This is a genomic window from Kitasatospora sp. NPDC048286 (assembly GCF_043201735.1).
In the GTDB taxonomy this organism is placed as follows: domain Bacteria; phylum Actinomycetota; class Actinomycetes; order Streptomycetales; family Streptomycetaceae; genus Kitasatospora.
The window spans coordinates 542608-600278 of record NZ_JBICZE010000005.1 but is presented as its reverse complement, the minus strand read 5'-3'; the positions used below and the strand labels follow the sequence as shown (position 1 = coordinate 600278).

Here is a 57671-nt window from a genome sequence, read left to right as displayed (position 1 = left end):
CAGGCCGAGGAGCAGCGAGGTGCCCGTTATCGCCAGGGCCGCCAGCAGGCTGCCGAGCCTGGTCTGTGGTCGTCGTCCGGTAGTCACCCGGCCGATACTAGGGATCATCAGTTCGTCATGGCGAAACGAGTCCCGATCGTGCCTCGACCAGCCGTGGGGTGAACTCCGGCGCACGGACGGGGAATTAGCTCACGCCGGCTTTACCGCCGATGGATAGCCTTCCGTGCACAACGGGACGGGACGGGGGCGTGATGGAGCTGACGGCGGTCGGCAAGCGGTACGGGCGGCGGGAGCGGTGGATCCTGCGCGGGGTCGATCTGGCGGTCGGGCCGGGCGAGTTGGTGCGGATCGCCGGGCGGAACGGGAGCGGAAAGTCGACGCTGCTGCGGCTGGTCGCCGGGATCGAGCGGCCGAGCACGGGGCGGGTGGTGCGGCCAGGGCCGACGGCCTACGTGCCCGAGCGCTTCCCGCCGGCGCTGCCCTTCGACGCCGTCTCCTACCTGCTGCGGGTCGGCCGGGTGCACGGGCTGTCGGCGGAGCGGGCGCGGCGGCGGGCGCAGGAGTGGCTGGACCGCTTCGGTGTCGCGGACCGGGCGGGCACGCCGCTGAGCCGGCTGTCGAAGGGCACCTGCCAGAAGGTCGCGGTCGCCCAGGCGCTGCTGCCCGAGGCGCGGGTGCTGCTGCTGGACGAGGCCTGGACCGGGCTGGACCCGGAGGCCAGGGCGGTGCTGGACGAGGCCGCCGCCGAGCGGGCGGCGGAGGGCGGCACGGTGCTGTTCGTCGACCACGACCCGGCCCGGCTGGCCGGGCTGACCAGCGCCGCGTACCGGGTCGGCACGGACGGCGCGCTGCGGCCCGTCGAGGACGGGACGGGGGAGCAGGGGCGGGAGGGCCCGGTGATGGAGGTCGAGGTGGACGTCGAGGGCGGCGCCCCGTTGCCGCCGCTGCTGCCGGGGGCACCGGAGGTCACCGCGCTGGCCGGGACGGCGGTGCGGCTGGCGGTCCCGGCCGCGCACTCGGACGCGCTGCTGCGCCGACTGCTGCTGGGCCGCCCGGCCGTCCGGGTGCTCTCGGTGCGGCGGCGCGAGGAGCCCGGGGCGGGGGAGCGGTGATGGCGCAGATCGGTTCGCTGACCCGGTACCACCTGGAGCTGCTGCTGCGCTCGCACGCCTGGCTGCCGCCGTTCCTGGCGTACGCGCTGCTGCTGGTGGTCGGGGTGGCGGTGGGCGACCCGCTGCTCGGCGGACTCGGCTTCGGCGCGGGGGTGCTGCTGCCGGTGAGCGCCTGGTACGTGCGCAGCGTGCTGAGTGCCGAGCCGCCGGCCTCGCGGGCCTGCCTGGTGGCGGCGGCGGGCCCGGTCCGGGTCCACCTAGGGGCGCTGCTGGCGGCGCTGACGGTGTCGCTGGTGCTGGCGGTCGGTCAGGTGGCGGCGGTGTGGTGGACCAGCGGGTCGGTGGCCAACGCGGGGGCGGAGCGGGATCCGGGGGCCGGGGCGGCGGTGTCGGCCGGGCTGGCGGCCTCGGCGGTCTGCGCGCTGATGGGGGTGCTGGCCGGGGCGCTGGCGAACCGTCCGGTGCTGGGCCGGGCGCAGTACGGCATCCCGACGGCGCTGGCGCTGGCCACGCTGCTGCTGGTGGTGCCGTACTCGCCCGCCAACGCGGCGGTGCGCGGGCTGGTGTCGGCGGCCCGGACCGGACGGATCGCCGTGCCGTGGCCGAGCCTGGCAGCCGCCGTCGTCCTGCTGGCCGCGGTCGGCGCGGGGGTGGCGGCGCTGGCCGGGCGGCGGCCGGAGTGAGCGGGCGTGCCGGGTGATTCCGGCAATGGCGGACACACCGCAGCGAAGAGCCGATAAATATGGATAACACTCGTTAGGGTGCGGAATCGGGACACGGTGCCACCACACGGGCGCCCCTCCCCGGCCTGTCCGACACCCTGGAAGGACCCCGCAGTGAGCAACCTCTTCGCGATCGCCTACCCGGACCTCGCCACCGCCCAGGCGGTGCGCAACGAGGCGATCGGGCTCCAGAAGCAGAAGCTGATCGAGCTGGAGGACGCGGTCGTCGTCGAGCGTCGCGCGGACGGCCGGATCAAGCTGCACCAGCAGGTCAGCACGACCGGGGCGGGCGCCGCCGGCGGCGCGCTCTGGGGCGGGGTCATCGGCCTGCTGTTCTTCATGCCCCTGGTGGGCGCGGCGGTCGGCGGCGCGGCCGGGGCCGCGGTCGGCGCCTCCACCGACATCGGGGTGGACGACGACTTCATGCGCCAGGTCGGCGAGCACCTCCAGCCCGGCACCGCCGCCGTCTTCCTGCTGGTGCGCAAGGCGACCGCCGACAAGGTGGTCCCGGCGCTGGCCCGTTTCGGCGGGCGGATCATCCAGACCTCGCTGTCGGCCGAAGCCGAGGCCGAGCTGAAGGCGACCGTCGAGGCCTCCGGCTCCCAGGCCTCCGTCTGACCCTCCCCGTCCGACCGCCGCTCCCCCGGGGCGGACCCGCCCCGCCGCCGGTCCGCCCCGGTCGGCGTCCCCCGGCCGGCGGCACCGGGTCCTTCCCAATCCCAGGACGGTCCGTGGCGACACCCTCCGCCGTGCCGAGATCCGCCGCCGGGCCGAGCCGGCCGGTGCCGACCAGGCGCACCACCGAGCTCGTCCTGGTGGTCGGCGCCGTCCTGATCGCCGTGTACGGCTACGTCGAGGTCGGCGTCAACCTGGACGGCCAGGTGCCGGCCGACGCGGCCGAGTACGGTGCCGCGCTCGGTGTGCTCGCCCTGGCGGCGCACGGCGTGGTCCGGTGGCGGGCCCGGTACGCGGACCCGCTGCTGCTGCCGATCGCGGTGCTGCTGAACGGGATCGGGCTGGTGGTGATCTACCGGCTGGACCGCGCCACGCCGGGGCGCGCCGGTGCCGCCTCCACCCAGCTGCTCTGGTCGGCCCTGGGGGTGGCGCTGTTCATCGCGGTGGTGCTGCTGGTGCGCGACCACCGCCGGCTGCAGCGGTACGCGTACATCGGGGCGCTGCTGGCGCTGGTCCTGCTGGTGCTGCCGATCTTCTTCCCGCCGGTGTACGGCTCCCGGATCTGGATCGTGATCGGGCCGCTCTCCTTCCAGCCGGGGGAGTTCGCCAAGATCCTGCTGGCCGTCTTCTTCGCCGCCTACCTGGCGGTGCACCGGGACGCGCTGGCGCTCACCGGACGCCGGGTGTGGCGCCTGCAGCTGCCGCCCGGGCGGGTGCTCGGGCCGGTGCTGCTGATCTGGGCGGCGTTCGTCGGCGTCCTGGTGCTGGAGACCGACCTCGGCACCTCGCTGCTGTTCTTCGGCCTGTTCGTGGTGATGCTCTACGTGGCCACCGCGCGCACCGGCTGGATCGCCATCGGCCTGGGCCTGGCCGCCGTCGGGGCGGTGGCGGTGGGCTGGCTCTCGCCGCACGTGCACAGCCGGGTCACGGACTGGCTGGACCCGCTGGGCTCGATCGCGGCGGGCCGGGGCGCCAACCAGATCGCCCAGTCGCTGTTCGCCTTCGCCTGGGGCGGCGAGCTGGGCACCGGGCTCGGCAACGGGCACTCGGTGCTGATCGGCTTCGCCGCCAAGTCGGACTTCATCCTCGCCACCATCGGCGAGGAGCTCGGGCTGACCGGGCTGGTCGCGGTGTTCCTGCTGTACGCGGTGCTGGTCTCGCGGGGCTTCAGGACCGGCATCGCGCTGCGCGACCCGTTCGGGCGGCTGCTGGCGATCGGGCTGGCCGCGATCGTCGGCCTCCAGGTGTTCGTGGTGGCGGGCGGGGTGCTCGCGCTGATCCCGCTGACCGGGATGACCATGCCGTTCATCGCCCAGGGCGGCTCCTCGGTGGTCACCAACTGGATCATCGTCGCGCTGCTGGTGCGGATGAGCGACACGGCGAGGCGGCCCGCTCCCGAGGAGGTCCGATGACGCGCGCGCGGCCCGGGGGAAACGGCCCGCAGGGGCTGCCCGGCATCTCCGTCACCGGGCGCCGGGCGGCCACCTTCTGCCTGCTGCTGATCGCGGCGCTGTGCGCGCAGGCCACCCGGGTGCAGGTGTTCCAGGCGAAGGAGCTCAACCACAACAGCGCCAACCAGCGGCGCACCATCGAGCGCTACGCCCAGCCGCGCGGCGACATCATGGTCGGCTCGGAGCCGGTCACCGGCTCCGAGCCGACCGGAGGCCGGTACGCGTACAAGCGCGGCTACACCGACGGCCCGACCTACGCGGCGGTCACCGGCTTCGCCTCGCAGGCGTACGGCACCACCCAGCTGGAGGCGACCGAGGACGACCTGCTGACCGGCACCGACAGCCGGCTGGCGGGCTGGCCGGTCTGGGACGCCGTCTCCCGCCGGCAGAACCCCGGCGGGGACGTGTACACCACGCTGAACCGGGCCGCCCAGCAGGCCGCGATGCGCGGGCTCGGCGACCAGAAGGGCGCCGTCGCCGCGATCGAGCCGGCCACCGGGCGGATCCTGGCGCTGGCCAGTACGCCCTCCTACGACCCGGGAGCCTTCGCCGGGTACGGCGCCGACGACCAGGCGGCCTGGAACCGGCTGCAGGCCGACGCGGATGAGCCGATGCTCAACCGGGCGCTGCGCCAGACCTACCCGCCGGGCTCGACCTTCAAGGTGGTCACCGCCGCGGCCGCGCTGGCCGACGGGGTGGTCACCGACCCGGACGCGCCGACCGACGCGCCGTACCCGTACGTGCTGCCCGGTACGACCACGCCGCTGGTCAACGACACCCCGGTGTGCGACCGGGCGGGCCTGTCGCTAGCCGAGGCGATGACCGCCAGCTGCAACAGCGTGCTGGGCTACCTGGGGGTGCGGGTCGGGCTGGACCGGATGGCCGCGATCGCCGGGGACTTCGGCTTCAACGACGCGAAGCTGGACGTCCCGGTGCGCGCGGCCCGGTCGAACTTCGACACCCGGATGGACGACGCGCAGCTGGCGCTCTCCTCGATCGGGCAGTTCGACACGGCGGCCACCCCGCTGACGATGGCGATGGTCGCCGCCGGGATCGCCAACGACGGGACGGTGATGCGTCCACAGCTCGTGGACAGGCTGACCAGGAGCGACGGCACCACGGTGCAGCTGATGCGGCCGTCCGTCTACAAGCGGGCGATCACGCCGGCGGTGGCCGCGCAGGTGCGCGGGCTGATGACCGACGTGGTGGAGAAGGGCACCGGCGGCAGCGCCCGGATCGCCGGGGCGGTGGTCGGCGGCAAGACCGGGACGGCCCAGCACGGGGTGGGCAACAGCGGCACGCCCTACGCCTGGTTCATCGCCTGGGCCGCTCCGGCCGGTTCGGACGCGGTGCCACCGGTGGCGGTGGCCGTGGTGGTCGCGGACAGTCACGCCACCGACGTGACGGGTGGTGCGCTGGCCGCGCCGATCGCCCGATCGGTGATGCGCGCGGTGCTCGGCCGATGACCCCGGCAGGGGTGCTGAGCTGCTGCTTTAACGGTCCGGCGGGCGATGCGCCGTTTACGAAGTGTCCGGTTTGTACATCGATATGCGCCGATTCGGACAATGCGCGGGTTGGTACTGTTCGTTTGCGACACTGGTGCTTTCGCCGTGGACTGTCCCATCTTTGTTCGGTTGGTCCCCGATGGCACCCCGTGGCATGTCGGGTGACCACACGCAAGGACACCCTCCCCCGCCCAGAAGGACCGCAGTTTTGGCCAGCAACACCCTTGGTGCGCGTCTGCTGCGACGCAAGCCCGTCTCGACACTGATCGCCGAGACCGAAGGCAAGGACTCCCTCCCGGCCGGCGCGCCCGAGGAGGGCGGGCGTTCCGGCATCCACCTGCGCCGCTCGATCGGCCTGTGGCAGCTGTCCTCGATCGGCATCGGCGCCACCATCGGCACCGGCATCTTCTTCGTGCTGAACACCGCGGTGCCCTCGGCCGGCCCGGCCGTCATCCTGTCCTTCGTGATCGCCGCGGTCACCGCCGGACTCACCGCGCTCTGCTACGCCGAGATGGCCTCCGCGATCCCGGTCTCCGGCTCCTCGTACTCCTACGCCTACGCCACCCTCGGCGAGGGCGTCGCCTTCGGCGTGGGCATCTGCCTGCTGATGGAGTACGGCGTCTCCGCCTCCGCCATCGCGGTGACCTGGGCCGAGTACCTGAACAAGTTCTTCGACCTGGCCTTCGGCTTCAAGATCCCCGAGCAGCTGTCCGGCGCGCCGGACAGCACCCACTGGTTCAACCTGCCGGCGCTGCTGCTGGTCGCCATGGTCTGCTTCCTGCTGATCCGCGGCGTGAGCGAGTCGGTGAAGGTCAACGCGGTGATGGTCGCGATCAAGATCGTGATCCTGCTGATGTTCATCTGCGTGGCGCTCACCGGCTTCCACTCCGGCAACCTGACCCCGTTCATGCCGCTCGGCATCGGCGGCGTCCAGGTCGCCGCGTCCAGCATCTTCTTCTCCTTCATCGGCCTGGACGCCGTGTCCACCGCCGGTGAGGAGGTCAAGAACCCGCGCCGCACCCTGCCGCTGGCGATCATCATCTCGCTGGTCGTGGTGACCGTGCTCTACATCCTGGTCGCCCTGGCCGGCATCGGCGCCCAGCCGTGGACCAAGTTCGACGGCCAGGAGGCCGGCCTCGCCCAGATCCTCCAGGACATCACCGGCCAGAGCTGGCCCGCGATGGTCTTCGCGATCGGCGCGATCGTCTCGATCTTCAGCATCACCCTCGTGGTGATCTACGGCCAGACCCGCATCCTGTACTCGATGGGCCGCGACGGCATGCTGCCCAGGCGCTTCGCCGAACTCTCCCCGCGCAGCGGCACCCCGGTGTGGAACACCATCGTGGTGGGCCTCGGCGTGGGCGCGCTGGCCGCGTTCGTCCCGCTGCGGGTGCTGGCCGACATCACCAGCCTGGGGACGCTCATCGCCTTCTCGGTGGTGTCCATCGGCGTGATCGTGCTGCGCCGCACCCAGCCCGACCTGCCGCGCGGCTTCAAGGTGCCCGGCTACCCGGTCGTCCCGCTGATCAGCGTCGGCTTCTGCATCTACCTGATCACCGGCCTGCACGCCGACACCTTCCGGGCCGGCGCGATCGCCCTCGCCGTCGCCGTGGTCGTCTACTTCGGCTACAGCATCAAGCACTCCCGGCTGGAGCAGGCCGAGCCGCAGTCCGTCTCCTCGGACCGCAGCGCCGACTGACCCGCAGGCGAACCCCGTGTGAAGGGCCGTCGACCGCCGAGGCGACCGGCGGCCCTTTTCACGCCAACCCCGTCCGGTGTCCCACGCGATGGCGACAGGGCCCGGCTCCCACCCATAACCTTCCACCATGGTGAGCACCCGCACGCCCGGCCATTCCCGCCCGCGCGGCCGCTTCACCGGCCGCGGCAGAACGCCGGCCCAGACCTGCGCGATCGAGTCGTCCTCCAGACCCGGACGACCGCCGCGCGGCTTCTCCGTCCGCCCCTTCCCCCGACAGCGCGGCGAGAGCACCTTTCCGCCCACGCCCGACCGGCCGAACACCGCCGGGCTCGCCGGGCTCGTCTCGACGCGGACCGCCCAACTGCTCGGCTGCCTGGTCGCGGCCGGCTGGGCCGCCGCCTTCCCACTCGTCTCCGACCTGGACAACCAGCGGCTGTGGGGCCTGATCGCGGCCCCCGCCTACCTCCTGGCCGGACTGCTCTGCCTGACCCTGCCGCGCCGCTTCGCGGCCCGTGCCGCCGCCTCGGTGGCCCTCGTCGGGGCCGTCCTCGTCCCGCTCGGACTGCTCGCCCTGCACGGCCGCCACCAGTCCGAGGTGATGGTGGTCGAACGCTCGGCCCACCTGCTGCTCACCACCGGCACCGCGTACCTGCCGCACCCGGTGGTGGTCACCGACTACAACCCGTACCTGCCGGCGATGTCCCTGTTCGGGATGCCACGCCAGCTGCTCGGCGACTCCACCGCCTTCGCGAGGGTCGCCGGGGACGCCCGGATCTGGTTCGCGCTGACCTTCTTCGCCTGTCTGCTGGCCGCCTGGCGGCTGCTGCGGCCCACCCGGCCCGGCGGCGGCGACCCGCGCGCGCCGCTGCTGCCGCTGGCCGTCCTCACCGCCTCGCCGCTGATCGCGCTCGCCCTGGCGGTCGGCGGGGTGGACCTGCCGCTGATCGGGGTCTGCTGCCTGGCCATGGCGCTCGCCGAGCGGGACCGCACGGTCGGCGCCGGGCTGGTGCTCGCCCTCGCCTGCACCCTCAAGTGGACGGCCTGGCCCGCGCTGCCCGTCGCCGTCCTGCTGCTCTGGCGGCTGTACGGCCGGCGGCCCGCGGCCAGGACCGCGCTGATCGGGGTCGGGGTGAGCGCGCTGGTGATCCTGCCCTCCGCGCTGACCCAGGCGGACGCGCTGCGCGAACAGGTGGTGCGCTTCCCGCTCGGGATGACGGCGATCCGCACCCCGGCGGGCAGCCCGCTGCCCGGCAAGGTGCTGGCCGGTTTCGGGCCCACCGGGCACGCGATCTCGCTGGCGCTGATGACCGTGGCCCTGGTCGGGGTGGCGATCTGGCTGCTGGCCCGGCCGCCGGTCTCCGCGATCGCGGCGGCCGACCTGCTGGCCGCCGGGCTCGCCATCGCCTTCATGCTGGCCCCGGCCGGACGGTTCGGGTACCTGGCGCTGCCGGCGGTGCTGGTGATCTGGCCCCGGCTGGCGGCCGGGCGCTGGAGCGGCCGGCCCCCGGTGCCGCCCGCCGACCGGATACGCGGGAGGCGGCAGCCCGTCCTGCCGCGTCGCTAGCGCTCGGGAAGGCGACGAGCCCGCCGGGCCTCCGGGCCGGGCGGGCTCGTCGCTCGTCGGGGGCCTCAGCGGCCGCCGGCGGCCTTCAGGATGGAGGCGACGGCCGGCCCGGCCGCGTCCACGCCGTGGCCGCCGCCCTGCACCTCGGAGGCCACCGCGAGGTTGCCGCGGTAGGCGGTGAACCAGCTGTTGGTGACGTCGACCCCGGCGACCTCGGCGGAGCCGGTCTTGGCGCCCGCGTTGTCGGTGATGCCGGCCATCACGTCCCTGGCGGTGCCGCCGGTGGCGGTGGCCGCCATCATCGCCTTCAGCTTGGCGTCCACGTCCGGGGAGAGCGGGCGGGCGGCCTTCTGCTGCGGCAGCTCGGCGACCAGGATCGGCTGCTTGAACTCGCCGCTCTGCACGGTGGCGGTGACCGAGGCGATGGCCAGCGGGTTCATCTGGACCTTGCCCTGGCCGATGTAGTTCATGGCCTGCTCGTCCTTGCTGCCCGGAGTCGGCGGCACCTTGCCGTCGGTGTTCGGCAGGCCGGTCTTCCACTCCAGGCCGATGCCGAACACGTCCTTGGCCGTGCCGGACAGCGTCTCGGGCTTGAGGCTGGTCAGGCCCTGGTCGATGAAGGCGGTGTTGCAGGACATCATGAAGTCCTGCTGGAGCGTGTTGGTCGGGAAGGCGCCCGGGAACGAGTTCGGGATCGCGTGCGGGTTGCTGCTCTTCTCCGGGCAGGCGACCACGGTGTCCGGGTTGACCCCGGACTCCAGCAGCGCCGCCGAGGTGACGATCTTCATCGTCGAGCCCGGCGCGAGCAGCCCGAGGAAGGCCCGGTTCTGGCCGGTGGCCGGCGAGTTGGCGAAGGCCAGCACCTGGCCGGTGCTCGGCTCGATCGCCACGACGGAGCCGGGCTTGCCGGCCAGGTCCGTCATCGCCTTCTCGGCGGCGGCCTGGAGGGTGTTGTCGATGGTCACCTTGAACGGCTTGCCGGGCTTCGGCTCGACGATGGTGAACAGCTTGTCCACGGCGCCCTTGCCGGCCGGGTCGGTGATCACCACCGCGGTGCCCGCGTCCTGGTCCTTGGCCGGGTCCGGCGGCAGCAGCTTGTTGGCGTTGTCCTGGAGGGTGGTCATCAGCGTCGCGGTGAGCGAGGCGCCCTGGATCGGCTTGCCGTTGCGGTCCACCACGGTGGACGGCGGGGCGAAGACCGGCTGGACGGAGATGGTCTCGTTGCCGGACAGGTGCGGGTGGATCACCGACGGCGCCCAGTGCACGGCCGGGGTGTTGTCGCTCATCTTCACGACGCCGAGGAAGCCCTGGTAGTCCCAGGCCCGGTTGGTGCCCGCGAACTCGGCGCGCGCCTTGTACGACATCAGCGTGCCGGTGGGCCCGGGCGTGGCGGACGGCGAGTCGCCGGCGCCCGGCGTGCCGGCACCCGGCGTCGCGGAGGCCGAGGCGGACGGCTTGGCGGCCGGGGCGGGGGTGCCGGTGGCGGCGGAGAAGACCTGCTGGGTGGTCGGGCCGAACGGGGTGAGGGTCAGCGCGCTCGGCTTGACCTGGTCCTTGAACGCGGTCAGGGCGGTGGTGGCCGCGGCCGGGTCGTCGGTGAGCGAGGCCGCCTTGGCGATGTCGCCGGCCGCCCAGGCCGTCAGGAAGTCCTTCATCCCGGCAGCAGCCTGCTCGGCCGACGGCGGCTCGGCGACCACGGTGCGCGGCTTCTTGCCGCCGGAGCCGTCGGAGCCGCTCATCAGGCTGTACGCGCCGTAGCCGCCGCCCGCGAGGACGGCGATGGACACGCCGGTGATGATGCCGATCTTCGCGCCACTGCGCATGGTGCAGGTCCCCCAGGGGTCTCGCGGCCGGGCGCAACCGGCCGGGGCCGGAAACGCGGTACCCCCCCACCCTAGGCAGCGCGGATCGGTGCGCCGGCGAATCGCCCGGGACTTGTGACGGATCTGGTACGTGCCGTACACCGCATACGGACGATTCGTGGGAACCCGGTGCGCGCCGGGCCGGCGGTCAGATCCAGCTGTTGAACCACATCCGGCGGCGCCAGTCCTCCAGCGGGATGGTCTGCCCGGTGAACAGCGGGAAGAAGAAGAGGAAGTTCCAGACGATCAGCAGGATCAGCAGTCCGGCCGCGGTGGAACCGATGATCCGGCGGTCCCGGGAGGCGCCGGCGGGGCCGATCAGGGCGCCGATCAGCATCGTCACCGCGAGCACCAGGAACGGGACGAAGACCACCGCGTAGAAGAGGAAGATCGTCCGCTGCTGGTAGGCGAACCAGGGCAGGTAGCCGGCGGCCAGGCCGCAGAGCACCGCGCCGGCCCGCCAGTCCCGCCGGGCCGCCCAGCGCCACAGGCAGTAGGCCAGCGCCGCGACGCCCGTCCACCACAGCAGCGGGGTGCCGATGCCCAGCACCTCGCGGGCGCAGTCGGCGGCGGTGCAGCCGGCCTGGCCGTACTTGGGGGACTCGTAGAAGAAGGACACCGGCCGGCCCAGCACCAGCCAGGACCACGGGTTGGACTGGTAGGTGTGCGGGTCGCTCAGGCCGACGTGGAAGTCGTAGACCGTCGAGTGGTAGTGCCACAGCGCGCGCAGGGCCTCGGGTATCCACGGGAAGTCGGTGGAGCGGCCGACCGCCCAGTCACGGCCCCAGCCGCCCTGGCCGGGGGCGGTGCTGCTGGCGAACCAGCCCCACCAGGAGGCGATGTAGACGGCGACCGAGACCACGACGACCGACACGAAGGCCGGCACCACGTCCCGGGCGAGCACCGCCACGAAGGGGCGCGGGGCGCCGGCCAGGCGGCGGGCGCCGACGTCCCAGAGCACGGTCAGCAGGCCGAAGGCAGCCGCGACGTACAGGCCGCTCCACTTGGTGGCGCAGGTCAGGCCGACGCAGACGCCGGCCGCGATCCGGTACGGGCGCCAGCCCAGGTTCAGCCGCTGGGCGAGCTCGGCGTTCTCGACCCCGCCCAGCCTCGCGGCCAGCAGCGCCCGGGTGCGGTCGCGGTCCAGCAGCAGGAAGCCGAAGGCGGCGAGGGTCCAGAACATCACCACCAGGTCGAGCAGGGCGGCCCGGCTGAGCACCAGGTGCAGGCCGTCCACCGAGAGCAGCAGGCCCGCCACGCAGCCCAGCAGCGTGGAGCGGAACATCCGGCGGGCGATCCGGGCCACCATCAGCACCGAGAGGGTGCCGAGCAGGGCCACCGCGAACCGCCACCCGAAGGGGTTCATGCCGAACAGCTGCTCGCCCACGCCGATGATCCACTTGCCCACCGGCGGGTGCACCACGTACGAGGGCGTCGCCCGGTACGGGACGGCGGCGCCGGGCGTCATGATCGTGCTGTTGGCGTCCTCCGGCCAGCTGATCTCGTAGCCGCCGTGCCAGAGCGCGTAGGCGTCCTTGGCGTAGTACGTCTCGTCGAAGATGATCGCGTGCGGCTGCCCGAGGTTCGTGAACCGCAGCAGGCCGGCGAACACCGCCACCGCGATCGGCCCGAGCCAGCCCGCCCAGCGGCAGAGGAAGACCCACAGGACCTGCGGCAGCGAGACGCCCATCCGCAGCAGCAGCGGCGACTGGGGCACGTCCCCGGGCGTCACCCGGGGGCCGTCCGGCATCGGCGGCACCAGGCGCTCGGTAAGCGGCGCGGTGGGGCGGGCGGTGTAGCCGTACCGGGCCAGGCGCTCGCGCCAGCCGGCGGGCCCGTCCTGCGGTGGACGGGGGGACGGCAGGCCGACGCCGCCGTACGCGGAGTGGTCCGTACCAGTGGGCGTCTGCGCCGCCGTGTCGCCGTTCATCCGCCACATCGTAGGGGCGCTCTTCGCACGTGTGTCCGCTCCCTCGGAAGCTGACCGAATCGTCACCAAAAACCCCGGGCGCGCGGCAGCTGCGAGGATGGGGACCGTGACAGGAGTACTCGTTCTCGCAGGCACCCCCATCGGCGACGTCTCGGACGCCCCGCCCCGACTGGTCGACGAACTGGCCACGGCGGACGTGATCGCGGCCGAGGACACCCGCCGGCTGCGCCGGCTCACCCAGGCACTCGGGGTGACCCCGGCCGGGCGGGTGGTCTCCTACTTCGAGGGCAACGAGGTCGGCCGCACCCCCGAACTGGTCGAGGCGCTGCTCGGCGGCGCCCGGGTGCTGCTGGTCACCGACGCCGGCATGCCCTCCGTCTCCGACCCCGGCTACCGGCTGGTCGCCGCCGCCGTGGCCGCCGACGTCAAGGTCACCGCGGTGCCCGGGCCCTCGGCGGTGCTCACCGCGCTCGCGCTGTCCGGCCTGCCGGTGGACCGCTTCACCTTCGAGGGCTTCCTGCCGCGCAAGAGCGGCGACCGGGCCCGGCAGCTCGCCTCGATCGCCGCCGAGCCGCGCACCATGGTCTTCTTCGAGGCGCCGCACCGGATCGCCGAGGCGCTGACGGCGATGGCCGAGGCGTTCGGGCCGCAGCGGCCGGCCGCCGTCTGCCGCGAGCTCACCAAGACCTACGAGGAGGTCAAGCGCGGGCCGATCGGCGAGCTGGCCGCCTGGGCCGCCGACGGCGTCAAGGGCGAGATCACCGTCGTGGTCGCCGGCGCCCCGCCGGCCGCGCCCCAGGAGCTGACCCCGGCCGAGCTGGCCCGACTGGTGGCCGTCCGCGAGGAGGCCGGGGAGCGCCGCAAGGAGGCCATCGCGGCCGTCGCGGTGGAGCTCTCGCTGCCCAAGCGGGAGGTCTTCGACGCGGTCGTGGCGGCGAAGAAGGAGGGCCTGGAGAACGCCCCCGGAAAGGCGCCGGGAAAGTCCCCCGGAAAGTCCCCGGGAGGGGCTCCGGGAAAGGAGTGAATTCCGGGGGTTGCGTTGCTCACGGGGAGTCGTACCGTGGAGGGAAGGCCCCGGTAAACACCCGCTGAGCTGAAGCTTCGGTCGCGGTTCCCGGTCTCGGGGAGGCCCTTCGTATAGGGCTCCCCAACCCGCATCCAAGTCTTCACAAGTGGGGCGTCGGCCGAGGTGGTCCGGGCATTCCCTGGAAGGGAAAGACCCAGCCGGACGAGCGTCCGGCGGGCGCTGGGAGACGGCCATGAGCGATGTTGTCGGTAGCCCCCGCAGTGGCAGCGCACTGAGCACGGCCGGTCTGGCCGGCCGGCCGCACACTCCCGTCGAGACCGTACGGGAGGCCTACTCCTTCGCGTGCCTGCGCTGCGGGTACGGCTGGGAGCAGGCGTACGACATCGAGCACCACGTGGCCAAGGACGGCCACGTCGTGTTCGAGTACCACGCCAACGGCGTCCGGGTGCCGTCCCCGCTGCTCAAGCCGACCTGCCCGGGGTGCGGCGGCCACACCGTGCGGATCATGCGCGAGGGCCGGGTCGCCTCCGCCGACCAGCCCTGGCAGCACGCCCCCGGCTACCCGGCGCACGCCGAGCCGGCCGGGACGCCCCCGGTGGCCGAGCCCGTCCGGCCGCGCGGACGCTGGGCCCGGTTCTGGTCGCGGCTCCTGGGCTGACACCGGGGTGACGGGACGGTCCGCCCCCGGCCGGGGAACAACTCGGTCGAGGGCGGTCCGCGTGCCCGACTAAGCTTTCCGACCATGGCGGCCACTGCAGACCACAGCACCACCGGGGCGAACGCCCCGGCGTACTACGTTTCCACCCCCATCTACTACGTCAACGATCGCCCCCACCTGGGCCACGCGTACACCACCGTGGCGGGCGACGTCCTCACCCGCTGGCACCGCCAGCGCGGCGAGAAGGTGTGGTACCTGACCGGGACCGACGAGCACGGTCAGAAGATCATGCGGACCGCCGAGGCGAACGGCGTCACCCCGCAGGAGTGGTGCGACAAGCTGGTCGAAGAGGCCTGGAAGCCGCTCTGGGAGCACCTGGAGATCGCCAACGACGACTTCATCCGCACCACCGAGGAGCGGCACACCGCCCGGGTGCAGGAGTTCGTCCAGGACCTGTACGACAAGGGCGAGATCTACAAGGGCGGCTACTCCGGCCCGTACTGCGTCGGCTGCGAGGAGTTCAAGCTCCCGTCCGAGCTGCTCGACGGCGCGACCGCGGACGAGAAGCTCTGCTCCGTGCACAAGCGGCCGGTCGAGTGGCTGGAGGAGGAGAACTACTTCTTCCGCCTCTCCGCCTACGGCCCGCAGCTGCTGGAGTTCTACGCGGCGAACCCGGACTTCATCCAGCCCGCCTCGGCCCGCAACGAGGTGCTGCGCTTCGTCGAGCAGGACCTCAAGGACCTCTCGATCTCCCGCTCCACCTTCGACTGGGGCGTGCCGCTGCCCTGGGACGAGAAGCACGTCCTCTACGTGTGGGTGGACGCGCTGCAGAACTACATCACCGCGGCCGGCTACGGCAGCGACCCGGAGCGCTTCGCCGAGCTGTGGCCCGCCTCGGTCCACCTGGTCGGCAAGGACATCCTCCGCTTCCACGCCGTCATCTGGCCCGCCATGCTGATGGCCGCCGGGCTGCCGCTGCCCAAGCGGGTCGTGGCCAACGGCTGGCTGATGGTCGGCGGCGAGAAGATGTCCAAGTCCAACCTGACCGGCATCGCGCCCACCGACCTGACCTCGCACTTCGGCGTGGACGCGTACCGGTACTACTTCCTCCGGGCGATCCCGTTCGGCACCGACGGCTCGTTCTCCTGGGAGGACTTCACCGCCCGGTACACCTCCGAGCTGGCCAACGACTTCGGCAACCTGGCCTCCCGGGTCGCCGCGATGGTCGGCAAGTACTTCGACGGGGTGCTGCCGGAGGCCACCGCGGCGGGCGACGCCGAGCAGGCCGTCGCGGACGGGCTGACCAGGGCCGCCGAGACGGCCGACCGGAAGATCGGCGAGGAGCTGGACTTCGCCGGCGGCATCGCGGCGATCTTCGAGTTCGTCAAGCAGGTCAACGGCTACCTCACCGAGCAGGAGCCCTGGAAGGTCGCCAAGGACGACTCGGCCGAGGGCCGGGCCCGCCTGGCCACCATCCTCTACACCGCCGCCGAGTCGCTGCGCGCCACCGCCGTGCTGCTCAACCCGGTGATGCCGTCCACCGCCGAGAAGCTGTGGGTCTCGCTGGGCGCCGAGGCCGCCGGGCTCGGCGCGCTCCGCGCCCAGACCGTCGCCACCGTGGCCGACTGGGGCCGGCTGCCCGCCGGTGCCACCGTCACCAAGGGCGAGATCCTCTTCCCGCGCCTCGAAGAGAAGCCGACCGCCTGACATGGCCGCCAAGGACGACGCCCGGTCGACCCCGCCGCCACTGCCGGAACCCCTGGCCGTGGCGGTGGCCGACTCGCACACCCACCTCGACATGCAGTCCGGCACCCCGGCCGAGGGCCTCGCGAAGGCCGCCTCGGTCGGGGTCACCACGGTGGTCCAGGTGGGCTGCGACGTGCCCGGCTCGCGCTGGGCCGCCGAACTGGCGGCGCAGTACGAGCAGGTGCACGCGGCCGTCGCCCTGCACCCGAACGAGGCGCCGAGGATCTTCCTCGGCGATGCGGACGGATGGTCCGGGCAGCAGCGGCTCGCGGGCGGTCAGGCGGCGCTGGACGAGGCGCTCGCCGAGATCGACCGGCTCGCCGCGCTGCCGCAGGTGCTGGCGGTCGGCGAGACCGGCCTCGACTACTTCCGCACCGGGCCCGAGGGCGTGGAGATCCAGAAGGAGTCGTTCCGCCGCCACATCGAGATGGCCAAGCGGCACGGCAAGGCCCTGGTCATCCACGACCGGGACGCCCACGAGGACGTCATCGCCGTCCTGCTGGAGGAGGGCGCCCCGGAGCGGACCGTCTTCCACTGCTACTCCGGCGACGCGGAGATGGCGAAGACCTGCGCCGAGCACGGCTGGTACCTCTCCTTCGCCGGCCCGGTCACCTTCAAGGCCAACCAGCCGCTGCGCGACGCCCTGCTCGCCACCCCGCCGGACCGGATCCTGGTCGAGACCGACGCCCCGTTCCTCACCCCGCACCCCTACCGCGGCCGCCCGAACGCCCCGTACCTGATCCCGGTCACGGTGCGCTCGATGGCCGCCACCCTGGGCCTGGCCGAGGACGAGCTGTCCGCGGCCATCGCGGAGAACACGGCGCGGGCCTTCGGGTACTGAGCGGGCGGCCGGGGGCCGTCGCACGTGGTCGGGGGTCCGTTGCCCTGGTCGGAGGCCCGTCCGGACGGCGCGTCCGGACGGCGCCCCCCGCGCCCGTATCCTTGGCGCGTGAGCACCACCGACCCCACCCCTGACAGCCACCTTCTGGGCGCCGCCGACATCCGGGAGCTGGCGGCCGCGTTCGGCGTGAAGCCGACCAAGCAGCGCGGGCAGAACTTCGTCATCGACGGCAACACCGTGCGGCGGATCGTCCGGGCCGCCGACGTGACGGAGCAGGACGCGGTCGTGGAGGTCGGGCCCGGGCTCGGCTCGCTCACGCTGGCGCTGCTCGAGGTGGCGCGGCACGTCACCGCGGTCGAGATCGACCCGGTGCTGGCGCAGCACCTGCCGGACACCGTCGCGGCCCGGATGCCCGGCAAGGCGGACGCCTTCGACCTGGTGTTCAGCGACGCCATGGAGGTCACCGAACTGCCCGGGCCGGCGCCCACCGCGCTGGTCGCCAACCTCCCGTACAACGTCGCCGTGCCCGTCCTGCTGCACATGCTGGCGACCTTCCCCAGCATCGAGCGGACCCTGGTGATGGTGCAGAGCGAGGTCGCCGACCGGCTCGCCGCCAAGCCGGGCAACAAGGTGTACGGCGTCCCGTCGGTCAAGGCCAACTGGTACGCCGACGTGAAGCGGGCCGGCGCCATCGGGCGGAACGTCTTCTGGCCCGCCCCCAACGTCGACTCCGGGCTGGTCTCGCTGATCCGCCGCGAGCCGCCGAAGACCAGCGCCAGCCGCGAGGAGGTGTTCGCGGTGGTCGACGCCGCGTTCGCCCAGCGGCGCAAGACCCTGCGCGCCGCACTGGCCGGCTGGGCCGGCTCCGCCGCCAAGGCCGAGCAGGCGCTCGCGGCCGCCGGGATCGACCACAAGCTGCGCGGCGAGATGCTGACGGTGGAGCAGTTCGCCAAGATCGCCGAACACAAGCCCGCCGAGGACGCCGCGTGATCACCGTACGGGTACCGGCCAAGGTCAACGTCCAGCTGGGGGTCGGCGGGCTGCGCGCCGACGGCTTCCACGACCTGGCCAACGTCTTCTTCGCCGTCGCCCTCGGAGACGAGGTCACGGCGACTCCCGGCGAGGGCGTGACGTTGAGCTGCTCCGGCCCGGACGCCGCCGCCGTCCCGCTGGACGACAGCAACCTCGCCGCCCGCGCCGCCCGGCTGCTCGCCGCCCACCACGGCATCGCCGACCCCGGCGTGCACCTGCACATCGCCAAGGCCATCCCGGTCGCCGGCGGCATGGCCGGCGGCAGTGCCGACGGAGCGGCGGCACTGGTCGCCTGCGACGCGCTCTGGCAGCTGGACACCCCGCTGCCGGTGCTGCTGGAACTGGCCGCCGAACTCGGCTCCGACGTGCCGTTCGCCCTGCTCGGCGGCGTCGCACTCGGCCGCGGCCGGGGCGAGATCCTGGAGCCGCTGACCGTCGAGGGCACCTTCCACTGGGTCTTCGCGGTCGCCGAGGGCGGCCTGTCCACCCCCGCCGTGTTCCGCGAGTGCGACCGGCTGCGCGAGGAGGCCGGCACCGGCTCCAGCGACACCGACGTCCCCACCCCGGACGCCGACCCGGCGCTGCTCGCCGCGCTCGCCGAAGGCGACACCGTCGCCCTGGCCGCCGCGCTCGCCAACGACCTCCAGCCCGCCGCGCTCTCGCTGCGCCCCGCGCTCGCCGCCACCCTGCGGGCCGGCACCGAGGCGGGCGCGCTCGGGGCGATCGTCTCCGGCTCCGGGCCGACCTGCGCGTTCCTGGCCAAGGACGCCGAGGCCGCCGCCGCGGTGGCCGAGGCGCTGCGGGCCTCCGGCACCTGCCGGACGGCGCACGCCACGCACGGGCCGGTGCCGGGCGCGTCCCTGGTGGGCTGAGGTGATGGCCGGGGTCGCGGCGGGCCGGCGCGGTGGTCGGGCCCGAGGCGGGTTCCTGGCGGGCTGACGCGGTGAAGGCGTTCCGGCGGGCCCATTAGGCTGGGGAGATCGGGGTGTCCCCGACAGGGGAGCCCGACCGCCGAGCGGCGGGCCGCCCCGCGACCGCCGAACCCAGGAGCGCAGCACACGTGGCCGTCAACCTCGCCACCATCGAGTCCGTCACGAAGGTCTACGGCACCCGCGCCCTGCTGGACGCGGTCAGCCTGGGCGTCAGCGAGGGCGACCGGATCGGCGTCGTCGGCCGCAACGGCGACGGCAAGACCACCCTGATCCGGATGCTCGCCAAGCTGGAGGAGCCCGACAGCGGCCGGATCACCCACTCCGGCGGACTCCAGATGGCCGTCCTCACCCAGCACGACTCGCTGGACCCCGAGGCCACCATCCGGCACGAGGTGATCGCCGACCGGGCCGACCACGAGTGGCTCGGCGACGCCCGGATCCGCGACATCATCGAGGGCCTCTTCGGCGGCCTCGACCTGCCCGGCTTCGCCGACGGCCTGGACACCGTCATCGGCCCGCTCTCCGGTGGCGAGCGCCGCCGGATCGCCCTCGCCAAGCTGCTGCTCGGCTCGCCCGACCTGATCGTCCTCGACGAGCCCACCAACCACCTCGACGTCGAGGGCATCAACTGGCTCGCCGAGCACCTCCAGAAGCGCCGCTCCGCGCTGGTCTGCGTCACCCACGACCGCTGGTTCCTCGACCAGGTCTGCACCCGGATGTGGGACGTCCAGCACGGCGAGGTGCACGAGTACGAGGGCGGCTACTCCGACTACGTCTTCTCCCGTGCCGAGCGCTCCCGGATCGAGGCCGTCGAGGAGCAGAAGCGCCAGAACATGGCCCGCAAGGAGCTGGCCTGGCTGCGCCGCGGCGCCCCCGCCCGTACCTCCAAGCCGCGCTACCGGATCGAGGCCGCCAACGCCCTGATCGCGGACGTGCCGGAGCCGCGCGACAAGTCCGAGCTGATGAAGTTCGCCAACGCGCGGCTCGGGAAGACGGTCTTCGACCTGGAGGGCGTGACCGTCAAGGCCGGCCCGAAGCTGCTGCTGGAGAACCTCACCTGGCAGCTCGGCCCCGGCGAGCGGATCGGCCTGCTCGGCGTCAACGGCGCCGGCAAGACCTCGCTGCTGCGCGCGCTGCGCGACGCGTACGCGAGCGAGGGCGACGTCCAGCCGGCGTCCGGCGTCATCAAGGTCGGCAAGACGGTCCGGCTGGCGTACCTGTCGCAGGAGGTCGCCGAGCTGGACCCGGCGACCCGGGTGCTCCAGGCCGTCGAGCAGGTCCGCTCGCGGGTCGACCTCGGCAAGGGCCGGGAGATGAGCGCCGGCCAGCTGTGCGAGCAGTTCGGCTTCGGCAAGGACAAGCAGTGGACGCCGGTCGGCGACCTGTCCGGTGGCGAGCGGCGCCGGCTCCAACTGCTCCGGCTGCTGATGGACGAGCCCAACGTGCTCTTCCTGGACGAGCCCACCAACGACCTGGACATCGAGACGCTCAACCAGCTGGAGGACCTGCTCGACGGCTGGCCCGGCTCGATGATCGTCATCAGCCACGACCGCTTCTTCATCGAGCGCACCACGGACACCGTCCACGCGCTGCTCGGCGACAAGAAGATGCGGATGCTGCCGAACGGCGTCGACGAGTACCTGGAGCGCCGGGCCCGGATGGCCGCCGCGGCTCAGGCCGCGGCTCCCTCCGCCGCTGCGGCCGCGCCGGCCGAGACCACCGCCGCCGCGGCCGGGCTCTCCGGCGGGGACCTGCGGGCGGCGAAGAAGGAGATGCAGAAGCTGGAGCGGCAGATCGCCAAGCTGGACGAGAAGGAGTCCAAGCTGCACGCCCAACTCGCCGAGCACGCCGCCGACTTCTCCAAGGTCGCGGAGCTGGACGCGCAGCTGCGCGCGGTCCGGGAGGAGAAGGAGGAGCTGGAGATGAGCTGGCTGGAGCTGGCCGAGCAGGTCTGATCGCGGTCACCCGGCTCCGATCGGGGTCGCCTGGCTACGACCGGGGTCACCCCGCTCTGATCGGGGTCGCCTGGTTCTGATTCACCCGGCGGGCCGGTTGCCCAGGAGCGTCTCCAGCTCCTGGGCCGCACGGCCCAGTGCGCTGCGCGTCGGGTCGTGCGGGGCGGCCGGACGGTCCGTCGGGGCTGCCGGGGCCGGTGGGGCCGTCGGTGGCCGGTGCGCCCGCGCGGCGGCGGTCAGTTCGTCCAGTGCGGTCCGCACCCGGTCGACCTCGGACGGGTCCGGCACCCGGCCGCCGTACCGGATCTGCGCGGCGAAGGCCGCCACCGCGCCGCCCAGCCGTTCCAGCGCCGCCGTCGCCGGCAGCCACCGCTCGGCCAGCCGGCCGGTGGGCGGCGGCTCGGCCAGGCCCTGCCGCACCTCCTGGCGGGCGTCCGCCAGTGACCGGTAGGCCGTGCGGCGCAGCCACACCTGGGCGTTGCCGCCGTGGGTGCTGCCGTTCCGGAGAGTGGTGTCGAGGACGGCCGCGTCGAGGACGACGGCGTCGAGGTAGGCCCGCAGCGCCGTCGTGGCGTCGACCAGCCGGGGCTCGATCCGGTGGCGCGGCCGCTCCGGCCACAGCAGGTAGCCGAAGAGCAGGACGATCGCGCTCGCCAGCACGGTGTCCAGGACCCGGGGCCAGAACTCGGCGGCGCTGCTCTGCCCGCCGAGCTGGAGCAGGATCAGCGCCATCGGCGTCATCACCACGGTGTTCAGCCCGTAGTGCGCCGCCGTGGCGTACGGGAGCAGGGCCACGCAGCCGGCCGCCATCGCCGTCAACGCCCACTCGTCGGTGGTGACCATCAGCAGCGCCGCGGTCACGGCCACCCCGAGCACCGTGCCCACCGAGCGGCTCACCGCGCGCAGGAACACCGAGCCGAGGTCCGGCTTGAGCACGAAGGCGATCGTCATCGGCACCCAGTAGCTCTTGCTGAGCGGGAAGTTGGCGGTGACCGCCGAGCCGACCGCGATGCACAGCGCGACCCGCAGGCCGTACCGGACCGAGCCCCGGGACAGCAGCCGCGCCCGCAGCCGCCAGGGGTCCGGTGGCGGCGCGGGTGCGGTGCCGATCCGGGTGTCACGGCCGGCCACGGTGTCGGCGGCGGCACGCAGAGCCACGTCCAGGGCCTGCCGGGAGGGGGTGTCGGGCCGCCAGTCGGGCACGGCGACCTCGCCACCGCCCTGCCGCACCGCGGCGGCCAGCCGGGCCGGCACCTCGGCCACCTCCGGTGGGACGGGGCGGCGCGCCCACAGCAGACCGGTCGCGGCCTCGGTGGCGGCGAGGGCGGCCTCGTACATCCGGCGGCGGCGCTCCTGGCGGTCCCGGTGGTCCCGGCCGCTCCGGCGGCCGGTGTTGCTCGTGCCGCTCGTGCGGCTGGTGCGGTTCGTGTGACTCGTGCCGAGCAGGTCCTGGAGCTGGTTCAGGCGGGCCGTCAGCACCTGGCGCGAGGACGCCGCCCGCGGGCCGCCCAGGTCGACGAGGGTACGGCCGAGCGCCTCGTACGCGGCGGCCAGCGCCCGGTTGCACGGATCCGCGGCAGGCCGGTTCGGCGCCCCCGCGGGCAGCAGCCCGAGCAGCACCACGAACGCGGCCCCGACCAGCATCATCGGCGGCGCCGCCCACCACGGCCGCGGCAGCGGCATCCCACTGCCCAGCGCGGCCGACACCAGCAGCAGCATCCCGGCCGCCGAACCGCGCGGACCCGTCGCGCTCAACGCGCCGGAGGCGAAGGCGGTCAGCGTCAGCGCGACCCCCAGGCCCACGCCGTCCGCGCCGGTGTGCTGGAGGGCGGTGCCGATCAGCATGCCGAGCGCGGAGGCGAGCACCGCCGTCCCGATCCGGGCGGCCCGCAACCTGCCCGGCTCGACCCGGTCGTTCATCGTCGCGTGCATCGCCCCGAGCCCGGCGAACACCCCCAGATCCAGCTGGTGCACCACCAGCCCCACCGCCAACGGCAGCGCCATCCCCACCGCCGCCCGCACCATCAGCGCCACCGGCAGCGGCGGCCGCGCGGGCCGCGCGGCACGGGCCCACCAGGGGGAAGGGGAGGCGTCGGAGGAACTCACGCGGTCACGTCCGTTCTGCGGCCTTGGGTCGCTGCTGTGCGACATTGCGCGGCAGATGGGGCGTACCGGGTCAGTCTACCCAGGGCTGTCGCGGCGCCTCGTACGTGTCAAGTTCGTACCGATCGCGTACGGGCGGGCCAAGGGCCCTGCCGGTCCGACAGGGGCGGTGGCTACGATGACGGAGGAGTAGCCCGTCCACAGGGCGGTCGGTGCGCCGACCAGGGCGGTGCGAACCAGAAGTTGACGGTGTGTTGCGGCACGCGGCCGCCCGGGACGCCCGGGTGCGGCCGGCCGTACGGGGGAGAGGTGAACTGCTGTGGCAGGAGCTAACGGGGACGGGTCGGGGACGCCTGCACCGGCGAACCCTTCGGGGGACGCGACGCCGTTCATGCTGGACCAGAAGATCACGTTGCCTTGGGTCGGTGGGATCAACCTCGCGCCCATCGTCAGCACGGTGCAGACCAACGTCAGCGCCGGCGACCTGGTGGCGGCCTTCGGCAAGCAGGACGTCAAGGTCGAGCTCGACACGCTCACGACGTTCGCGGGGAAGGTCGAGGCCCTGCTCGCCGCGATGGACGGCTCGCCCGCGGCGCCGTACAAGCTTCAGGAACAGAAGCTGACGGGCAAGAGCTTCGCGAGCGCGGAGTTCGCCGAGGCGACGGCCCTGACCAGCGCCTACGAGAAGGTGCACGCCCAGCTGGTCCAGCTGCACAAGGACCTCGCGTCGCAGATCCAGGCGATGCAGACGGCGGTCTCGCGGACGGCGAGCGTCTACGGGACCAACGAGGACCACACGACGGCCGCGCAGAACGCCGTCGCGAGGGATGCGGGCGTCAGCACGTCGGCGCCGGGTTCGAGCGGCAGCAACTACTGATGGCGGCCTGGGGAGAGACCTACGGGGAGACGGGGAGCAAGTAGTGTCAGGCAGCACGAACTTCGAAGGCATGGAGCACGCCCACCTGCGGAAGATGGTCGCCACCACGGATCCGGCGACGGTCCTCAGCCGCGGTACCCAACTGCAGTCGGCCGGCCGGGTGCTGAAGGAACTGAGTACGGCGCTGAAGTCGCACGTCGGCAACGTCACCTGGGAAGGCCCGGCTGCCGAGAGCTTCAAGGCTTGGGTGAACAACCTGCAGCAGTCGGCGCAGATCATCGGTGACCACGCCACGACCGCGGGCGACGCGATGCATCAGGCCGGTGAGGCGCTCAGCACCGCCAAGGTCGCCGTGCCGGAGCCTCCGAAGACGGAGCTCCAGACGGTCGATACGTACAACAAGCAGCCGAAGTCGGTCAAGGTTCCGCTGTACGTGATCGGTCAGACTCCCGACGAGTACATGAAGTCGGTCCCGCCCTACAACTGGGTGAGCTCGGCGGAGTATGCGGCGGCCAAGGCGAAGGTCGACAAGGAGCACCAGGAAGCCGTTCTCCAGATGGAGAAGTTGGCGCAGGCGTACAGCGCGGCGACGACGACGCTGAACGGGATTCCTTCGGATGTGGTGCTGCCCGGGACGCCTGGTTCGAAGAGCCGGGGCGACGAGTCGGCCTACCCCGATGGCGGCGGTTCCGGGGGTACCGGTGGTGCCGGCGGCTACGTCCGCAAACCTCGTACGGGCGGCGGCAGTGTCGGCGGCGGGTCCAACCCGGGCGGCGGTGAAACCTACGGCGGCGGAAAGGTCCTGCCCCGGGACCCCGGCTCCGGAGGCCCCGGCCCGTCGAACCCGGGCAACACCCCGCCCCCGCCGCACGGTGGCGGCGGCCAGGTGCCGCCCGCGCCGCAGGACCCGGGGACCTCGATCCCGCCGTACCACCCGTCGGACCCGGTGAACCGCCCGGGCACCGACCTCAACAGCCTGCCCCCCTCGCCGACCCTTCCCACCCAGACCGGCCCGTACGGCACCGGCGGCGGCCACCTGCCCACGGACGGACCGACCACCCTTCCCGGCTACCCGAACGGGCCGGGAGGTTCGAACAACGGGCCCGGTGTCCCCGGCGGCCCGGTCCCGGGCTTCCCCACCGGAACGGGCGGCGGTTCCATCCCGGCCAAGGGTGGCGGCAGCGGCTTCGTCCCCAACAAGGGCGGCGGCCAGATCCCGGCGCGTACGACCCAGTTCGGCGGCGGCCCGGGGCAGGCGAAGGGCGGCAACCCGGGGCTGCCCAGCGGAACGGTCTTCGGCGCCCGTGAGGCGGGGGCCGGCGGTGGCCGGGTCGGTGGGGCGACCGGCATGGGCGGCGGCATGCACCCCGGTATGGGCGGAGCCCACGGTGGCGCCGTCGGCGCCGGCGGCGGCTCGCGCGCCCGGGGCCTGTCCTCGACCACCGGCGGCACGGTCGGCGGCCGTAAGGGGCCGACGACCGGCGGGGAGTTCACTCCGGGCGGTACCGGCCTGCGCAACCGCGCGGCGGGCGCTGCCGAAGGCGGTGCTCCGTCCAGGCAGAACGGCATGATGGCGCCCGGAATGGCGGGCCACGGAGGCCGGAACGAGCGCGACCGCCGCAAGCGGGCCGACTACCTGCACGAGGACGAGGAAACCTGGACGAGCGGTACGCCGCACAGCAACCCGGACGTGGTTGAGTAGGACGGCAACGACTGCCCGGCCACTGGGCCTCCCCGGTGGCCGGGCAGGTTTGTTCGGGGCGCGCTTCCCGGTCGACGGAGAGATTGACGAGGAGTTGTGATGGGGCGGACGAACGCGCGAGCGCGTTGGCGGGCTGCTGCTGCGGCACTTCTGGCGGCGGGAATCGTGGTCGGCCCGGTCGCAGCACCCGCGGTTGCGGACGGCTCGATTCGTGCCGATCAGTGGCACCTGGATGCCATGCACGCCCCGGAGATGTGGAAGGTCTCCAAAGGGGAGAACGTCACCGTTGCCGTGATCGACAGCGGCTTCAAGCTGGACCACCCGGATCTGGCCGGGCAGTTCCTGTCCGGTAAGGACTTCAGTGGAAGCCCGGGCGGGGTGGGTTCCTATGCGGAGAGCCACGGCACGCAGATGGCCGGCCTCATTGCCGGAACCGGTCAATCGAATGGTGGCAAGGGAGCCTACGGCCTCGCCCCCGGCGCCAGGATTCTTCCGTTGAAGATTGCCAACGGATCCGAGCACGCGGTGGTTTCGGCTGACTTTCTGGACCAGATCGGCCAGGCGGTGACGTATGCGGTCGAGCAGGGTGCCAAGGTCATCAACATCTCGCAGGGAACGGCTGCTGTCACGACCTCCCCGGCCGATGTGGAGAAGCTGAACAAGATCTTGGCGTGGGCTCGGAGCAAGGGATCGCTCGTGGTCTCCAGTGTCGGAAACTCCGGTGATCAGGGGAACGTTGTCGAATATCCGGGAGCCCTGCCCAACGTGGTCGGTGTAGGGGCTTCGGACCGGAACGGCACGGTCACTGCCGAGTCCGAGCGCGGGCCGCAGGTCGTCTTCGTCGCCCCTGGTATGGACATGATCGCGGCCTGCTCAAGCGCGACCGGTTATTGCAAGGGCCATGGCACGTCGGATGCGGCCGCCGTGGTTTCCGCGTCGGCGGCTCTGGTGTGGTCGTTGCACCCGGGCTGGACGGCGAATCAGGTCCTGCGGGTCCTCATCAATACAGCGGGGAAGCCGAATGACGGCTCCAGCCGCAATGACATCGTTGGCTACGGTGCAGTGCGACCGCGTATCGCGGTGACGGATCCGGGGGACCCGGGCCCCGCGAACGTGTCGCCGCTGCCGACTGACGCGGCTACGCCGTCGGCGGCTCCGGTGCCGTCGGCCAGTGCGTCCGCTCCCACATCGGCGGTCCCGGTCCCGGCCGACACGCCGACCGAGGTGGCCGTCGGTGCGCCGAAGGCGGAGGAGCCCTCGGGTTCGAGCAGCACGCTGCCGATCGTGGCCGGTGTGGTTGCCGGCCTGTTGGTGGTGGCCGGGGTGGTGTTCGCGGTGGTGCGGCGCAGGCGGAAGTCGGCCGGGCAGCCTGAGGTGGTCCAGGTGCCGCCGGTGCTGCCGCAGCAGTCGATGGGGGCGGTGCCGCCGCCTCCGCCGTCGTACCGGCCGCCGGTGCCGCCGGAGGACAACCCGTACGCGCGATGATCGATCGTCAGCGGATGGCGACAGCTGCCCGGCCACTGGGCCTTCCCAGTGGCCGGGCAGGCTTGTTCGGGGCACTGGTCTTGCTGCTGGGGACATCGACGAGGAGCTGTGATGGGGCGGACGAACGCACGGGCGCGCTGGCGGATGCTTGCCTCAGCACTCGTCGCGGCTGGAGTGGTGGTTGGCCCGGTCGCCGGGCCTGCGGCTGCGGACGGATCGATTCGAGAGAATCAGTGGCACCTGGATTCCATGCACGCCCAGGAGATGTGGAAGATCTCCAAGGGGGAGAACATGACCGTCGCCGTGGTCGACGGCGGGTTCAAGCTGGACCATCCGGATCTGGTGGGGCAGCTTCTCCCCGGCAAGGATTTCAGTGAGAGCCCTGGTGGTGTGGGCTCGTACAGTGACGGTCACGGTACGGCCATGGCCAGCCTCATCGCAGGATCCGGCAAGGCCAGTGGTGGCACGGGGGCGTATGGCCTTGCTCCTGCCGCCAAGGTTCTTCCACTGAAGATCAACAATGGGTCCGTGGGAACCGTGGTTTCGTCGGACTTTCTGGGGCAGATCGGTCAGGCTGTCACCTATGCGGTCGAGCAGGGCGCCAAAGTCATCAACATCTCGCAGGGAATCTCTGCTGTCACCGCATCCCCCACTGATGTGGACAAGTTGAGCAAGACGCTGGCCTGGGCGCGGGCGAAGGGCGTGCTGGTTTTCTCCAGCGTGGGGAACTCCTACCAGTCGGGAAATCTCCTCGAGTATCCGAGCGGCCTGCCGAATGTGGTGGGGGTGGGTGCGATCGATCGCAACGCCACCGTGACCTCGGAGTCGCAGCAGGGGCTGCAGGTCATTCTCTCTGCGCCAGGTGCGGACATCGTCGAGGCGTGTACTGGCAGCACCGGATACTGCAAGGGCCATGGCACATCGGACTCCTCGGCTCTTGCTTCGGCCTCGGCCGCATTGATCTGGTCCGTGCACAAGGACTGGACTGCGAATCAGGTCCTACGGGTCCTCATCAATGCGGCGGGGAAGCCGAATGACGGGTCCAGCCGTAACAACATCATTGGTTATGGCGTTGTCCGGCCGCGCATCGCATTGACTGAGCCGGGGGATCCGGGCCCGGCGGATGTTTCGCCGGTTCCGAGTGATGCGGTTACGCCGTCGGCGGCCCCGACGCCTACGGCGAGTGCGTCCGCTCCCGCGTCGTCGGCACCGAGCCCGGCTGACACGCCGACCGATGTTGCTGTTGGGGCGCCGTCGGTGCAGCCGAGGGCTGAGGAGTCCTCGGGTTCGAGCAGCACGCTGCCGATCGTGGCGGGTGTGGTTGCCGGGCTGTTGGTGGTGGCGGGGGTGGTGTTTGTGGTGGTGCGGCGCCGGCGGAGGCCGGCCGGGCAGCCTGAGGTCGTCCAGGTGCCGCCGTCTCCGCCGTCGTACCAGCCGCCGGTGCCGCCGGAGGAGAACCCGTACGTGAGGTGATCTATCGTCAGCGGACGGCAACGACTGCCCGGCCACTGGGCCTTCCCGGTGGCCGGGCAGGCTTGTTCGGGGCGCGTTTCCCGGTCGACGGAGAGATTGACGAGGAGTTGTGATGGGGTGGACGAACGCGCGAGCGCGTTGGCGGGTTGCTGCTGCGGCACTTCTGGCGGCGGGGATCGTGGTCGGCCCGGTTGCAGCACCCGCGGTTGCCGAGGACACGATCCGGCAGCAGCAGTGGCATCTGGAGGCCATGCACGCCCCGGAGATGTGGAAGGTCACCAAGGGGCAGGGCATCACCGTCGCTGTGATCGACGGCGGGTTCAAGCTGGATCATCCGGACGTGGACGGGCAGTTCCTGCCGGGTAAGGACTTCAGCGGGAGCCCCGGCGGCGTGGGTTCATTCGGAGACGGCCACGGAACGGGCATCGCCAGTCTGATTGCCGGGACGGGCAAGGGGAACGGGGGCACCGGTGCCCAGGGCCTGGCTCCGGGCGTCAAGATCCTTCCGCTGAAAATCAACAACGGGTCTGTTGGGACGTTGATCTCCGCTGACTTCCTCGGGCAGATCGGAGAGGCGATCACCTACGCGGTCGACCAAGGTGCGAAGGTCATCAATATTTCGCAGGGCATGAATGCGGTGATGCCCCAGCCGGAGGATGTGGCCAAGCTGAACCGGGTCATCGCGACCGCCAGGGAAAAGGGCGTTCTCATCTTTTCGAGTGTCGGGAACGAAGCCGAGAAGGGGAATCCGGTCGAGTACCCAGGGGCTCTTCCCGGCGTTGTGGGTGTAGGGGCGGTTGATCGAAACGCAACCGTCACGGCCGAGTCCGAGCGGGGGCCGCAGGTCGCTCTTGCCGCGCCGGGTGTGGATGTCATCGGGGCCTGCACTTCATCTACGGGTTACTGCAAGAGCCATGGCACTTCGGACTCTTCAGCTCTGGTTTCCGCCTCTGCTGCTCTTGTCTGGTCCGCCCACAAGGACTGGACTGCGAACCAGGTCCTGCGAGTGCTCATCAATACGGCCGGTAAGCCGAATGACGGGTCCACGCGCAACGAGCTGATCGGCTACGGCGTGATCCGCCCCAGGGTTGCGTTGACTGATCCGGGCGACCCTGGTCCGGCGGATGTTTCACCTATTCCGACGGCGACGGTCGCACCTTCGACTGCCGCGTCGCCGTCGGCCAGTGCGTCCGCTCCCGCATCGGCGGTCCCGGTCCCGGCCGACACGCCGACCGAGGTGGCCGTCGGTGCGCCGAAGGCGGAGGAATCCTCGGGTTCGAGCAGCACGGTGCCGATCGTGGCGGGTGTGGTTGCCGGCCTGGTGGTGGTGGCCGGGGTGGTAGTCGCGGTGGTGCGGCGCAGGCGGACGCCGGCTGGGCGGCCCGAGGTGGTCCAGATGCCGCCGGTGCCGCCGCAGCAGCCGATGGGGGCGGTGCCGCCGCCTCCGCCGTCGTACCGGCCGCCGGTGCCGCCGGAGGACAACCCGTACGCGAGGTAGCCGCGTTCGGGGTCGGACACATGCGCGAGGGCGTCGGGTTCATCCTGGCGCCCTCGCGCGCGTTCGTGGGGCGTGAGGGGTGGGGGTGTGCGCCGGGGTCACTCGGGTGGAGGCTGGTGGGGGTGGGGTGGGGGTGGCGAGGGTTGGCGGTATGGATGCGGAGGGTGCTTGGCGGGTCGGGCAGGTGCGGCGGGCGGCGGCTGCGGCGCTGATCGGGACGGCGATCGAGTTCTACGACTTCTTCATTTACGGGACGGCGGCCGCGTTGGTGTTCGGGCCGGTGTTCTTTCCCGGACTGGGCGCGGTGGGGGCGCTGTTGGCGGCGTTCTCGGTGTACGCGGTGGCGTTCCTGGCCCGGCCGGTGGGGGCGGTGGTGTTCGGGCACTTCGGGGACCGGGTGGGGCGGAGGGCGACGCTGGTGGTGTCGCTGCTGCTGATGGGGCTGGCGACGGCCGGGGTGGGGTTGCTGCCGGGGTTCGGGGTGTGGGGGTGGTGGGCGCCGGCGGTGCTGGTGGTGCTGCGGGTGTGTCAGGGCGTCGGGTTGGGCGGGGAGTGGGGCGGGGCGGCGCTGCTGATCGCGGAGAACGCCCCGGCCGGGCGGCGGGGGCGGTACGGGGGGTTCCTGCAGCTGGGGCCGACGATCGGGTTCGTGCTGGCGAACGGGGTGTTCCTGGCGCTGCAACTCGGCCTGGACGAGGGGGCGTTCCGTGCGTGGGGTTGGCGGGTGCCGTTCCTGGCCTCGTTCGTCATGGTCGCGGTGGGGTTGTTCGTCCGACTGCGGGTCGAGGAGTCGCCGCTGTTCCGGACGGAGGGCCGCCGGGAGCGGCTGCCGGTGCTGGAGGTGCTGCGGGGGCACTGGCGTCCGGTGTTGGCGGGCGGCGGGGCGATCACCGTGGGGTACGCGCTGTTCTACCTGACCACGACGTACGCGCTGGCGTACGCGACCGGCGGGCTCGGGGTGGCGAGCACGCTGGTGCTGTCGATGCTGCTGGTCGGCGCGGTGGGCATGGCGGCGACGGTGTGGCTGAGCGCCTCGCGCAGTGACCGGTGGGGGCGGCGGCGGACGCTGTTCTGGGCGACGTGCCTGGCCGCGGTCTGGGCGCTGGTGCTGTTCCCGCTGCTGGAGACGGTGAGCCGGCCGTTGATGTTCGTCGCGTTGGCGGGGTCGATGGTGGTGCTGGGCGGCATGTTCGGGCCGTTGGCGGCGTTCCTGCCGGAGTTGTTCCCGACCCGGGTGCGCTACACGGGCGCGGCGCTGACGTACAACCTGGGCGGGGTGGTCGGCGGGGCGACGACGCCGTTGGTGGCCACCCGGCTGACCGGGGCGTACGGGACGGCGCAGCCGGTGGGCTGGTACCTGGCGGTGTTGGGGGTGCTGGCGCTGGGGTGTCTGTGGATGCTGCCGGAGAACACCGGCGCGGAGCTCGGCTCGGTGGGCGGCTCGGTGGGCGGTGCGGCGGACGGTGCGACGGAGGGGCCGGTCGACGGTCCGGTGGACGGCGGACGCCGCCGGGCGCCCCGGTGGGGGACGGACCCGGCGGCGTAGCGGCGCGGGGGCTCAGCCGGCCAGGGCAGCGCGGCCGGCCAGCACGACGGCGGTGTGCCGGGCGACGCGCTCGCCCAGGTGCTCGGCGGTGGCGATGTCGGCCTTGTGGACGCCTTCCGGGCCGGCGTCGACCGGGGACGAGGCGGCGGCGCCGTTGAAGAAGCCGAGCCGGTTGAGGTCGTTCTCGGAGTCGGCGGTGGAGTTCCAGCCGGGCTTGAGGCCGAGGTTGACCCAGTTCATGCCGTGCTGGGCGGCGAGGGTCTGGAAGAAGCCGAGGGTGCCGGCCTTGTCGCCGCTCTTGGAGCCGGAGTTGGTGAAGCCGGCCGCGAGCTTGTCCTTCCAGGCGTCGGTGAACCAGCGCTTGCTGGTGGCCTCGGCGAAGGTGTGGAAGGCGCCGGAGGCGGTGCCCATGTAGGTGGGGGAGCCGAAGACGATCGCGTCGGCGCCGTCCAGCTGGGCCCACTGCTCCTCGGTGATGGTGTCGACGGCGATCGTGACGACCTGGGCACCCGCGGCGGCGGCGCCACGGGCGACGGCCTCGGCGATCACGGCGGTGTGGCCGTAGCCGGAGTGGTAGGCGAGGGCGACGGTCGGACGGACGGCGGTCATGCGGCACTCCAGGGAAGAAGAGAGGGGATGGGCGCGGGCGGGCGTGGGGACGGGAAGGGGCGCGGCGCGGTGGCAGCGACCCCGACCCGTTCGGTCTCCAATGTAGACCAAGTCTCTATTGGTTACCAAGGGTGGAATGGAGACCGGCCGGGCTACCCTGGACGCATGACGACGGAGCGAGCGGCGCGGACCCGGAGCGGACGGCCCGCGGAAGCGGACGGGCATGGCGCGCAGGACGGGCCCGACGCGCAGGACGGGCGCGACGCCCAGGGTGGGCAGGAGTACGACCGGTTCGCGCGGCTCTGCCCCAGTCGCGAGGTGTTCGCCGAGCTGGCCGACAAGTGGTCGATGCTGATCCTGACGAGCCTGCACCTCTCCGGTCCGCAGCGCTTCTCCGAGCTCCAGCGCGGGATCGGCGGGGTCAGCCGCAAGATGCTCACCCAGTCCCTGCGCAACCTGGAGCGCAACGGGCTGGTGCTCCGTACGGTCTTCCCGGAGACGCCGCCGCGGGTGGTCTACGACCTGCTGCCGCTCGGCCGCGAGCTGGCCGAGCTGCTGGAGCCGGTCGGCCGGTGGACGGAGCGTCGCGCCGGGCGGATGCTGGCGGCCCGCGAGGAGTTCGACGCGACGCACGGCGAGGGCTGAGTCCGGCGCACGGCGAGGGCTGAGTCCGGCGCACGGCGAGGGCCGAGTCGCCCCCGGCCGCCCGGTCAGGGCGGAGCGGAGGCCGATTTCCCTTCGGGGCCCGGAGCCGTGTAATGTCTTCCTTGTTCGAGCGGCCGGGAGAAACACCGGCAAGCGAGCAAGCCCCTATAGCTCAGTCGGTAGAGCGTCTCCATGGTAAGGAGAAGGTCTGCGGTTCGATTCCGCATGGGGGCTCCACTGAAAGACCCTCGCCTCATGGCGGGGGTCTTTCGCGTTTCCCGGCCGGTTCCGCACCGTCGACACGCCACGGCCTAGCGGGTCGGGTACGGAATGCGCTGTGATGGTGCGTCATCGGCCGCCCGCCCGAGGGGTGCGGGCGCGAGCCGGACCCCGACCTGGAGGGCGTCATGGGTGTTCGACTCGTGGTGGTGGACGACCACCGGCTGCTGGCCGAGGCGCTGGCCACCGCACTTCAACTGCGCGGTCACCGGGTGCTCGCGGTCGGTTCCCCGGCGGGCGTCGCCGCCGATCTGGTGGTCGGGCGGCGGCCGGAGGTGTGCCTGCTGGGGGTGGCCGCGCCGGGGGAGCCGGGCGCCTTCGACGGGCTGCGCCGGATTCGTCGCGAACGCCCCGAGGTGGCCGTGATCGTGCTCGGTCCGGTGGGCGAACTGCGCGGGGTGGCGGCGGCGTTCGCGGCCGGAGCGGCCGGGTACGTGCCCAGTGACGAGCGGATCGAGGTGGTCGAGCGGGCCATCGGGCGGGCGCGCGCGGGTGAGGCCGCGGTCGCGGTGGACATCCTGCGCGGGGCCTTCGACCAACTGCTGCGCCCGGCGACGGAGCCGGACGACGAGGCCGTGCGGCTGCTGCGGCTGCTGACCCGCCGTGAGGTGCAGGTGCTGGCCCGGATCGCGGACGGCGAGGACACCGCGGCGATCGCCGCCGGGATGCGGATCGCCGCCAGCACCGCCCGGACCCACGTCCAGCGGGTGCTGATGAAGCTCGGCGCGCGGACCCGGCTGGAGGCGGCCGCGGTCGCGGCGCGCACCGGTCTGCTGGAGCGGATGGCCGGCGGCTGACGGCTCGGTGAACCGGTGGCCGACGATCCGGTGAACCGGTGGTTGACGGCTCGGTGAGAAGGCTGGAATCAGTCGTCCGTGTGGTGCGGAGCACCCCGGGGGGATTGGGAGAATGACCCCAGTCGTACGCATTCCGTCGATGGCTTCCGCCCGACGGGCGGACCGTCGTTCGCTGGAGGTCGCAACATGAGTAAGTACCTGGTCACGGGTGGCGCCGGCTACGTCGGCAGTGTGGTCGCCGCCCACCTGCTGGAGGCGGGGCACCAGGTGACCGTCCTGGACGACCTCTCCACCGGTTTCCGCGAGGGCGTCCCGGACGGTGCCGAGTTCGTCGAGGGCCGGATCCAGGAGGCCGGCAAGGTGCTGGACGGCTCCTTCGACGGCGTGCTGCACTTCGCCGCCTCCTCGCAGGTCGGTGAGTCGGTCGCGGACCCGGAGAAGTACTGGCGCAACAACGTGGCCGGCTCGCTGGAGCTGATCAGCTCGATGCGCGTGGCGGGCGTGCGCAAGCTGGTGTTCTCGTCCACCGCCGCCACCTACGGCGAGCCGGAGGTCGTGCCGATCGCCGAGACCGCCCGCACCGCGCCGACCAACACCTACGGCGCCACCAAGCTCGCCGTGGACCACCTGATCACCAGTGAGGCCGTCGCGCACGGTCTGGCCGCCGTCTCGCTGCGCTACTTCAACGTGGCCGGTGCGTACGGTGCTTACGGTGAGCGGCACGACCCCGAGTCGCACCTGATCCCGCTGGTCTTCCAGGCCGCGCTGGGGCAGCGCCCGCACATCGCGGTGTACGGCGACGACTACCCGACCCCGGACGGCACCTGCATCCGCGACTACATCCACGTCGCCGACCTGGCCGAGGCGCACCTGCTGGCGCTGGACACGGCCGAGCCGGGCGAGCACCTGATCTGCAACCTGGGCAACGGCAGCGGCTTCTCGGTGCGCGAGGTGATCGAGTCGGTGAAGCGCGTCACCGGCCGGGAGATCCCGGTGCGGGTCGAGGGCCGGCGGGCCGGCGACCCGGCGGTGCTGGTGGCCTCGGCCGCCCGCGCCCACGAGACGCTCGGCTGGACCCCGCGCCGCCCGAACCTGGACGAGATCGTCGCCGACGCCTGGAAGTTCACCCTGGCGAAGAACGGCCACTGAGCAACAGAAGAACGGCCACCGGGCGACAAGCGCCGGGGAGGGGCCGGTCGGGGGAGATCCCGGCCCGACCACCGGTGGGGCGCGGCGCCAGGAAACGTCCGGGCGCGGCGCCCCGCGGGGGCGGTCGGATGCCCCAAGTCCGGCCGCCCGCGCACCTTCTGACGAAACTTCACCGAATCGCCACGAGCGCGTTTCCCGCCCCGTACGCTGAGTGCGGTACCGGTGGGGGCCGGCGCCCATTCGGTCTCACCGGCCACCGGTGGGCGGGCGGAACGGCGGGTCCGGAACGCGGATGCCGGGCCGGTCCCGCCCCGGGCTCGGGCGGTCTGAGCAGGGGGAGGGACGATGGCGCGGATTCGCGTCCTGGTGGTCGACGACCACCGGATCTTCGCCGAGGCACTGGCCGCGGCGCTGGCCGCCGAGCCGGACGTGGAGGTGGGGGCGGCCGGCAGTGCCGCCGCCGCCGAGCGGGCCTTGGAGCGTGCGGCCGGCGAGGGCCGCGCCTACGACGTGGCACTGATCGACGCCGACCTCGGAGTCGAGGCGGGTGGCACGGGAAGCACGGGCGGTGGGCCCGGTACGGCCGGGTTACCCGGCGGGCCCGGGGCGGTCGGGCAGTCCGGCGGACCGGGGGTGCCCGGAGCCGGCGGAGCACTCGCCCGTCGGCGGCCGGGCGCGGAGCACGGCGACGAGGCCCGGCGCGGCCGCGCCGCCCCTCCCGTACCGCAGCCGCGCCGGCCGGCCGTACCGCCGGGGGCGCCCGTCACGCTGTCGGGCGGGCAGCTGTCCGGCGCCCGTCCGGTGGTGGACCCGCTGCGGGGCGACCAGCTGAGACCCGCGGCCCCGACGCCCGACGGCATCACCCTGCTGGCCCGGCTCCGCCGTGCCCACCCCGGGCTGCGCGCCGTCGTGCTGGCCGCCGCCGACGACCCGCACCGCGCCGCCCGCGCCCTGCACGCGGGCGCCACCGGCTGGGTGGCCAAGGAGAGTTCGCTGGCCCGGCTGCTCGCGGTGGTCCGGGGTGTGCTGCGGGACGAGACGCACCTGCCGCCCGCGCTGCTCACCGGGGTGATCCGCGAACTCACCACCGCCCGGCGGGACCGCACCGAGAGCGAGCGGCTGGTGGACACCCTGACCCCGCGGGAGAAGCAGATCCTGCGCTGCATGGTCGCGGGCCTCGGCCGGCAGGCCGTGGCGGAGCGGCTCTACCTGTCGCCGCACACCGTCCGGACGCACATGCAGAACGTGCTGGGCAAGCTCGGGGTGCACTCCACGCTGGCGGCCGTCGCGGTCGCCCGCCGGGCCGGGGTCAGTCCCGCCGAGCCGGCCGCGCTCCCGCCGCCCTCGGTGGTCGGCAGCGTCGACCGGCCCTGAGCCGTGTCGAACCGGCCCTGGGCGGTGTCGAACCGGCCCTGAGTCGGGAACCGCGGCGGCAGGGGAGCCCGGGAGCCGCCGTCAGCCCGGGATGTTGTCGAACGGGGCGACCAGCACCCGCAGCAGCGCGGCGAGTTCGGTCTGCTGGCCGGAGCTGAGCTGGGCGAGCAGTTCGCGTTCGTGCGCGAGCAGCCCGGCGAGCGCCTGGTCGGCGCGGTCGCGGCCGTCGTCGGTGAGCCGGACCAGCACGCCGCGCCGGTCGTCCGGGTCGGGCAGGCGCTTGACCAGGCCCTTGCCGGTGAGCCGGTCGATCCGGTTGGTCATGGTGCCCGAGGTGACCAGGGTCTGGGTGAGCAGCTGGCCGGGGGAGAGCTGGTACGGGGAGCCGGCCCGCCGCAGGGCGGTCAGGACGTCGAACTCCCAGGGCTCCAGGCCGTGCTCGGCGAAGGCGGCGCGGCGGGCGCGGTCCAGGTGCCGGGCGAGCCGGCTGACCCGGCTGAGCACCTCCAGCGGCTCCACGTCGAGGTCGGGGCGCTCCCGGCGCCACGCTGCGACCAGCCTGTCGACCTCGTCCTCCATGACGATCAGTGTATCGGTGGATGTGTCGATGTGAAGTCTCTTGACATCGAGAAATGTGCCGGCGAGGCTACCCGAGATATCTTGATATCGAGATACCTGCGAGGTGAACCATGACCGACCCCGTCTGGGACCCGGAGCAGTACCTGCGCTTCGCCGACGAACGCACCCGCCCACTGCGCGACCTGCTCGCCCGCGTCCCCGCCCTCCCGCACCCCGGTGCCGAGGCGATCCTGGACATCGGCTGCGGCCCGGGCAACTCCACCGCCGTCCTGCGCGAGCGCTGGCCGCACGCCCGCCTCACCGGCGTCGACAACTCCGCCCCGATGCTGGCCGCCGCCCGCACCGACGGCGAGCCCGGCGCCGAGTACCTGCTCGCCGACGCCCGCGACTACGACCCGGCCCCGGCCCGGCCGGACCTGATCGTCTCCAACGCCACCCTCCAGTGGGTGGACGGGCACCTGGCGCTGCTGCCGCGCTGGGCGGACGCCCTCGAACCCGGCGGGGTGCTCGCCTTCCAGGTGCCCGGCAACTTCGACGCCCCCAGTCACACCCTGCTCGCCGACCTGCGCCGCAGCGCCCGCTGGCGGGACGCGCTCGGCGAGGAGGCCGTCCGGGTCGGCGTCCACCGGCCCGAGCGCTATCTCGACGCCCTGGTCGCCGCCGGCTGCCTCCCGGACGTCTGGGAGACCACCTACCTGACCCTGCTGCCGGGGGCGGACCCGGTCCTGGAGTGGGTCAAGGGCACCGCGCTGCGCCCGGTCCTCACCCGGCTCACCGACCCGGCCGACCGCGCCGCCTTCCTCGCCGAGTACGGGCGGCTGCTGCGCGAGGCCTACCCGGCCGGGGCGCACGGGACGGTGTTCCCGTTCCGGCGGATCTTCGCGGTGGGGACCAGGCAGCCGGACTGAGTCGGACGGGCCGAGCGGGTCGAGCCGGACGTCGGCCCGGTTGAGCCGGACGGGCCGGGCCGGTTGGGCCGAACGGGGTGGCCCGTGACGGCCCCGGCCGGTCAGCCCTTGCGCTCGCCGACCAGCTTCGGGTGCCGCTCCAGGCCCTCCAGCCCGTGCCAGGCGAGGTTCACCAGGTGCGCCGCCACCGTCGCCTTGTCCGGCTTGCGGACCTCCAGCCACCACTGCCCGGTCAGCGCGACCATCCCGACCAGCATCTGCGAGTACATCGGGGCCAGTCGGGCGTCGAAGCCGCGGGACTTGAACTCCAGGCCCAGGATGTCCTCGACCTGGGTGGCGATGTCGCTGATCAGCGAGGCGAAGGTGCCGGTCGACTGGGCCACCGGGGAGTCCCGGACCAGGATCCGGAAGCCGTCCGTCGAGGTGTCGATGTAGTCCATCAGCGCGAAGGCGGCCTGCTCCAGCAGCTCGCGCGAGTGCCCGCCGGTCAGGGCCCCGGTCACCATGTCCAGCAGCAGCTGCATCTCGCGGTCGACGACCACCGCGTAGAGCCCCTCCTTGCCGCCGAAGTGCTCGTACACCACGGGCTTCGACACCCCGGCGCGCTCGGCGATCTCCTCCACCGAGGTGCCGTCGTAGCCGCGCTCCGCGAAGACCGTCCGGCCGATCTCCAGCAGCTGCTCGCGCCGCTGCTTGCCGGTCATCCGGACCCGGCCGCCCCGGCGGCGCGGGGCCGGGGCGGAGCCGCCCTCGCCGGGGCCGGCCGCCGGTGCAGCGGGCCGCGGACGGGCCGGCGCCGAGGCGGGCGCCGCGTCCGTCCGCGTGCTGTGGTGACCGCCTGTGCTGTCTGCGCTGCTCCCGTTCACCCCTACATCATGCTGGAAGCGACGCCTCATGCGGCGCGGCGGGCGGCGATCCGCTGCGCGTCCGGCCAGCGGACGTCCCGGACCCAGCCGGCCAGCTCGAACCAGCGGATCAGCCGGGCCGAGGAGTCGATCTGCCCGCGCAGCACCCCGTGCCGGGCCGCGGTCGGGTCGGCGTGGTGCAGGTTGTGCCAGGACTCGCCGCAGGAGAGCAGGGCGAGCCACCAGACGTTGCCGGAGCGGTCCCGGGAGCGGAACGGGCGCCGGCCGACGGCGTGGCAGATCGAGTTGATCGACCAGGTGACGTGGTGCAGCAGTGCCACCCGGACCAGCGAACCCCAGAAGAAGGCCGACAGCGCCCCCTCCCAGGACAGGCTCACCAGGCCGCCGACCAGCGCGGGCAGCAGCAGCGAGATGGTGGTCCAGAGCCAGAACAGCCGGGAGATCCGCCTTATGGCCGGGTCGCGCACCAGGTCGGGGGCGTACTTGAGCTGCGAGGTCTGCTCCTCGTCGAACATCCAGCCCATGTGGGCCCACCACAGGCCCTTCATCAGCGCCGGGACGCTCTCCCCGTAGCGCCACGGCGAGTGGGGGTCGCCGTCCTTGTCGCTGAACCGGTGGTGCTTGCGGTGGTCGGCCACCCAGCGCACCAGCGGGCCCTCGACGGCGAGGCTCCCGGCGATCGCCAGCGCCAGGCGCATCGGGCGGCGGGCCTTGAACGCGCCGTGGGTGAAGTAGCGGTGGTAGCCGATGGTGATGCCGTGGCAGGTGAGGTAGTACATGCCGACGGTGATCGCGAGGTCCGTCCAGCCCAGCCCCCAGCCCCAGGCCACCGGGACGGCGGCCACCAGGGCGGCGAACGGCACCAGGATGAACAGGGAGAGCGCGATCCGCTCGGCCAGGCCCTGCTTCTCCCCGCCGCGGGTGGCGGACAGCCGGGTGGCCGCGGCGTCGGGGCCGGCGGTCGCGGCGGTCGCGACGATGTCGGCGGACTCGATGACGTCGGCCGGGTCGGAGTCGGGCGACGGAGTGCGGGACGCGGCGTTCCCCGCGCGCGCCTCGCCTGCCTGAATGGTCATGGGCGTCCCTTTGCGGCGTCCCGGAACGGGAGAGAAGCGGAGCTACGTTGGCGTAACCTACGGCATCGTAGGTTGCGCTCCGTGTCCAGGGGAACACTCCGCCGCGCGGCACTTGAGTGAATTCACCCGACTGGATGGATGAACCGCGGGTCCGGCGGGTTCGGCCGCCGGACGCCGAATCGGGGCCGTGGATCGGTGCAGTTCGATACCCACGGCAGGGCCCTCTCGGGTAGGGTCTGACACGACTGTCCGCCGTGGTGTAATGGCAGCACAGGGCCCTTTGGAGGCCTTTGTCTGGGTTCGAATCCTAGCGGCGGAGCCTCTGCGCGCCTCGGGTTCGGGCGTTTTCCCCCGCGCCGGTATTGTCGGTGCTGCTCGGCGGACTGTGCGAATGGCGACCGGCCTGGGTCCGGGCCGGGCCTGCTCTGCCCTCTCTGTGAACCTACCGAGGAGCCTCCCCGCATGGGTGCCAATTCGCTTGCCGCCGTTGTCGTGCTCGCCGCCGGTGGCGGGACCCGGATGAAGTCGAACAAGCTGCCCAAGGTGCTGCACGAGGTGTGCGGGCGCTCGCTGGTGGGTCACGCGGTCTCGGCGGCCCGGGAGCTGACCCCGGGCCAGCTGGTCGTGGTGGTCGGGCACCAGCGCGAGCAGGTCGTGGCGCACCTGACGGAGCACTACCCGGCCACCCGCACCGCGGTGCAGGAGGAGCAGAACGGCACCGGGCACGCGGTGCGCACGGCGCTGGAGTCGCTGTCCGCCGACGGCGTGGCGCTGGACGGCACGGTGATCATCACCGCCGGCGACTCGCCGCTGCTGACCGGGGAGACCCTGCGCCGGCTGGCCGACGCGCACGCCGCCCAGCAGAACGGCGTCACCGTGCTGACCGCCGTCGTCCCGGAGCCCTTCGGCTACGGCCGCATCCTGCGGGACGAGGACGGCACCGTCGCCGCGATCGTCGAGGAGCGGGACGCCAGCGCCGTCCAGCGCGCGATCACCGAGATCAACTCCGGTGTCTTCGCCTTCGACGCCAAGCTGCTCACCACGGCGCTGGGCGAGCTCACCACGGACAACTCGCAGGGCGAGGAGTACCTGACCGACACCCTGGAGATCCTGCGCAAGGCGGGCCACCGGGTCGGCGCCGTGGTGGCCGAGGACCACCGGGACATTCTGGGCATCAACGACCGGGTCCAGCTGGCGCACGCCCGCCGGCTGCTGAACGACCGCCTGCTGGAGCGGGCGATGCGCGAGGGCGTCACCGTGGTGGACCCGGCGACCACCTGGTTCGACGTGCAGGTCACGTACGAGCCGGACGCCGTGGTGCTGCCGAACACCCAGCTCCAGGGCGCCACGCACCTGGGCGAGGGCTGCGAGGTGGGCCCGAACTCCACCCTCAAGGACACCCTGGTCGGCGCCGGCGCCCGGGTGAGCAACACCACGGCCGACCGCGCCGAGGTGGGCGAGCTGGCCACCGCCGGTCCGTACGCCTACCTGCGTCCGGGTGCCAAGCTGGCCCGCAAGGCGAAGGTCGGCACCTACGTCGAGGTGAAGAACTCCGAGCTGGGCGAGGGTGCCAAGGTGCCGCACCTGTCCTACATCGGCGACGCCACGATCGGCGAGGGCACCAACGTCGGCGCGGCCTCGGTCACCGTGAACTACGACGGCGTGAACAAGCACCGCACGGTCATCGGCGCGCACTGCCGGACCGGTTCGGACAACATGTTCATCGCCCCGGTCACCATCGGTGACGGTGCCTACACCGCGGCCGGCTCCGTGATCACCGGAGACGTCCCGGCCGGGGCGCTCGGTGTGAGCCGGGCCACCCAGCGCAACATCGACGGCTGGGTCGAGCGCAAGCGCCCCGGGACGGCATCCGCGCAGGCCGCGCAGGCGGCGGCGGACGGGGCCGAGCAGGCCTGAGCGGGCGGCGCCCCGGGGCGGCCGGTAGTCCCGGGGCGGACGGTTTCTGCGCGGGCGCGTAACCTTGGGGACATACGTGCGCCACTGGGCTTACCGCCCGTGTCCAGGCGTACCGACATTTCCCCTACCCGTGCCGCGAGCGGGCCCCGCCTGCCCGCTGCCGGGTCAGGGTTCAGCGTCCGCAACGCGAGGAGACGGTGCAGTGAGCGGGATCACGACGTCGGGTGAGAAGAAGCTGAAGCTCTTCTCCGGCCGTGCCCACCCGGAGCTGGCGAAGGAGGTGGCCGCGGCGCTCGGGACCGAACTGGTCCCCACCAAGGCCCTGGACTTCGCCAACGGCGAGATCTACGTCCGCTTCCTGGACTCCGCGCGTGGCGCGGACTGCTTCGTGATGCAGAGCCACACGGCTCCCATCAACCAGTGGATCATGGAGCAGCTGATCATGATCGATGCTCTGAAGCGGGCCTCCGCCAAGAGCATCACGGCGATCCTGCCGTTCTACGGCTACGCCCGCCAGGACAAGAAGCACCTCGGCCGCGAGCCCATCTCGGCCCGTCTGATCGCCGACCTGCTGCGCCAGGCCGGTGCCGACCGCCTGATGGCCGTGGACCTGCACACCGCGCAGATCCAGGGCTTCTTCGACGGCCCGGTGGACCACCTGTTCGCGCTGCCGCTGCTGGCCGACTACATCGGCGAGAAGGTCGACCGCTCCAAGCTGACCGTCGTCTCGCCGGACGCCGGCCGCGTGAAGGTCGCCGACCAGTGGTGCGACCGGCTGGACGCCCCGCTGGCGATCATCCACAAGCGCCGCGACATCACCCAGGCCAACACCATCCTGTCGGCCGACGTCGTCGGTGACGTCCAGGACCGGGTCTGCGTGCTCGTCGACGACATGATCGACACCGCCGGCACCATCTGCGCCGCGGCCGACGCGCTGTTCGACAACGGTGCCGCGGACGTCGTGGTGGCGGCCACCCACGGTGTGCTCTCCGGCCCGGCCGCGGACCGGCTGAAGAACTCGCGGGTGAGCGAGTTCGTGTTCACCAACACGCTGCCCACCCCAGCCTCGCTCCAGCTGGACAAGATCACCACGCTGTCCATCGCCCCGTCGATCGCCGCCGCGATCCGCGAGGTCTTCGAGGAGGGCTCGGTGACCAGCCTCTTCGAGGGCGTGCACTGACGAAGTCCCGTGCGGGCGGCCCCGGTCCGGACGGACCGGGGCCGCCGCCGATTTCACGGGAAGCCGCCGGTGCGGTTAGACTCGTGAAACTGCTCGGCGAGGGATGCCGTGTGCCCGCTCGCCGGGTGCCCGCTCCGTGATCGACGCGCTGCCGGTGCCGGACTCCCGTCCGCCCGGCAGGCCGTTGCCGCCGAGTGACCCCCGAACGTACTGAGGGTGTGGTCCCGGCGGTTTTTCGCGTTGCCTGCACCCCCGCGCCAGTTTCCACGAGGAGTGCAGTCGTGTCCGAGATCCGTATTGCCGCTGAGACCCGTTCCGAGTTCGGCAAGGGTGCCGCCCGTCGTGCCCGTCGCGCCGGCTTCGTCCCCGGTGTCGTCTACGGCCACGGCCACGCCCCGGTTCACCTGAACCTGCCCGGCCACGACCTGATGATGGCCCTGAAGACCCCGAACGCCCTGCTGGTCGTCCCGATCGAGGGCAAGGACGAGTACGTCCTGCCGAAGGCCGTCCAGCGCGAGGCCATCAAGCGCACCATCGAGCACGTCGACCTGCTGCTGGTCAAGCGCGGCGAGAAGGTCACCGTCGAGATCCCGGTCCACGTCGAGGGCGAGCTGGCCCCGGGCGGCAACCTGGTGGAGCACGTCCTGCAGGCCCTGCCGATCGAGGCCGAGGCCACCCACCTGCCCGAGTCGGTCACCGTCTCCGTCGAGGGCCTGGAGGCCGGCGCCTCCATCCACGCCAAGGACATCGTCCTGCCGGCCAACGTCTCGCTGGCCGTCGAGGCCGACGCCGTCGTGCTGCAGGTCATCGCCGCCCAGGCCGCCCCGGTCGAGGAGGAGGCCGCCGAGGCCGAGGGCGCCGAGGCCTGAGCCTCGCGTCACTAGCTGAGACCGCTGCCCCGGTCGCTCCCGCTGGAGCGGCCGGGGCAGCGGTGTGTCCGGGATGATGGCAGGGCCTAGCGCGAAGGAGGAAGAAGGCATGGCGGACGAGTACGAGGGCCCCTGGCTGGTGGTGGGGCTGGGCAACCCCGGGGAGCAGTACGCCCGGAACCGGCACAACATCGGCTTCATGGTGGTGGACCTGCTGGCGCAGCGGATGGGCGCCAAGTTCAAGGCGCACAAGAGCCGGGCGCAGGTGGCCGAGGGGCGGCTGGCGGGCAAGCGGGTGGTGCTGGCCAAGCCGATGTCCTTCATGAACCTCTCCGGCGGGCCCGTGACGGCGCTGCGCGACTTCTACAAGGCGCCGGCCTCGGCGCTGATCGCGGTCCACGACGAGCTGGACATCGACTACGCGGCGCTGCGGCTGAAGCTGGGCGGCGGGGACAACGGCCACAACGGCCTGAAGTCGATCACCAAGTCGCTGGGCCCGGACTACCACCGGGTGCGGTGCGGGATCGGCCGCCCGCCGGGCCGGATGGAGGTCGCGGACTTCGTGCTGAAGGACTTCTCCTCGACCGAGCGCAAGGAGCTGGAGTGGTTCGTGGACCGCTCGGCGGACGCGGTGGAGGCGCTGCTGTCCGAGGGGCTGGAGCGGGCCCAGGGTACGTACAACTCCTGACTCCGACTGACGATCCGTCAGAACACCTGCGCGATACGCAACGGTCGTACAACGCTTGCCCGTCCAAACCTGAATCCGTGTGAGAACCCTGTGTGGCATCGGATAGCGTCGGTCCGGTACGCGAACGAGTCCTGGGGAGTTCTCGATGCGGGGATTGCGTCCGGTCCGCCGGGTGCGGCGGAGCCGGGTGGTCGAGCTGAAGCGGCTCGGGCGACGGGTCGGTACGGCCGGTGCGCTGGGGGTGGCCGGGGTGCTGCTGTCGGGCGGCGCGCTGGCGCACGCGGATTCGGCCGTCGAGTCGGACCCGGCGGTCTCCCCGGAGCCGGCGGCGGCGCAGTTCGGCCCGGTGCTCGGCGATTCGATGGGCCCCGACGCGGGGCTGCTGGCGGTCGGCGGCGGCCTGGTGGTGGCGGCCGGCGGCGCGGCGCTGTGGCTGAAGCGCAGGCGCGCGGGCGAGGGCGCGGAGTAGGGCCTCGGCCGGCGTCCCACACGGCCCCCACACGCGCCTCGCGGCCCCACGTGGCCCCACGCGGCGCCGGAAGCCCTCGCGGAGCGGGAACCTCACGGCCGAGGGCCGGTGTCCGGACGGGACACCGGCCCTCGGCCGTTCGCGGTCCGGCCGTCAGCCGGTGTTGCGCAGGCCGGCGGCGATGCCGTTGACGGTCAGCAGCAGCGCGCGGGCGCGCAGCGGGTCGTCCTGGCGCCCGGCCGAGAGCTCCTCGCGCTGGCGGCGCAGCAGCGCGACCTGGAGGTAGGAGATCGGGTCGAGGTAGGCGTCGCGGACGGCGAAGGTCTGCTTCAACACCGGGTTGTGCTCCAGCAGTTCGCTCTCGCCGGTGAGCCGGAGCACCTCGCGCAGGGTGAGCGCGTGCTCGGCCTTGATCTCGTCGAAGACGTGGTGCAGCTCGCCGGGCACCAGCTGCTCGACGTAGTGGTGGGCGATCCGCAGGTCGGTCTTGGCCAGCGTCATGGCGACGTTGGACAGGAAGTTGCGGAAGAAGTGCCACTCGCCGTACATCTCGGTCAGCACGTCGCCGAGGCCGGCCGCGCGGGCGGCGGCGAGGCCGGAGCCGACGCCGTACCAGCCGGGGACGATCTGCCGGGACTGGGTCCAGCCGAACACCCACGGGATGGCCCGCAGGCCGTCCAGACCGGCGCCGGAGTCGGGGCGGCGGGACGGGCGGGAGCCCAGGTGCAGCGAGGCGAGCTGGTCGACCGGGGTGGAGGCGAAGAAGTACTTCGGCAGGTCCTCCTGCTCGACCAGGGCGCGGTAGGCGGTGTGGGCGGCGTCCGAGACCCGGTCCATCGCGGCGTCCCAGCGGGCCAGTACCTCGGGGGCCTGGCGCGGGGCGGTGTGCAGCGCGGAGGCCGCGAGGGTGGCGGAGAGGGTCAGCTCCAGGTTCTCCCGGGCCAGCGAGGGGAGCAGGTACTTGTCGGAGATGACCTCGCCCTGCTCGGTGACCTTGATCTCGCCCTCCAGGGTGCCCCAGGGCTGGGCCAGGATGGCCTCGTGCGAGGGGCCGCCGCCGCGGCCGACGGTGCCGCCGCGGCCGTGGAACAGGCGCAGCCGGATGCCGTAGCGGTGGGCGACGTCGCGCAGCCGGCGCTGGGCGCGGTGGATCTCCCACTGGGAGGTGGTGATGCCGCCGAACTTGGAGGAGTCGGAGTAGCCGAGCATGACCTCCTGGACGTCGCCGCGCAGCGAGACGAGCAGGCGGTAGGACGGGTCGGAGAGCATCTCGTCGAGGATGCGGTCGGCCTGCTGGAGCTCGTCGGTGGTCTCCAGCAGCGGCACGATGCCGATCTTGGCGAGGCCGGCGTGCAGGTCGATCAGGCCGGCCTCGCGGGCCAGCACGGTCGCGGCGAAGACGTCGTCGGCGCCCTGGCACATGGAGATGATGTAGCTCTCGACGATCTCGTCGCCGAAGCGATCGAAGCCCTCGCGGATGGTGTTGAACACGCCGAGGGTCTTGGTGCCGGCCTCGTCCAGCGGGGCCGGGGTGGGGGCGAGCGGGCGGCGCGAGCGGAGTTCCTTGGCGAGCAGCTTCTGCCGGTACTCGCGGGGCATGTCGGCGTAGCGCCAGGCCTCCTCGCCGAGTCGGTCGAAGAGCTGGCCGAGGGCGTGGTGGTGGGCCTCGGCGTGCTCGCGCACGTCCATGGTGGCGAGCTGGAGGCCGAAGGCCTCGACGGTGCGGATGGCGCGGGCGAGGCGGCCGTCGGCGATCAGTTCGCCGCGGTGGGAGCGCAGCGAGTCCTGGATCAGCCGCAGGTCGGCGATCAGCTCGCGGGTGCCGAGGTAGTCGCGGCCCGGGACGTGCGGGGTGCCGCCGGCCAGCCGCTCGCGGGTGTTCTCCAGCTTGAGCCGGATGCAGGTGGCCTTGAGGCGGTACGGCTCCTCGGCGTTCATCCGCTTGTAGCGCGGGCTGAGTTCGGGGAGCAGGTGCAGGTCGGTGTTGAGCGAGGCGAGCAGCTCGACCGAGGCGCCGGCCAGCCGCTCGGAGGTGGAGAGGGTGTTGCGCAGGTCGTCGATCGCGGCGAGCGCGTCCTTGATGCCGTACTCGTGCTGGAGGTTGAGGACGTCCCAGGTGACCTGCGGGGTGACGTTGGGGTTGCCGTCGCGGTCACCGCCGATCCAGGTGCCGAAGGTGAGCGGCCGTACGCCCTCGGGCAGGCCCAGGCCGACCCGGGCGAGCTCCTCGTGCAGCTCCTCCAGGACCTCGGGGACGGCCTCGCGGTAGAGCTCGTCCAGGTAGTAGACGGCGTTGCGGGCCTCGTCGGTGGGCTCGGGGCGGGCGATGCGCAGTTCGTCGGTCTGCCAGAGCAGGTCGATGACCTCGGCCAGGCGGCGGTCGGCGGAGCGCTTGGCGCTGCTGGTGCGGGCCTGGTCGGCGGCGGCCAGGCCGGAGGTGACCTCGTCGCGGTGGATGCGGTCGAGGAGTTCGCCGATCCGGCGCAGCTTGTTGAGGACGCTGCGGCGGGCGGCCTCGGTGGGGTGGGCGGTGAAGACCGGGCGGACCGCGAGGTGGGCCAGGGTGTCCTGGAGGTGCTTGGGGTCGGCCTCGGCGAGCTGGTCGGCGGTCTGCGCGAGCAGCGAGCCCTGCCGGGCGCGGCGGGTGGCGAACTCGCGGCCGCGGTGCACCTGCTCGGTGACGTTGGCGAGGTGGAAGTAGGTGGAGAACGCCCTGACCAGCTTGGCGGCGGTGTCCAGGTCGATGTCGGAGAGGAGCTCGGCGGTGGCCTCGCCGTCGGTGCGGCTCAGCAGGCGGACCTGTTCGACCAGGCCCAGCAGCTGGGGGCCCTCCTGACGGACCAGCGTCTCGCCGAGCAGGTCGCCGAGGCGGCGGATGTCCGCGCGCAGGGCGGCGTTGTCGGCGCTGACGGGCGTGGGGTTGTCCGCCGGGGCGGGGACCGGAGCGGTCACGGCTGGCTCCCTGTGGTGGTGGGGGTTCGGCAACGGCTCATCGTCACAGGCCACACGCGTGTGGCCGGCGTGACGCGTGCGGACCGCGCTGTCCGACGCGACCCAGCATAGGTGTCGGGGCGGATGCTGTCCGCGAGGTGGCCGGATGGCGGACAGCGCTGCCGAAAACCACCTGTGGTCTGGACCACTTGGCGGGTTGGTGGAGTGTGACGGGCAATCCCGGTGGGGAGGGGAGGAGGTTGCCGCTTACTCTGTGGGGCATGAGCAAGTCGCCTGGGGAGCGCGTGCCGGTCCGGTCGTTCTGGTGGTGGAAGCGGCCGCGCAGCGCTTTCCTGGACATCGGGCTGGCGATGCTCGCCGCGGTGGAGTGCGCGGTCAGCACGACCGCCTTCCTCTCCGCCCGGATCCACGTCAGCACCGCGGGAGCGGTCGGGATAGCCGTGCTCGGCACGCTGGCCGGCGGCTCGCTGGTGGTGCGCCGGCGCTGGCCGGCCGTCCCGGTGCTGGTGACGCTGCTGGTGATGCCCGGGATGCTGGGCGTCGTGCTGCTGGTGGTGGCGCTGTACACGCTGGCCTCGACCTGGGAGTGGCCCTCGCGTCGCCGCCGGGTGGTGGCGCTGTCCGCGCTGGCCTTCGCCGAGGCGGCCGCCGTGATGGCGGTGTCGCTGATGACGCCCGGCGACGCGCCGGTGGATCCGCCGCCGCTGTGGGGCCAGATCCTGCTGTCGCTGCTGGTGTCGGTCGGGCTGACCGTCGCCCCGGTGGTGACCGGACTGTACGTCGGCGCGCGGCGGCGGCTGATCGAGTCGCTCAAGGACCGCGCGCACGGCCTGGAGACCGAGCTGGACCTGCTCGCCGAACAGGCGCAGGAACGCGCCCGCCGGGCCCGCCTGGAGGAGCGCACCCGGATCGCCCGGGAGATGCACGACGTGGTGGCGCACCGGGTGTCGCTGATGGTGGTGCACTCCGGGGCGCTGGAGCGGATCGTCGTCAAGGACCCGGAGAAGGCCGCGCAGAGCGCCAAGCTGATGGGCGAGGTCGGCCGGCAGGCGCTGAACGAGCTACGGGAGATCCTCGGGGTGCTGCGGATGGACGACGAGCGGCAGCCGGAGCCGGACTCGCTGGCCGGACTGCCGCGGCTGGTCGACCAGTCCAGGGCGGCCGGGATGGCGGTGACGCTGACGGTCAGCGGCAGCCGGCAGGAGTTCACCGGCGAGGCCGAGCAGACCGCCTACCGGGTCGTCCAGGAGGGCCTGACCAACGCCCACAAGCACGCGGGCGGCGCCCAGGTGTCGGTGCTGCTCTCGTACGCGCCGAACGGGGTGCGGGTGGCCGTGGTGAACGCCTGCCCGGGCGGGGAGAGGGGCGCGGCGAAGCTGCCCAGCGGGGGCAACGGGCTGGTCGGGATGCGGGAACGGGTGATCGCGCTGGGCGGCACCTTCTCCTCCGGGCCGGAGGCGGACGGCGGGTTCCGGATCGAGGCGGTGCTGCCGTCCCGGTTGGCGGTGCGGGCCGAGCGGCTGCGCTGAGCGGCTGCGTTGAGCGGGCGGTCCGGGCGGTCCGGGCGGTCCTCGGGGCTCCTCCGGGTCCGTCAGTACGCGTCGGCGGTGCGCAGCAGCTCCGGGGCGGTGCCCAGGACCAGCGTGGAGATCGCCTGGTCGATGCCGTGGCCGAGGAACCACTCGCCGGTGTGGTCCAGGCTGTAGACCCGGCCCTCCTCGTCGACGGCCAGCAGTGCCTGCCCGTACGCCTCCTCGCCGAGCGGGGCCAGCTGAGTCCCCAGCGCCCGGCCGAGGTCGAGCAGGGTGCGCGGCTGGTGCAGACCGCACAGCGGGTCGATCAGGAACGGGGTGCGGGCCAGCTGGCGGCCCGGGCCGGACAGGTCGAAGGCGAGGCCGCCGAACTCGGCCCAGGCCTCCACCGCCGCCGGGAACACCGCGTGCCGTACGCCGGTGGGCGCGCCGTGTCCGACCAGGGTGTCGGCCCACTCCTCGGCCTGCCGGATCTGCCAGCGGCCGGGGTGCCAGCCGGCCGCCTTGAGCTCGGCGGCGACGTCGGCGGGGAAGCGGGGCCGGGTCCGCGTGCCGGCGGGGGAGAGGGTGGCCGGTGCGGGCGGGATGGGCGGGTTCAGGGCGGGCTCCAGGGCTGGGGGACGGGGACGTGCCGGCCGCTCGGCCGGTCAGTGCGCGGGCGGGCCGACGGCGACGCTGCGCACGGTGAAGTGCTCCAGCATCGGGGCGCAGGAGCGGCACGGCGGCGCGTGGCTGCCGTGCGCCGGGTCGTCCTCCTCGCGGATGCGCACGGTCGTCATCCGGGAGCCCTTGAGCGCCTTGCGGGCCTCGTGCAGCGTCATCGGCTTGCGGGCGGCGCGCTTGGAGCGCCTGCCGTCGACGGCGGTCAGGTACTGGGAGAGCAGGACGGCCTCCGGGCAGCGGCCGGTGAACCGCTCGCGGGCCTCGGCCGGCAGGGTGTCCAGGAACTCGGCGACCAGGTGGTGCAGCACCGGGCGGCGCGGGTCCTTGTCGCCCGCCAGGGTGTGCACCTCGCCGCCCTTGAGCGACAGCGCGGCGGCGACGGCGGGCAGCAGGCTGTCGCGGTGGTGGCGCAGCACGGGCGGGCCCGCCGGCTCACCGGTGGTCATCCGTCGTCCTCCTCCTCGTCATCCCGACGTCGGCCGCGGTGGCCGGGCCGGTCCGGGGCAAGCCTGTCAAACGACACCGACAACCGCACATCCGGGGTGCGGCGCAGGCCGGTGCCGCGACGGCCCGGCCGCCGCCGTACCCGATGCTGTCGAACGCTCACCGGTCCGTCACGACTTGTCCGTCGATGTACCGAAACCGCCTCCGGGCCAGGCCCGCGGCCGGTACCGTTCCGGCCGCGAGCCGGAGGGGACGCGGCCGACCGCCCGGGGGCCGGTGCCCGCCGACGGGTCGACTCCGGTGCCCGCGCCGGACGTTGGGGCCGCCGGGATCCGGGCCGGGGCGCACTGCCCGGCGCCGGTCCACCGGCAGCCCGCGTTCCGTCACCTCGGCCACCGCGAGAGGACGTTCCCGGTCGCCGGGCGGGCGGTGGTGACGGCGGTGGGTCCGGGAGGTGCGCCGAGCCCGTCGTCCGCCTGGCAGCCGGGGGGTTGAGGGCAGGCCCTAGGCTGGTGCCCAGCAGGCACCGTATTTTGCAGCAGCCAGTGGGGGCTCCCAGATGACGACAGGTCGGCCCGGCGTCGCCGCCGCACCGAACGCGGCGTACGCAGGTCAGGTGGTGCAGTTCCCGGACCCGGTCCGCGCGGAGCGGCACCCCGCCGGGGTCAGGGTGGACGAGTACGGCTTCCCGGACTTCGGCCCGTACGCCGCCGCGGCGGCCGAGGTGGCCGACCCGCCGGAGGGCTTCGGCGTGGACGAACTGCGGCTGACCGACTACGTCTCGGCCAACGCCGCGCTCTACACCCAGGGCCACCCGCTCTGGGCCGACCTCCCGACCGCCGTCGCCACCCCGCCCGGCTGGACCTGGCACCACGCGGTCGGCCGGGCCGCCCCCGGCTGGCGGCGGATGGAGCTCGTCCCGGTCGAGGTCAAGGCGCTGCTGCGGCACCACGGCGGCCTGGCCACGTCCGGCGCCGACCACACCCGCCGCGGCACCCGCCCGCTGCAGGAGCGCCGGCCTGTGCACTTCTCGCTGGCCGGGGACGGCGGGGACCCGATCGGCGTCCCCGAGGACCTGGTGCAGCGCGCCGAGGACCGCCTCGGCTACCGGCTGCCCGACGCCTACCGCACCTTCCTCAAGCTGGGCGGCGGCCGCGCCCCGGTCGGCGTGGGGCTGGACACCGAGCTCGGACTGCTGCTCGACCAGCCGTTCCTGACGCTCACCGAGGAGTACGGCACCCAGGACATCGTGTACGCCAACAAGTGCCTGCGCGACCACCTCACCAAGGACTACCTGGGCATCGCCTACGCGCAGGGCGGCCTGGTCGCGCTCAAGGTGCGCGGCGAGCGGGCCGGCTCGGTCTGGTTCCACCTGTACGACGACGCCCGCGACACCGGCGCCCCGGAGGCCCCGGAGGACCGCTGCGCCCGGCTGCTGCTGCCCTGCGGCGAGGACTTCGACGCCTTCCTGCTGCGGCTGGCGGGCAGCCCGCCGGAGCTGGAGACGGTCGCGGCGCTGATGGTGGACGGCGGGTTCGCCCGCGCCGTCCCGGTGGGCTGAGGCGCGTGGTCGCGGTGGTCGCGGTGGTGTCGGTGGCCGCGGTGTTCGCGGTGGAACGGGGGACGAAGAGGATGCGGACAGGGGTGAACCGGGCGTGGTGACGTACGCGCAGGCACAGGAGCTCGCCGAGGAGTGGATCAACGGCGGGGTGCCGCACACGCGGCAGCGCGAGGTACGGGTCCGGGAGTTCGACCTGGGCTTCGTCTGCTGGGCCGTGGCGCCCGCGGGCCCGGCCGAGGGCACGGGCGGTGCGGGCGGCGGCTCGGGGGAGGCGCGGCTGGTGATCGCCCGGGACTCGGGCGCCAGCACGCTGTGGCCCGCGCTGCCCGTCAACGAGGTGGTGCGGCAGTACGAGGAGGTCTACGGGCGGCCGGTGGCGGCCAACCCGGCGGGGGCGGCGAAGCCCGCGCCCGGGCCGGTGGAGGCGACCTCCTTCCTGCTCAGCCCGCCGCAGTGGCTCCAGGAGGCGGGGGCCGCGGCGATCGCGGCGGAGGCGGAGCGGCTCGGGACGGCTCCGGCCGCGGCCGCGGCTGCCGAGCCCGTCGAGGGGGCGACGACTCCGGCGCCGCAGCCCGTGCCGGCCGCGCAGCCCGTGCAGCCGACGCCGGCCGTGCTGACCGAGCCGCCGGTCTCCGACCGGCCCGCCGGGGACGCGCCGACCATGCTGGCGCCGCCGCCGGGGCAGGACGAGCCGGCCGTCGTACCGCAGCCGGCACCGGTGCCGGTGCCGCAGGCCGCCGTACCGGTCGCGCCTGATGTGCCCGCCGCGCCCGCGACGCCCGTCCCGCCCGCCGCGCCCGCCGCGCCCGCGACGCCCGTCCCGCCCGTCGCACCCGTGGTGCCGGGCCCGCCGGCTGGGGCCGAGGCCGCGACCATGCTGATGCCCGAGGGGCTGCGGACCACCGGCTCGGATCTGCCCGAGCCCGCCGCGCCGGCGGGTGCCGAGGCCGCGACCATGCTGATGCCGCCGACGGGCGGCGGCTACGGCATGCCCCCGGTCCCGCCGTCCGCGCCGGCCCCGGCCGCCGCGGAGCAGCCGCCCGTCGCCCCGCCGGCCCCGGTGCCCGCCCCGGCCGCCGAGCCGGCGCCCACGCTGCTCGCCTCGCCGGACGCCATGCCGGGGCTGATGGGCCTGCCGGGCGCTCCGGCCGCCCCGCCCGCCGGCGGTCCGCAGGTGGAGCACGCGCCGACGATGCTGGCCCCGCCCGGCGGTCTGCCCGGTCTCGCCGGTCTGCCGGGCGCCCCGGCCCCCGGTGCCCCGATCCCCGGCGTTCCGGCCCCGGGCGCCCCGGAGGGCGGCGTGCCGCAGGCCGGGCTCGGCCGGGGCGCGGGCTCCGCCCCGCCGCCGCCCCCGCCGGCCGCGCTGCGCGGTGGCCCCGCCGGTCCTCCCGCCGCGGGCGGAGCTCCCGCCGGGCTGGGGCGCAACGCGGGTTCGGGCCCGCCGCCGCCCCCGCCCGCCGGGCTGAAGCACACCCCGGGTTCCGGCACGCCCGTCGCCAGCCCCGGCGGCCGTGGCGCCGCCACCGCCCCCCCGCCCCCGCCCCCGGCGGGCCTGCGCGGTGGCGAGGCCCCGCCGACCGCGTCGGCCGCCGGCCCGGCCGCGTCCGGGACGGCGTACGAGGCGACCCAGCTGGCGAGCGCGATCGACCCGGCGCTGGTGGCCGGCCCGGCGGACCCGGGCACCCCGCCGTCCGGCGGCCCCGCCGTCCCGCCGCCGCCCGGCGGCCCGGCGGCCCCCGTCGCGCCCGCGGCCGGCTACGGCTACCCGAACGCGGGCGGCGCCGCCGGGCTCGTCCCGCCGGCGGCGGTGCCCGGCTCGCCGCAGCCCGCGCCGGTGCCCCCGGGCGTGCCCGCGGTCGGCCCGGGGTACTTCGCCGCGCTCAGCTACCGGGGCCCGGACGGCTCGGAGCAGAAGCTGCTGCACCGCAGCGAGCCCGGCACCCCGCACCCGGAGTGGAAGATCCTCCAGGACCTGCGCCGGCTCAACGTGCCGCCGGAGCAGGTGCTGGAGCTGTACACCGAGCTGGAGTCCTGCGACCTGCCGGGCGGCTACTGCAACCGCATGATCGCCGCGTCCTGGCCGAACGTCCGGCTCACCCACACCGCCCCGTACGGCCGCGACCACGCCTCCCGGCAGGCCGGGATGTCCGAGCTGCTCGACCACCTGGACGAGCTGCACCAGCTGGCCTCCGGCGCCCAGCGGGTCCGCCCGTTCCGGGTGCCGGCGTCCGCGCCGGGGACGGTCCAGGCGCTGCCGCCGCTCCCGCCGCAGCAGCTCGCCCAGGAGATCGGCGCCGCGTTCGGGCAGAACCTGTTCCGCTACGAGCAGCGCGCCGTCTCCCGCCAGGGCGTGCCCGAGCCGGTGTCCCAGACCCTGATGTGGGCCGGGCTGCCGCGCGACTTCGGGCCGTTCTTCTGGGCGCAGGCGCAGGAGGGCCGCCCGATCCCGACGCTCGCCGAGCTGGCCGCCGAGCGCGGTCTCGCCGCGGGCCCGGACTTCGGCGGCTACCTGGTGCTGGGCAACGACTACGGCCGCCAGCTGTGCGTCCAGTACGGCACCGCGCACGTGGTGGCGGTGGACATCGATGGAACCGGCCAGCCGCCCCGGTTCGTCAACAGCGGTGTACCGGAGTTCGTCCGCTCGATGGCCCTGCTGGGCCGGATGTGGCGGCTGCGGTACGGGCTGACGCCGGACCAGGCCGGTCGCTGGACGACCGACTTCCAGGCCCAGCTCGCCGCGATCGACCCGGCGGCCCTGCAGAACGCGGACACCTGGTGGGCCGTGCTGCTGGAGCAGTTCTGGGACGGCCTGCTGTAGCGGTCCGTCGCCGATCCTCGCAGGTGGGGAGGGGTCGTTCCGGCGTCCGGGACGGCCCCTCCGGCATGCCGTCGCAGCCGTGCCTCGTTGGGGTTTCGCCCGGATCTGCGCAAAATAGGTCAAGAGGATGGGTCTATTCGTCCCGTCCTCGACGCAATCCGGTCCGTAGGACGGCGGATTCCGGCCCCGGGCTCCCAACCGGTTCCGGATCCGACCGTTCCGTCCGATCATGGGCTCCGCAGCCCGCGAAACGAGGGGAAGAGCCCATGAGCGACGCCGTCCCCCAGTACGGCTTCACCCAGGCCCGCAAGGGCTACGCGCCCGAGCAGGTCGACCGAGCCCTGGCCGCGCTCACCGCGCAGCGCGACGAGGCGTGGGAGCGGCTGAGTGTCCTGGGCGCCGGCATCCGGCAGATGGAGGCCCGGCTGGCCGACATCCGCCGGACCGCCGAGGAGGCCCCGGAGCCCGACTACCAGGTGCTCAGCGAGCAGGCCGCCGGACTCGCCGCGATGGCCGAGAACGAGGCGCGCGCCGTCCGGGAGAAGGCCGAGCGCTTCTCCGAGGACCTCCGGGACGAGGTCTACGAGGCCGGGCAGGCGGCCGACCGCGCCGCCAGGGAGTACAGCGCCACGACCCGTACCGCCTCCGACGCGGCCGCCCGCCGCACCGAGGAGCGGACCCGGGCCGAGGCCGAGGGCATCCGGTCCGACGCCGACCGGGAGAGCCGCTCCATCCGGGACGCCGCCACCGCGTACGCCGCCAAGGTGCGGGTGGCCGCCGCCGAGGCCAGCGAACAGGCCGAGGCCGAGCTGGCCACCCGGCGCCGCAAGGCCGACGAGACCTTCGCCGCGGCCCAGGCCAAGGCCGACGGCGAGGACGCCGAGGTCTCGACGACGGCCGAGCGCCGGGTCAAGGAGGCGGAGCAGCAGCGGGAGACCGTGCTGAACCGGATCAAGCAGCTGGAGACGGACGCCCAGGCCAAGGCCGACCAGCTGATCGAGCAGGCCCGCCGGGAGGCCGAGGAGGTCAACGCGGCGAGCGAGCGCGAGCAGCGCGAGTTCGACACCCGGCTGGAGACGGTGCAGCAGCACCTGGACCACATCAAGGCCACGCTGGCCTCGCTCACCGGGGCGGCGGTCGGCCAGATCGAGCCCGAGATGGCGGCCGCGGCCGTCGCGGCGGCCCGGGCCGCGGAGGGCTCGGCCGAGCAGGCCGCCGAGGAGTCCGCAGAGGAGCCCGCCGAGGAGTCCGCCGAGACCCTCACGGCCCCCACGGCCCCCGCTCCGCGGGACGCGGTCGAGGACGCCGTCGCCGACACCGCGCCGGTGGACTCGGAGGCGGACACCGGGGAGATCCCGGTGGCGAACCTGCGCAAGGCCCTGGCCGCCGCGGCTCCGGCCGGAGCCAAGGGCTCCGCCCCGGAGAAGCCGGCGCCCGTGCTGCGGACGCCGGTGGTCGGCAGCAGCGCGACCAGGGCCATCGGCGGGCCCGTGGCGACCGGCCCGGTGCCCCCGAAGCCGGCCTCGCCGCCCGACGGGGAGACGGTGGCCTCCGACGCCGCCGCTGCCGGGAAGGCCGCCGAGGGGCGGACGGAGGACGAGACCCGGATCGTGCCGAAGATCATCATCGTGGACGACGGCAGCGGCTACGCGACCCCCAACACGGTGAGCTACCGCCGCCGCTGAACGGCCGCCGACCGTACGTCGTCGCGAAGGCCCCGGCCGCTTCCCCCTGGGGGAGGCCGGGGCCTTCGCCGTACTCGACGCGGCCGGGCCCGCCGGAACGGGCCCGACGAAAGCGCCCGCCGAACGGGCCTGCCGGAACGGGCTGAGGAAACGCGGACGAAGGAAGCGGGGCGGGGAAGCGGGGCCGAGAAAACGGGCCGGGCTTCGGGATAGGGCGGCGGCCGACCGGGTAGGCCCCGGGAGCGAAAGAGGCCGAGACCCGTGGCGCCCTCCAGGAAAGGGCGCCACGGTTCCCGGCGCTTGGGCGGGCGCCCCCACCCAGGGCCGCCCGGCCTCGCACCTCCGACCCCCATCGGGGGTGCGACAGTGCCCCCACAGCCATCCCCCACGGTTGGGTGCGGCGGGCACGTTCACCATGGTGCGCGATCTCCATGGACGGCCAGTGACAGGAGTATGTCCAGTTCGTGGCGGATAGCCGTGCTCGGTTCGGTGGTACTCCGGGTTGGTTCGTCCACCGGCCGGTCCGGTGTTCCGTCCAGTCGTTCGTTCCCGGACGTGCCCCTGACAAAAACAGCGGGGGGGGGGGGGCTGCTGCCCGGTGCTCCGACTCCGGTTGTGGCCCCGGTCGAGCCCCGCGCCGATCCCGTTCCGGCCCCGCCGACGTCGTGGACCGCGTGCCTGTCCGTGCCGCGGCGTAGGCTGGAGACCCCCGGCCGCTCGGCGCGCCGGGCCGTTCGCGTTGCCCCGGCGGGCCTTCGACCGCCCCGGGGCGGCACCAGCCACGGGACGAAGAAGAGACCCCAGATGAGCCTGACCGGACTGCTCGATGTCGTCGCGCGGGACGCGGCGCTCGCCGAGGCGATCGAGGCGGCCACCGCCCCCGGAGCCGCGGCCGGCGGACGCCGCCACCTGGACCTGGTCGGGCCGCCCGCCGCCCGGCCGTTCGCCATCGCCGCGCTGGCCCGCGCGCTCGCCGGGCAGTCCGCCGGGGAGCGGGGCCGCCCGGTGCTCGCCGTCACCGCGACCGGCCGTGAGGCCGAGGACCTCGCGGCCTCACTGCGCTCGCTGCTGCCCGCCGACGCCGTCGCCGAGTTCCCGGCCTGGGAGACGCTGCCGCACGAGCGGCTGTCGCCCCGCTCGGACACCGTCGGGCGCCGGCTGGCCGTACTGCGCCGGATCGTCCACCCGCGGGCCGACGACCCGGCGGCCGGGCCGG

The 57671-nt window shown here is 73.4% G+C and carries 46 protein-coding genes and 2 tRNA genes (2 of these 48 only partly in view); 37 read left to right on the top strand and 11 right to left on the bottom strand.

The genetic code is table 11. The features are described from left to right. Positions 1-87 carry the start of a VWA domain-containing protein gene (locus ACGF13_RS15180; protein WP_392874050.1) on the bottom strand. It extends 1242 nt beyond the left edge of the window, so 87 of the gene's 1329 nt are visible here — the first part of the coding sequence; the start codon lies at positions 85-87; its stop codon lies beyond the left edge, outside the window. A 164-nt stretch (positions 88-251) separates the two neighbouring features. On the opposite strand from ACGF13_RS15180, the gene ACGF13_RS15175 reads away from it, so the two are divergent. The 7 genes from ACGF13_RS15175 (at position 252) to ACGF13_RS15145 (ending at position 8728) form a co-directional block, all read left to right on the top strand. Then, a complete protein-coding gene (locus ACGF13_RS15175; RefSeq protein WP_392874280.1) occupies positions 252-1112 on the top strand; it encodes an ATP-binding cassette domain-containing protein in 861 nt (286 codons plus the stop codon). Further along, positions 1112-1795 (top strand): ABC transporter, encoded by a 684-nt coding sequence (locus tag ACGF13_RS15170; RefSeq protein WP_392874047.1) that lies wholly within the window; start codon positions 1112-1114, stop codon positions 1793-1795. The genes ACGF13_RS15175 and ACGF13_RS15170 overlap by 1 nt, the downstream gene beginning before the upstream one ends. 153 nt (positions 1796-1948) lie before the next feature. Continuing rightward, positions 1949-2452, top strand: coding sequence for a DUF1269 domain-containing protein (locus ACGF13_RS15165; protein WP_392874044.1), 504 nt, complete (start codon positions 1949-1951; stop codon positions 2450-2452). A gap of 113 nt (positions 2453-2565) precedes the next feature. Continuing rightward, positions 2566-3921, top strand: coding sequence for an FtsW/RodA/SpoVE family cell cycle protein (locus ACGF13_RS15160; protein ID WP_392874041.1), 1356 nt, complete (start codon positions 2566-2568; stop codon positions 3919-3921). Further along, a complete protein-coding gene (locus ACGF13_RS15155) occupies positions 3918-5426 on the top strand; it encodes a penicillin-binding transpeptidase domain-containing protein (RefSeq protein ID WP_392874038.1) in 1509 nt (502 codons plus the stop codon). Before ACGF13_RS15160 ends, ACGF13_RS15155 begins: the two co-directional genes overlap by 4 nt. Positions 5427-5673: 247 nt before the next feature. Further along, a complete protein-coding gene (locus tag ACGF13_RS15150; protein WP_392874036.1) occupies positions 5674-7164 on the top strand; it encodes an amino acid permease in 1491 nt (496 codons plus the stop codon). A 127-nt stretch (positions 7165-7291) separates the two neighbouring features. After that, positions 7292-8728, top strand: coding sequence for a glycosyltransferase 87 family protein (locus ACGF13_RS15145; RefSeq protein ID WP_392874033.1), 1437 nt, complete (start codon positions 7292-7294; stop codon positions 8726-8728). A 65-nt stretch (positions 8729-8793) separates the two neighbouring features. Here the strand turns inward: ACGF13_RS15145 and ACGF13_RS15140 are convergent, their stop codons facing one another. Together ACGF13_RS15140 and ACGF13_RS15135 are read right to left on the bottom strand one after the other, a co-directional pair. Next, complete coding sequence (locus ACGF13_RS15140; RefSeq protein WP_392874030.1) at positions 8794-10551, bottom strand: penicillin-binding transpeptidase domain-containing protein; 1758 nt, start codon at positions 10549-10551, stop codon at positions 8794-8796. A gap of 187 nt (positions 10552-10738) precedes the next feature. After that, positions 10739-12529 carry a dolichyl-phosphate-mannose--protein mannosyltransferase gene (locus tag ACGF13_RS15135; RefSeq protein ID WP_392874027.1) on the bottom strand — a complete coding sequence of 597 codons (1791 nt, stop codon included), beginning with the start codon at positions 12527-12529 and terminating at the stop codon, positions 10739-10741. A gap of 97 nt (positions 12530-12626) precedes the next feature. Between ACGF13_RS15135 and rsmI the strand changes: the two genes are divergently transcribed. From rsmI to ACGF13_RS15100, 7 genes are all read left to right on the top strand, one after another. Further along, the gene (gene rsmI / locus ACGF13_RS15130) at positions 12627-13544 is read left to right on the top strand and encodes a 16S rRNA (cytidine(1402)-2'-O)-methyltransferase (protein WP_392874024.1); all 918 of its coding nucleotides are present in this window, start codon (positions 12627-12629) and stop codon (positions 13542-13544) included. Between the two features lie 235 nt (positions 13545-13779). Next, positions 13780-14205, top strand: coding sequence for a hypothetical protein (locus ACGF13_RS15125; RefSeq protein ID WP_392874021.1), 426 nt, complete (start codon positions 13780-13782; stop codon positions 14203-14205). 84 nt (positions 14206-14289) lie between these two features. Next, entirely contained in the window at positions 14290-15912 is a 1623-nt protein-coding gene (gene metG / locus ACGF13_RS15120) for a methionine--tRNA ligase (protein WP_392874018.1), read from the top strand. 1 nt (position 15913) lies between these two features. Continuing rightward, the gene (locus ACGF13_RS15115; RefSeq protein ID WP_392874015.1) at positions 15914-16792 is read left to right on the top strand and encodes a TatD family hydrolase; all 879 of its coding nucleotides are present in this window, start codon (positions 15914-15916) and stop codon (positions 16790-16792) included. A 108-nt stretch (positions 16793-16900) separates the two neighbouring features. Then, positions 16901-17782 (top strand): 16S rRNA (adenine(1518)-N(6)/adenine(1519)-N(6))-dimethyltransferase RsmA, encoded by an 882-nt coding sequence (gene rsmA, locus ACGF13_RS15110; RefSeq protein ID WP_392874012.1) that lies wholly within the window; start codon positions 16901-16903, stop codon positions 17780-17782. After that, the gene (locus ACGF13_RS15105; RefSeq protein WP_392874009.1) at positions 17779-18696 is read left to right on the top strand and encodes a 4-(cytidine 5'-diphospho)-2-C-methyl-D-erythritol kinase; all 918 of its coding nucleotides are present in this window, start codon (positions 17779-17781) and stop codon (positions 18694-18696) included. Before rsmA ends, ACGF13_RS15105 begins: the two co-directional genes overlap by 4 nt. Positions 18697-18884: 188 nt before the next feature. Beyond that, a complete protein-coding gene (locus tag ACGF13_RS15100) occupies positions 18885-20711 on the top strand; it encodes an ABC-F family ATP-binding cassette domain-containing protein (protein ID WP_392874006.1) in 1827 nt (608 codons plus the stop codon). An 81-nt stretch (positions 20712-20792) separates the two neighbouring features. Here ACGF13_RS15100 and ACGF13_RS15095 read toward each other — a convergent pair whose 3' ends face one another. Then, positions 20793-22817 (bottom strand): FUSC family protein, encoded by a 2025-nt coding sequence (locus ACGF13_RS15095; protein WP_392874003.1) that lies wholly within the window; start codon positions 22815-22817, stop codon positions 20793-20795. A 454-nt stretch (positions 22818-23271) separates the two neighbouring features. On the opposite strand from ACGF13_RS15095, the gene ACGF13_RS15090 reads away from it, so the two are divergent. The 6 genes from ACGF13_RS15090 (at position 23272) to ACGF13_RS15065 (ending at position 31395) form a co-directional block, all read left to right on the top strand. Then, positions 23272-23691, top strand: a complete 420-nt coding sequence (locus tag ACGF13_RS15090) for a hypothetical protein (protein WP_392874000.1) — start codon at positions 23272-23274, stop codon at positions 23689-23691. A 43-nt stretch (positions 23692-23734) separates the two neighbouring features. Then, positions 23735-25393 (top strand): WXG100 family type VII secretion target, encoded by a 1659-nt coding sequence (locus ACGF13_RS15085; RefSeq protein WP_392873997.1) that lies wholly within the window; start codon positions 23735-23737, stop codon positions 25391-25393. Between the two features lie 99 nt (positions 25394-25492). Further along, positions 25493-26878: a type VII secretion-associated serine protease mycosin gene (gene mycP / locus ACGF13_RS15080; RefSeq protein ID WP_392873994.1), complete on the top strand. Its 1386-nt coding sequence runs from the start codon at positions 25493-25495 to the stop codon at positions 26876-26878. A gap of 111 nt (positions 26879-26989) precedes the next feature. Next, positions 26990-28351 carry a S8 family serine peptidase gene (locus ACGF13_RS15075; protein ID WP_392873991.1) on the top strand — a complete coding sequence of 454 codons (1362 nt, stop codon included), beginning with the start codon at positions 26990-26992 and terminating at the stop codon, positions 28349-28351. Between the two features lie 112 nt (positions 28352-28463). Further along, entirely contained in the window at positions 28464-29849 is a 1386-nt protein-coding gene (locus ACGF13_RS15070; protein WP_392873989.1) for a S8 family serine peptidase, read from the top strand. Between the two features lie 151 nt (positions 29850-30000). Beyond that, positions 30001-31395, top strand: coding sequence for an MFS transporter (locus ACGF13_RS15065; RefSeq protein ID WP_392873986.1), 1395 nt, complete (start codon positions 30001-30003; stop codon positions 31393-31395). Between the two features lie 12 nt (positions 31396-31407). On the opposite strand, the gene ACGF13_RS15060 is transcribed toward ACGF13_RS15065, so the two are convergent. Next, positions 31408-32004, bottom strand: coding sequence for a flavodoxin family protein (locus ACGF13_RS15060; protein ID WP_392873983.1), 597 nt, complete (start codon positions 32002-32004; stop codon positions 31408-31410). 165 nt (positions 32005-32169) lie between these two features. On the opposite strand from ACGF13_RS15060, the gene ACGF13_RS15055 reads away from it, so the two are divergent. The 5 genes from ACGF13_RS15055 (at position 32170) to ACGF13_RS15035 (ending at position 36248) form a co-directional block, all read left to right on the top strand. Further along, positions 32170-32649 carry a winged helix-turn-helix transcriptional regulator gene (locus tag ACGF13_RS15055; protein WP_392873980.1) on the top strand — a complete coding sequence of 160 codons (480 nt, stop codon included), beginning with the start codon at positions 32170-32172 and terminating at the stop codon, positions 32647-32649. Between the two features lie 161 nt (positions 32650-32810). Further along, positions 32811-32886, top strand: a tRNA-Thr gene (locus ACGF13_RS15050). A 170-nt stretch (positions 32887-33056) separates the two neighbouring features. Further along, the gene (locus ACGF13_RS15045) at positions 33057-33725 is read left to right on the top strand and encodes a LuxR C-terminal-related transcriptional regulator (RefSeq protein WP_392873977.1); all 669 of its coding nucleotides are present in this window, start codon (positions 33057-33059) and stop codon (positions 33723-33725) included. A 186-nt stretch (positions 33726-33911) separates the two neighbouring features. Then, a complete protein-coding gene (gene galE, locus ACGF13_RS15040; RefSeq protein WP_392873974.1) occupies positions 33912-34874 on the top strand; it encodes a UDP-glucose 4-epimerase GalE in 963 nt (320 codons plus the stop codon). A 345-nt stretch (positions 34875-35219) separates the two neighbouring features. Further along, a complete protein-coding gene (locus ACGF13_RS15035; protein ID WP_392873972.1) occupies positions 35220-36248 on the top strand; it encodes a LuxR C-terminal-related transcriptional regulator in 1029 nt (342 codons plus the stop codon). A gap of 81 nt (positions 36249-36329) precedes the next feature. Here ACGF13_RS15035 and ACGF13_RS15030 read toward each other — a convergent pair whose 3' ends face one another. Beyond that, positions 36330-36827, bottom strand: a complete 498-nt coding sequence (locus ACGF13_RS15030) for a MarR family winged helix-turn-helix transcriptional regulator (protein WP_392873969.1) — start codon at positions 36825-36827, stop codon at positions 36330-36332. A 110-nt stretch (positions 36828-36937) separates the two neighbouring features. Between ACGF13_RS15030 and ACGF13_RS15025 the strand changes: the two genes are divergently transcribed. Beyond that, positions 36938-37735 (top strand): methyltransferase domain-containing protein, encoded by a 798-nt coding sequence (locus tag ACGF13_RS15025; protein ID WP_392873966.1) that lies wholly within the window; start codon positions 36938-36940, stop codon positions 37733-37735. 101 nt (positions 37736-37836) lie between these two features. On the opposite strand, the gene ACGF13_RS15020 is transcribed toward ACGF13_RS15025, so the two are convergent. After that, positions 37837-38439: a TetR/AcrR family transcriptional regulator gene (locus ACGF13_RS15020; RefSeq protein WP_224285115.1), complete on the bottom strand. Its 603-nt coding sequence runs from the start codon at positions 38437-38439 to the stop codon at positions 37837-37839. 188 nt (positions 38440-38627) lie between these two features. Further along, positions 38628-39677: an acyl-CoA desaturase gene (locus ACGF13_RS15015; RefSeq protein ID WP_392873962.1), complete on the bottom strand. Its 1050-nt coding sequence runs from the start codon at positions 39675-39677 to the stop codon at positions 38628-38630. 248 nt (positions 39678-39925) lie between these two features. On the opposite strand from ACGF13_RS15015, the gene ACGF13_RS15010 reads away from it, so the two are divergent. From ACGF13_RS15010 to ACGF13_RS14985, 6 genes are all read left to right on the top strand, one after another. Beyond that, positions 39926-39996: transfer RNA gene (locus ACGF13_RS15010), tRNA-Gln, on the top strand. Positions 39997-40139: 143 nt separating this feature from the next. Beyond that, the gene (glmU, locus tag ACGF13_RS15005; RefSeq protein WP_392873959.1) at positions 40140-41594 is read left to right on the top strand and encodes a bifunctional UDP-N-acetylglucosamine diphosphorylase/glucosamine-1-phosphate N-acetyltransferase GlmU; all 1455 of its coding nucleotides are present in this window, start codon (positions 40140-40142) and stop codon (positions 41592-41594) included. Positions 41595-41796: 202 nt separating this feature from the next. Continuing rightward, on the top strand, positions 41797-42774 hold the full coding sequence (locus ACGF13_RS15000; RefSeq protein ID WP_392873956.1) for a ribose-phosphate diphosphokinase: 978 nt from the start codon (positions 41797-41799) through the stop codon (positions 42772-42774). 281 nt (positions 42775-43055) lie between these two features. Further along, positions 43056-43643, top strand: coding sequence for a 50S ribosomal protein L25/general stress protein Ctc (locus ACGF13_RS14995; RefSeq protein ID WP_392873953.1), 588 nt, complete (start codon positions 43056-43058; stop codon positions 43641-43643). A 109-nt stretch (positions 43644-43752) separates the two neighbouring features. Next, on the top strand, positions 43753-44331 hold the full coding sequence (gene pth, locus ACGF13_RS14990; RefSeq protein WP_316526589.1) for an aminoacyl-tRNA hydrolase: 579 nt from the start codon (positions 43753-43755) through the stop codon (positions 44329-44331). 145 nt (positions 44332-44476) lie between these two features. After that, a complete protein-coding gene (locus ACGF13_RS14985; protein WP_392873950.1) occupies positions 44477-44800 on the top strand; it encodes a hypothetical protein in 324 nt (107 codons plus the stop codon). A 153-nt stretch (positions 44801-44953) separates the two neighbouring features. Here the strand turns inward: ACGF13_RS14985 and ppc are convergent, their stop codons facing one another. Beyond that, positions 44954-47752, bottom strand: a complete 2799-nt coding sequence (gene ppc, locus ACGF13_RS14980) for a phosphoenolpyruvate carboxylase (protein WP_392873948.1) — start codon at positions 47750-47752, stop codon at positions 44954-44956. Between the two features lie 260 nt (positions 47753-48012). On the opposite strand from ppc, the gene ACGF13_RS14975 reads away from it, so the two are divergent. After that, positions 48013-49281, top strand: coding sequence for a sensor histidine kinase (locus tag ACGF13_RS14975; protein WP_392873945.1), 1269 nt, complete (start codon positions 48013-48015; stop codon positions 49279-49281). 62 nt (positions 49282-49343) lie between these two features. Here the strand turns inward: ACGF13_RS14975 and ACGF13_RS14970 are convergent, their stop codons facing one another. Both ACGF13_RS14970 and ACGF13_RS14965 read right to left on the bottom strand, forming a co-directional pair. Continuing rightward, positions 49344-49871, bottom strand: coding sequence for an SUKH-3 domain-containing protein (locus ACGF13_RS14970; RefSeq protein WP_392874277.1), 528 nt, complete (start codon positions 49869-49871; stop codon positions 49344-49346). 60 nt (positions 49872-49931) lie between these two features. Continuing rightward, complete coding sequence (locus ACGF13_RS14965; RefSeq protein ID WP_392873942.1) at positions 49932-50393, bottom strand: YwqJ-related putative deaminase; 462 nt, start codon at positions 50391-50393, stop codon at positions 49932-49934. A 557-nt stretch (positions 50394-50950) separates the two neighbouring features. On the opposite strand from ACGF13_RS14965, the gene ACGF13_RS14960 reads away from it, so the two are divergent. The 4 genes from ACGF13_RS14960 to mfd form a co-directional block, all read left to right on the top strand. Next, entirely contained in the window at positions 50951-51952 is a 1002-nt protein-coding gene (locus tag ACGF13_RS14960) for an SMI1/KNR4 family protein (RefSeq protein WP_392873939.1), read from the top strand. Between the two features lie 94 nt (positions 51953-52046). Continuing rightward, positions 52047-54770: an SUKH-4 family immunity protein gene (locus ACGF13_RS14955; protein WP_392873937.1), complete on the top strand. Its 2724-nt coding sequence runs from the start codon at positions 52047-52049 to the stop codon at positions 54768-54770. A gap of 266 nt (positions 54771-55036) precedes the next feature. Continuing rightward, a complete protein-coding gene (locus ACGF13_RS14950; protein WP_392873935.1) occupies positions 55037-56455 on the top strand; it encodes a hypothetical protein in 1419 nt (472 codons plus the stop codon). 804 nt (positions 56456-57259) lie between these two features. Continuing rightward, positions 57260-57671, top strand: the beginning of a protein-coding gene (gene mfd / locus ACGF13_RS14945) for a transcription-repair coupling factor (protein ID WP_392873933.1). It continues 3218 nt past the right edge of the window; 412 of the gene's 3630 nt are visible here — the first part of the coding sequence; it begins with the start codon at positions 57260-57262; the stop codon falls past the right edge of the window.

What these genes read in the sequence shown, in the direction of transcription:
- metG (WP_392874018.1), top strand. Translation starts at nt 14,290, where the DNA reads ATGGCGGCCACTGCAGACCACAGCACCACCGGGGCGAACGCCCCGGCG.
- ACGF13_RS15045 (WP_392873977.1), top strand. Translation starts at nt 33,057, where the DNA reads ATGGGTGTTCGACTCGTGGTGGTGGACGACCACCGGCTGCTGGCCGAG.
- ACGF13_RS15055 (WP_392873980.1), top strand. Translation starts at nt 32,170, where the DNA reads ATGACGACGGAGCGAGCGGCGCGGACCCGGAGCGGACGGCCCGCGGAA.
- pth (WP_316526589.1), top strand. Translation starts at nt 43,753, where the DNA reads ATGGCGGACGAGTACGAGGGCCCCTGGCTGGTGGTGGGGCTGGGCAAC.
- ACGF13_RS14965 (WP_392873942.1), bottom strand. Translation starts at nt 50,393, where the DNA reads ATGACCACCGGTGAGCCGGCGGGCCCGCCCGTGCTGCGCCACCACCGC.
- ACGF13_RS15025 (WP_392873966.1), top strand. Translation starts at nt 36,938, where the DNA reads ATGACCGACCCCGTCTGGGACCCGGAGCAGTACCTGCGCTTCGCCGAC.
- ACGF13_RS15030 (WP_392873969.1), bottom strand. Translation starts at nt 36,827, where the DNA reads ATGGAGGACGAGGTCGACAGGCTGGTCGCAGCGTGGCGCCGGGAGCGC.
- mycP (WP_392873994.1), top strand. Translation starts at nt 25,493, where the DNA reads ATGGGGCGGACGAACGCGCGAGCGCGTTGGCGGGCTGCTGCTGCGGCA.
- ACGF13_RS14960 (WP_392873939.1), top strand. Translation starts at nt 50,951, where the DNA reads ATGACGACAGGTCGGCCCGGCGTCGCCGCCGCACCGAACGCGGCGTAC.
- ACGF13_RS15145 (WP_392874033.1), top strand. Translation starts at nt 7,292, where the DNA reads ATGGTGAGCACCCGCACGCCCGGCCATTCCCGCCCGCGCGGCCGCTTC.
- galE (WP_392873974.1), top strand. Translation starts at nt 33,912, where the DNA reads ATGAGTAAGTACCTGGTCACGGGTGGCGCCGGCTACGTCGGCAGTGTG.
- ACGF13_RS14950 (WP_392873935.1), top strand. Translation starts at nt 55,037, where the DNA reads ATGAGCGACGCCGTCCCCCAGTACGGCTTCACCCAGGCCCGCAAGGGC.
- ACGF13_RS15075 (WP_392873991.1), top strand. Translation starts at nt 26,990, where the DNA reads ATGGGGCGGACGAACGCACGGGCGCGCTGGCGGATGCTTGCCTCAGCA.
- ACGF13_RS15155 (WP_392874038.1), top strand. Translation starts at nt 3,918, where the DNA reads ATGACGCGCGCGCGGCCCGGGGGAAACGGCCCGCAGGGGCTGCCCGGC.
- ACGF13_RS15135 (WP_392874027.1), bottom strand. Translation starts at nt 12,529, where the DNA reads ATGTGGCGGATGAACGGCGACACGGCGGCGCAGACGCCCACTGGTACG.
- ACGF13_RS15140 (WP_392874030.1), bottom strand. Translation starts at nt 10,551, where the DNA reads ATGCGCAGTGGCGCGAAGATCGGCATCATCACCGGCGTGTCCATCGCC.
- ACGF13_RS15065 (WP_392873986.1), top strand. Translation starts at nt 30,001, where the DNA reads ATGGATGCGGAGGGTGCTTGGCGGGTCGGGCAGGTGCGGCGGGCGGCG.
- ACGF13_RS14975 (WP_392873945.1), top strand. Translation starts at nt 48,013, where the DNA reads ATGAGCAAGTCGCCTGGGGAGCGCGTGCCGGTCCGGTCGTTCTGGTGG.
- ACGF13_RS15170 (WP_392874047.1), top strand. Translation starts at nt 1,112, where the DNA reads ATGGCGCAGATCGGTTCGCTGACCCGGTACCACCTGGAGCTGCTGCTG.
- ACGF13_RS15060 (WP_392873983.1), bottom strand. Translation starts at nt 32,004, where the DNA reads ATGACCGCCGTCCGTCCGACCGTCGCCCTCGCCTACCACTCCGGCTAC.
- ACGF13_RS15115 (WP_392874015.1), top strand. Translation starts at nt 15,914, where the DNA reads ATGGCCGCCAAGGACGACGCCCGGTCGACCCCGCCGCCACTGCCGGAA.
- ACGF13_RS15175 (WP_392874280.1), top strand. Translation starts at nt 252, where the DNA reads ATGGAGCTGACGGCGGTCGGCAAGCGGTACGGGCGGCGGGAGCGGTGG.
- glmU (WP_392873959.1), top strand. Translation starts at nt 40,140, where the DNA reads ATGGGTGCCAATTCGCTTGCCGCCGTTGTCGTGCTCGCCGCCGGTGGC.
- ACGF13_RS15035 (WP_392873972.1), top strand. Translation starts at nt 35,220, where the DNA reads ATGGCGCGGATTCGCGTCCTGGTGGTCGACGACCACCGGATCTTCGCC.
- ACGF13_RS15015 (WP_392873962.1), bottom strand. Translation starts at nt 39,677, where the DNA reads ATGACCATTCAGGCAGGCGAGGCGCGCGCGGGGAACGCCGCGTCCCGC.
- ACGF13_RS14985 (WP_392873950.1), top strand. Translation starts at nt 44,477, where the DNA reads ATGCGGGGATTGCGTCCGGTCCGCCGGGTGCGGCGGAGCCGGGTGGTC.
- ACGF13_RS15070 (WP_392873989.1), top strand. Translation starts at nt 28,464, where the DNA reads ATGGGGTGGACGAACGCGCGAGCGCGTTGGCGGGTTGCTGCTGCGGCA.
- ACGF13_RS15020 (WP_224285115.1), bottom strand. Translation starts at nt 38,439, where the DNA reads ATGACCGGCAAGCAGCGGCGCGAGCAGCTGCTGGAGATCGGCCGGACG.
- ACGF13_RS15125 (WP_392874021.1), top strand. Translation starts at nt 13,780, where the DNA reads ATGAGCGATGTTGTCGGTAGCCCCCGCAGTGGCAGCGCACTGAGCACG.